Source organism: Clostridium thailandense, from assembly GCF_019207025.1.
GTDB lineage: Bacteria > Bacillota > Clostridia > Clostridiales > Clostridiaceae > Clostridium_AM > Clostridium_AM thailandense.
This window is the reverse complement of sequence record NZ_JAEEGC010000065.1, coordinates 1-44,690: the sequence shown is the minus strand read 5'-3', so window position 1 is coordinate 44,690 and position 44,690 is coordinate 1. Positions and strand designations below refer to the sequence as shown.

At 31.0% G+C, this 44,690-nt stretch carries 36 protein-coding genes and 2 riboswitches; of the genes, 11 read left to right on the top strand and 25 right to left on the bottom strand.

All coding sequences use genetic code 11. The annotated features are described in order from the left end of the window. Window positions 1-197: 197 nt before the first annotated feature. The 12 genes from I6U48_RS14395 to I6U48_RS14340 form a co-directional block, all read right to left on the bottom strand. Window positions 198-1,370, bottom strand: coding sequence for an ABC transporter permease (locus I6U48_RS14395; protein WP_218321164.1), 1,173 nt, complete (start codon window positions 1,368-1,370; stop codon window positions 198-200). A gap of 84 nt (window positions 1,371-1,454) precedes the next feature. Continuing rightward, entirely contained in the window at window positions 1,455-2,174 is a 720-nt protein-coding gene (locus I6U48_RS14390) for an ABC transporter ATP-binding protein (protein ID WP_218321163.1), read from the bottom strand. 19 nt (window positions 2,175-2,193) lie between these two features. After that, window positions 2,194-3,663 carry an efflux RND transporter periplasmic adaptor subunit gene (locus I6U48_RS14385; protein ID WP_218321162.1) on the bottom strand — a complete coding sequence of 490 codons (1,470 nt, stop codon included), beginning with the start codon at window positions 3,661-3,663 and terminating at the stop codon, window positions 2,194-2,196. Window positions 3,664-3,886: 223 nt separating this feature from the next. Continuing rightward, entirely contained in the window at window positions 3,887-5,257 is a 1,371-nt protein-coding gene (locus tag I6U48_RS14380) for an N-acyl-D-amino-acid deacylase family protein (RefSeq protein WP_218321161.1), read from the bottom strand. A gap of 377 nt (window positions 5,258-5,634) precedes the next feature. Then, the gene (locus I6U48_RS14375; RefSeq protein ID WP_218321160.1) at window positions 5,635-6,069 is read right to left on the bottom strand and encodes an RrF2 family transcriptional regulator; all 435 of its coding nucleotides are present in this window, start codon (window positions 6,067-6,069) and stop codon (window positions 5,635-5,637) included. 161 nt (window positions 6,070-6,230) lie between these two features. Then, window positions 6,231-6,431 (bottom strand): PLP-dependent transferase, encoded by a 201-nt coding sequence (locus I6U48_RS29730; protein WP_246615354.1) that lies wholly within the window; start codon window positions 6,429-6,431, stop codon window positions 6,231-6,233. 232 nt (window positions 6,432-6,663) lie between these two features. Beyond that, a complete protein-coding gene (locus I6U48_RS14365; protein ID WP_376774561.1) occupies window positions 6,664-7,479 on the bottom strand; it encodes a TPM domain-containing protein in 816 nt (271 codons plus the stop codon). An 80-nt stretch (window positions 7,480-7,559) separates the two neighbouring features. Continuing rightward, window positions 7,560-8,129, bottom strand: a complete 570-nt coding sequence (locus tag I6U48_RS14360) for a LemA family protein (RefSeq protein ID WP_218321159.1) — start codon at window positions 8,127-8,129, stop codon at window positions 7,560-7,562. 163 nt (window positions 8,130-8,292) lie between these two features. Beyond that, a complete protein-coding gene (locus tag I6U48_RS14355; protein ID WP_218321158.1) occupies window positions 8,293-9,456 on the bottom strand; it encodes an amidohydrolase in 1,164 nt (387 codons plus the stop codon). A gap of 48 nt (window positions 9,457-9,504) precedes the next feature. After that, window positions 9,505-10,944 carry a MocR-like pyridoxine biosynthesis transcription factor PdxR gene (pdxR, locus tag I6U48_RS14350; RefSeq protein ID WP_218321157.1) on the bottom strand — a complete coding sequence of 480 codons (1,440 nt, stop codon included), beginning with the start codon at window positions 10,942-10,944 and terminating at the stop codon, window positions 9,505-9,507. A gap of 54 nt (window positions 10,945-10,998) precedes the next feature. Continuing rightward, entirely contained in the window at window positions 10,999-11,820 is an 822-nt protein-coding gene (locus I6U48_RS14345) for a MetQ/NlpA family ABC transporter substrate-binding protein (RefSeq protein WP_312891021.1), read from the bottom strand. Window positions 11,821-12,029: 209 nt separating this feature from the next. Further along, a riboswitch (SAM riboswitch) is annotated at window positions 12,030-12,136 on the bottom strand. 84 nt (window positions 12,137-12,220) lie between these two features. After that, a complete protein-coding gene (locus I6U48_RS14340) occupies window positions 12,221-13,123 on the bottom strand; it encodes a D-alanine--D-alanine ligase (RefSeq protein WP_218321155.1) in 903 nt (300 codons plus the stop codon). 252 nt (window positions 13,124-13,375) lie between these two features. Beyond that, window positions 13,376-13,479, top strand: a riboswitch (TPP riboswitch). A 59-nt stretch (window positions 13,480-13,538) separates the two neighbouring features. Here I6U48_RS14340 and thiD point away from each other — a divergent pair. From thiD to I6U48_RS14315, 5 genes are all read left to right on the top strand, one after another. Continuing rightward, on the top strand, window positions 13,539-14,342 hold the full coding sequence (gene thiD, locus I6U48_RS14335) for a bifunctional hydroxymethylpyrimidine kinase/phosphomethylpyrimidine kinase (protein WP_218321154.1): 804 nt from the start codon (window positions 13,539-13,541) through the stop codon (window positions 14,340-14,342). A gap of 34 nt (window positions 14,343-14,376) precedes the next feature. After that, window positions 14,377-15,201 (top strand): hydroxyethylthiazole kinase, encoded by an 825-nt coding sequence (gene thiM / locus I6U48_RS14330; protein ID WP_218321153.1) that lies wholly within the window; start codon window positions 14,377-14,379, stop codon window positions 15,199-15,201. Next, the gene (thiE, locus tag I6U48_RS14325; protein WP_218321152.1) at window positions 15,192-15,803 is read left to right on the top strand and encodes a thiamine phosphate synthase; all 612 of its coding nucleotides are present in this window, start codon (window positions 15,192-15,194) and stop codon (window positions 15,801-15,803) included. The genes thiM and thiE overlap by 10 nt, the downstream gene beginning before the upstream one ends. A gap of 307 nt (window positions 15,804-16,110) precedes the next feature. Continuing rightward, window positions 16,111-16,917 (top strand): amino acid ABC transporter substrate-binding protein, encoded by an 807-nt coding sequence (locus I6U48_RS14320; RefSeq protein ID WP_218321151.1) that lies wholly within the window; start codon window positions 16,111-16,113, stop codon window positions 16,915-16,917. A 20-nt stretch (window positions 16,918-16,937) separates the two neighbouring features. Further along, window positions 16,938-17,576, top strand: a complete 639-nt coding sequence (locus I6U48_RS14315) for an amino acid ABC transporter permease (RefSeq protein ID WP_218321150.1) — start codon at window positions 16,938-16,940, stop codon at window positions 17,574-17,576. 48 nt (window positions 17,577-17,624) lie between these two features. On the opposite strand, the gene I6U48_RS30120 is transcribed toward I6U48_RS14315, so the two are convergent. Beyond that, window positions 17,625-17,750, bottom strand: coding sequence for a hypothetical protein (locus tag I6U48_RS30120; protein ID WP_281421824.1), 126 nt, complete (start codon window positions 17,748-17,750; stop codon window positions 17,625-17,627). Window positions 17,751-17,983: 233 nt separating this feature from the next. Here I6U48_RS30120 and I6U48_RS14310 point away from each other — a divergent pair, with 233 nt between their 5' ends. After that, a complete protein-coding gene (locus tag I6U48_RS14310) occupies window positions 17,984-18,940 on the top strand; it encodes a patatin-like phospholipase family protein (RefSeq protein WP_218321149.1) in 957 nt (318 codons plus the stop codon). 178 nt (window positions 18,941-19,118) lie between these two features. On the opposite strand, the gene I6U48_RS14305 is transcribed toward I6U48_RS14310, so the two are convergent. From I6U48_RS14305 to I6U48_RS14255, 11 genes are all read right to left on the bottom strand, one after another. Further along, complete coding sequence (locus tag I6U48_RS14305; RefSeq protein WP_218321148.1) at window positions 19,119-20,087, bottom strand: dipeptidase; 969 nt, start codon at window positions 20,085-20,087, stop codon at window positions 19,119-19,121. Window positions 20,088-20,242: 155 nt separating this feature from the next. Next, complete coding sequence (gene pepT, locus I6U48_RS14300) at window positions 20,243-21,475, bottom strand: peptidase T (RefSeq protein WP_218321147.1); 1,233 nt, start codon at window positions 21,473-21,475, stop codon at window positions 20,243-20,245. A gap of 118 nt (window positions 21,476-21,593) precedes the next feature. Next, entirely contained in the window at window positions 21,594-23,894 is a 2,301-nt protein-coding gene (locus I6U48_RS14295; protein ID WP_218321146.1) for a diguanylate cyclase domain-containing protein, read from the bottom strand. Window positions 23,895-24,204: 310 nt separating this feature from the next. Then, a complete protein-coding gene (gene addA / locus I6U48_RS14290; RefSeq protein WP_218321145.1) occupies window positions 24,205-27,978 on the bottom strand; it encodes a helicase-exonuclease AddAB subunit AddA in 3,774 nt (1,257 codons plus the stop codon). A 33-nt stretch (window positions 27,979-28,011) separates the two neighbouring features. Further along, complete coding sequence (locus I6U48_RS14285; RefSeq protein ID WP_218321144.1) at window positions 28,012-29,070, bottom strand: sensor domain-containing diguanylate cyclase; 1,059 nt, start codon at window positions 29,068-29,070, stop codon at window positions 28,012-28,014. 144 nt (window positions 29,071-29,214) lie between these two features. Further along, window positions 29,215-30,276 carry a DMT family transporter gene (locus tag I6U48_RS14280; RefSeq protein WP_218321143.1) on the bottom strand — a complete coding sequence of 354 codons (1,062 nt, stop codon included), beginning with the start codon at window positions 30,274-30,276 and terminating at the stop codon, window positions 29,215-29,217. 252 nt (window positions 30,277-30,528) lie between these two features. Next, window positions 30,529-31,524: a cobalt transporter CbiM gene (gene cbiM, locus I6U48_RS14275; protein WP_218321142.1), complete on the bottom strand. Its 996-nt coding sequence runs from the start codon at window positions 31,522-31,524 to the stop codon at window positions 30,529-30,531. A gap of 175 nt (window positions 31,525-31,699) precedes the next feature. Further along, window positions 31,700-32,548: a lipoyl synthase gene (gene lipA / locus I6U48_RS14270; protein WP_218321141.1), complete on the bottom strand. Its 849-nt coding sequence runs from the start codon at window positions 32,546-32,548 to the stop codon at window positions 31,700-31,702. 36 nt (window positions 32,549-32,584) lie between these two features. Then, window positions 32,585-33,568: a lipoate--protein ligase gene (lplA, locus tag I6U48_RS14265; RefSeq protein WP_218321140.1), complete on the bottom strand. Its 984-nt coding sequence runs from the start codon at window positions 33,566-33,568 to the stop codon at window positions 32,585-32,587. Window positions 33,569-33,623: 55 nt separating this feature from the next. After that, a complete protein-coding gene (locus I6U48_RS14260) occupies window positions 33,624-36,023 on the bottom strand; it encodes a transglycosylase domain-containing protein (protein ID WP_218321139.1) in 2,400 nt (799 codons plus the stop codon). Window positions 36,024-36,211: 188 nt separating this feature from the next. Beyond that, window positions 36,212-37,675, bottom strand: a complete 1,464-nt coding sequence (locus I6U48_RS14255) for an aminoacyl-histidine dipeptidase (RefSeq protein WP_218321138.1) — start codon at window positions 37,673-37,675, stop codon at window positions 36,212-36,214. Window positions 37,676-38,133: 458 nt separating this feature from the next. Here I6U48_RS14255 and I6U48_RS14250 point away from each other — a divergent pair, with 458 nt between their 5' ends. The 5 genes from I6U48_RS14250 to I6U48_RS14230 all read left to right on the top strand — a co-directional run bounded on the left by I6U48_RS14250 (window position 38,134) and on the right by I6U48_RS14230 (window position 43,680). Next, window positions 38,134-38,607 carry a MarR family transcriptional regulator gene (locus I6U48_RS14250; RefSeq protein WP_218321137.1) on the top strand — a complete coding sequence of 158 codons (474 nt, stop codon included), beginning with the start codon at window positions 38,134-38,136 and terminating at the stop codon, window positions 38,605-38,607. Between the two features lie 151 nt (window positions 38,608-38,758). Further along, complete coding sequence (locus I6U48_RS14245) at window positions 38,759-39,994, top strand: MFS transporter (protein ID WP_218321136.1); 1,236 nt, start codon at window positions 38,759-38,761, stop codon at window positions 39,992-39,994. 202 nt (window positions 39,995-40,196) lie between these two features. Then, window positions 40,197-40,433: a (2Fe-2S)-binding protein gene (locus I6U48_RS14240; RefSeq protein ID WP_218321135.1), complete on the top strand. Its 237-nt coding sequence runs from the start codon at window positions 40,197-40,199 to the stop codon at window positions 40,431-40,433. 251 nt (window positions 40,434-40,684) lie between these two features. Continuing rightward, window positions 40,685-43,342 carry a PAS domain S-box protein gene (locus tag I6U48_RS14235; protein WP_218321134.1) on the top strand — a complete coding sequence of 886 codons (2,658 nt, stop codon included), beginning with the start codon at window positions 40,685-40,687 and terminating at the stop codon, window positions 43,340-43,342. A 110-nt stretch (window positions 43,343-43,452) separates the two neighbouring features. Continuing rightward, complete coding sequence (locus I6U48_RS14230; RefSeq protein ID WP_218321133.1) at window positions 43,453-43,680, top strand: lecithin retinol acyltransferase family protein; 228 nt, start codon at window positions 43,453-43,455, stop codon at window positions 43,678-43,680. 85 nt (window positions 43,681-43,765) lie between these two features. On the opposite strand, the gene I6U48_RS14225 is transcribed toward I6U48_RS14230, so the two are convergent. Beyond that, a complete protein-coding gene (locus I6U48_RS14225) occupies window positions 43,766-44,302 on the bottom strand; it encodes a protein kinase family protein (protein ID WP_218321132.1) in 537 nt (178 codons plus the stop codon). Between the last annotated feature and the right edge of the window lie 388 nt (window positions 44,303-44,690).

The following is a 44,690-nucleotide window of genomic DNA, read 5'->3' as shown; positions in this document are numbered from 1 at the left end:
CTACAAGTCTTAGCTCATATTTTTGAAAAAGCTTAGAAGATTTGATTGTTTGAGCACAGCGAGTTATCAAAGATTCTTAGCTTTTTTAAAAATATGGGCTTTAGACTTGTCAAAAGTATTTATCGTGCTGGAAGAATGTAAATATATCCCGGAGCATAAGTTAAGTGTCAGCCGTGGATGTCTATATATTTTTTAAGTTATTCAAATCTCAAGGCCTCAATTGGATTTAGTTTTGAAGCTTTATTTGCAGGATACATACCAAATATTACACCTACCGCTAATGAGAATAAGAAAGCAACTAAAACAACATTATTTGAAATTACAACGCTCATTTTAAAGTAGTTATTTCCAACATATGCAAAAGCATATCCAAATAATACACCAAGTATTCCACCTATGCCACTTATGCTACCTGCTTCAATTAAAAATTGCATAAGTATATTTTCTCTTTTAGCTCCTATAGCTTTTCTAATACCAATTTCTTTTGTTCTTTCAATAACTGATACCAGCATTATATTCATAATACCAATACCACCTACAACTAGTGATATCCCTGCTATACCAGATAACATTGTTGTCATGCTATCATTTGTTTGATTAGAGGTTTCCAGCAAGCTGGTTTGGTTAAATATTCTATAACTTTTCGTATCATTATTATATTTGTTATTTAAAAACAACTGTAAATATCCCATTGCTTCATCTACACTGTCTTTATCTGAAGCCTCAATATAAAAACTTCTAATATCCGTGCTTTTTACTAACCTCTGAGCTGTAGTTAAGGGAATTATAACCCTATCATCCCCTGAGTTTCCTCCACTACCTCCCTGTGTCGTTAAAACTCCAATTATAGTAAAATCATAACCATTTATGCTCATGGTTTCCCCTACAACATTCGTACTACCAAAGAGTTCATCTGCTACAGTAATTCCTATTACTGCAACTTTAAATCTATTATCTAAATCATTTTGTTGAATAGTTCTTCCACTAGCTATATCTAATTTTCTTATTTCAAAATAATTAGGTGTGCTGGCTTCCATATTGGTAGTTGCAGTTTTGTCTCCACCTTTAATATTTATGTTGTTTTGAGTTAGTGTAGGCGCAATATCTTTTATTCCTGGCTTTTGTCTTAATTCTTCTAATTCGCTAGTAGATACAGCTTTGTTTCTATTCCCTGTTATATTTACTGTTATAAGATTGGTTCCCAATTTCTCTATCTGCGAAGCAACTTTTTGCTTGGTTCCTTCCCCCATACCTACTAAGACTATAACAGAAGAAATTCCTATTATTATTCCAAGCATAGTCAAAAGAGACCTCACCTTATTTGACAGAATAGAAAAAAACGCCATCTTTAATATACTTGTGAATTTCATCTCTATTATTCTCTCCTTTACGGATTATAAATAATTTTTATAATTTTTGCTCAATTAAGCTTAAAACAAAATATAAATATTCTACTATTTATTATTTATCTCATCTGATGCTATAGTTCCATCTTTTATAGTTATTATTCTTTTTGCCTGTGCTGCAATGTCTCTATCATGAGTTATAAGAACTATTGTATTTCCTTCATCATTTAACTCTTTAAGAAGCTCCAAAACTTCTTTACCAGTTTTACTGTCTAATGCCCCAGTAGGCTCATCAGCCAATATCATCTCTGGCTTAGTAACTAATGCTCTTGCTATAGCAACTCTCTGCATTTGACCACCAGAAAGCTCAGCTGGTTTATGTTTAATGTGGTTTCCGAGGCCGATTTTCTCTAATCTCTCAATGGATCTTTGCTTTGCCTCTTTATCACTAACTCCTTGATATATAAGCGGCAATTTCACATTATCTAATATACTTAATTTAGGTAGAAGGTTATAGCTTTGAAATATGAAACCTATTTTCTTATTCCTTATTTCTGCTAGCTTACCATCACTGCAATTAGTATCTACTCCATCTAACATATATTGTCCTTCGGATGCCTTATCCAGGCATCCTATTATATTCATTAATGTAGATTTACCTGCACCTGAAGGACCTACAATTGATACAAATTCACCTTTATTTATAATTAAATTAACACCATAAAGTGCCTTAAATTCATTGCTTCCTGTCTTATATACTTTGCCAATATCTTTCATCTCAATAACGGCCTGTCCCAAATTAATCACCTCATTTTTCAATATAAACATCAATCTTGCTTATATCACATTAATTTCTGCCACCGCCACCTGAAGGTCTGGAAGCTCCTCCGAAACCACTCGCTCCGTTCATTCCATTTCTCATCATATTTTGATTATTACTGCTTGATTGTGGAAATTGTATTATTACGGTATCATTTTCAGATAGTCCACTAACTATTTCCACCATACTTTGGTTCTGTATTCCAGTTTCTACAGCCACTGGTCTACCTGGAATACTTGATGAACTTCTATTTGAACTATTCTGCCCTGCTGAACCGTTTCTTGATTGATTACTATTTCCTGTATTTGAATTACTATTTTTAGATTGAAAATTATTATTTTCTCTATTGTTTCCTTTACTGCCATTAGTTGAAGTATTATTTTGAACTGTTACATATTTCTTACCGTTTCTTTCTGTAATTGCCTCTGCTGGTACAGCTAATACATTTGTTTTCTTATCAACGGCAATAGTTACAGTGGCATTCATTCCTACTCTTAATCGATCTGAATTATCTAAGGATAATGTAACATCATAAGTAGTAACATTATTAGTTGTCTTTCCTACTGGAGAAACCTTCAACACATGACCTGTATAACTCTTGTCCTTTATATCATCTACCTTTACAGTTGCATCTTCTCCAGCCTTTACCTTATCTATATCCATTTCGTCTACTGGTACTACTATTTGCAAATCAGATGGATTTATAATTGACGCTATAAGTTTAGTATTGTCGACATAATCACCTTGTTTTATGTCTAAAGTTGATACAATCCCATCCTTTGGACACATTATTGAAGTTTTTGATAAATTGGTCTGCTGAGTATTTAAGTCATTTTGAAGCTGCTGTATTTGTAAGTTTATTGCTTGTATATTATTTTTTATAGTTGAATCATCAAGTTTAAATAAAGTATCTCCTTTTTTAACTGTACTGCCCGCAGATACATATACTTGCGAAATTTTTCCTGATGATGGGAAAGGTATAGGTATTTCTAATGATCCAGCCGTCATCATAGCTAAACCACCATATGCTGGTTTAAGAGAAGTTACATCATCTCCAGCCGCAGCAAACACTGATTTTACTATTCCATCAATAGGTGCTTTTATATACAAATTGTCTAAAGTAATCTCTAAATTCTTTAAATCTAAATTCTTTTGAGCTATATTATTTCTGTCTGTATCTATGTTCTTTTGTGAAGTAGTATCATCTATCCTACAAAACAAATCACCACTTTTAACAGTATCTCCTAATTTAAAAGGTAATTCTTGTACAATACCACCATTCGATGAATAAATATCTGTTTCCTCTGCTGAAGTAACCGTTCCTGTTCCATCAACTGTTACTGCTATATCTGTTCTTTTAACTTTAGCTGTTGCGAATCTAGTTGTAGTAGTTACTTTACTGCTTGTATATTTTTTATAACCATAGTATGATCCTCCTCCAACTACAGCTACTATAAGTAAAACTGCTAATATCTTCTTAATCTTGGAAACTTGCATAAAATTCTTCCTTTCTTTATAATAGCTTTACATTTTGGTACATATTAACAATTATTTTCCTTAACATTTTGTTTATCTTGAACTTCTTGAATACCTTTCTAAGTATATATATATGCGTTGACAGCTCAGTGTCAAACTTGTTAATGTTTTGTAAACAAATTTCATTCATTATTTTATATATAAAAAAATATTGCTCCGAAAATTAACTTCCGAAGCAACATTTTTATACCACTCTAATTGACTTTCCTGGCATTACCCCTTCTCTAATCTGACCTTTGTCAACTACTATCTTTCCATTTACAATTACATAATCAATTCCTTCTGGATAAGCATCTGGTCTTCCTTTGTCTGAAAAATCAGATTTATCAATTATCCTTTCCATATCAATTACCAGCAGATCCGCATCAGTTCCTAAATTTAATCTACCTTTATTACTAAAACCCAGTGCCTCGGCAGGTACAAGAGTACACTTTTTTACAGCTTCAATAACTGAAATAGATTTTTGTTCTCTAACCATTTTTCTAAAAAATCTTGGAAATGATCCTGCATTTTGTGGGTGGCATTCATCTATATTTCCTGTAGGACTTGGTCCTGTATCTGAAGATAGCATTACATAATCGCTTAATAGAGCTTCATAAATTTCATCCTCAACTCCAGTAAAACATATTATAACCGCATCTTCTTTATTATTTCGCATACTTCTATATAATTCTTCTGTTAAACTCTGCCCTTTGTGTTTACCTGATGCAATAAACATATGATTAAACTCCCAACCAAAGTTTTTGATATGCTCTTCATCAAACACACTAGTAACTATATGAGTTGCAAAAGAAGTATACATACCACTGTCAGCCCATATATTAAGGCCACTTTTTCTAGCATTACTAATTAGCTCTATTGCTTCACTCATTACTCCTGCACCATATTGATATACTAAATGAGATATTTGTACTGAGACTCCTGTAAGTTCAGCAATCTTAATTGCCTCTCTAAGAGAATCTAAATCGTCTGGAGCACTTAAACGAGTATGAATGGATACTAATCTTCCATGTCTTGCAGCAACACGGCTTAATTCTATTACTTCATCAAAGGAGGCACCTGGAGCATATTCAAGTCCAAAGGATAAGCCCACTCCTCCCTCTTTAAAAGCTTTTTCAGCTAAATCCTGCATCTGCTTAATTTGAGAACTAGTTGATGAAATATATGGATCTGTTACACCAACTCTTTCTCTTAAGCTGAAGGAATGACCTACAAATTGTGCTTGATTAATAGGAAATCCCTTTTTATCCTGTTCATCAAAAAACTTTTTTAAATCTATAGGACCACCACCACAATTTCCACCTACTGTTGTAGTAACCCCTTGAACCAGAGATAGCTTAGCACACCCTATATCACCATCAATGTGTGCATGAATATCTATAAATCCAGGACAAACTATTTTGTTTTTTGCATCAATCTCTTCTTTTCCCTTTATATCTTGTTCTGTAATTATGGATATCTTGCCTCCAGATATTCCTATATTACAATGAACTACACTTTCTCTCTCAGGGTTTACTAACTTTCCATTCTTAATTACTATATCCCAGATATCCATGTTTTCACCTCCTGAAACAATTATAAATTTTGACTTTCAATATAATTATACAATATTTATAATCTTTAAATTATTATGATTTATATTTTTATTCAAGAATTTAAAACCATTATTTTCATAAATATATATATATCAGTTATATATTATGCATTATAAAATAAAGTTTCCATAGCAATGCATTAGACTTAAATATAAAAAATCCAAAGACTCTTAAAAAGTCTCTGGTATTCCAGTCAGCTTAAAATTCTTTTATTTTCATAAGCAGTATTAACTAAAAAATACGATTTCTCTTAGATAAGAAAAATTGCCTTTAGTAAGCATATAAAATATACCAGTCTTTGTCAATACAAAAATAAATTATTATATATGACTTTTCTTTAAATAAAATACATATAATTATTTACTTCGCTTTTATATTTATTAACTAGGTCTTCCAATGTAACACTATCAAAATAGTCATTAATATTTCTATTTATCATATCCCATAGATTTTCATTTATACATCTATCCAGTGCATCTGAAGCATTGTTATTCCCAACGTTTACTAGTGATAAATCACCTTCCAAAGCTCTTAATATCTCACCAATAGTTATTGTATTTATATCCTTTGATAAGGTATATCCTCCTTGAGCCCCTTTTCTTCCTATAACTAGACCGCTCTTTCTTAATGCTGAAAAAATTTGTTCTAAGTATCCTTCTGAAATACTTTGTCTTTCTGAAATACTTTTTAATGTAACTACTTCAGAATTAGAATACAGAGCTATATCAATAAGTGCTTTTAACCCATATCTACCTTTAGTTGAAATCTTCACACAATCACCTTTCTATCAATTACATATTTAGTATAGCAATGTTCTTATATACCACTATTATTATATAAATAGAATACTTAAAAATCAATTTTAAATTGTATTTAATTAATCATATATATTTTTGCTAAAATATCTGTCTCCTCGATCTAGAAATATAGTAACTATATTACCGCTGGATTAAGATATTCTAATTTTGCAGATATATTAACTCCACTTTTTATATTAAAATCTTCTTTTAATATAAATAATATTATAGCTCCTGCTTCATTTGCTTGTTTTTTATGAATTTTATAGCCTGGATGATCTTCAAACCCTGGATAATAAACCTTATCTACAATAAATATTCCTGTTTTTGAAAACAAAAAACTCCTACCTCAATACAGAGGCAGAAGTTAACTTCCACTCAAAATCTCTTACACCCAATGGAGATTTCTCTCTGTCAGCTTCTATTCACTTACTTCTTCTCATCTTCGCCTTTTAATATTATTCCGATATATTTTATTTGATAATGAAATTATATGCATTATTTATTAATATATCAATAAATAATGCATTTATCAATTTGATTAATTTATGAATTTTTTAATAATATCTTTACCAGCCTCCTGAAGAACCACCACCACCGGAACTGCCTCCTCCAAATCCACCATGTCCTCCACCGCCAAAACCACCGCCGCCTCTTGGACCTCTTGGGCCTCTCCCCCAAAACGAGTTCCAAAACATTGCATATAATATAAATCTGCTTATCCTCGCTCTATTAAATATAATATCCAACATAAAAGCACCTAAAATAGAATATATTACAACAGGGCTTATAGTAATTCCTCTCTGTTGTTGTATTCCACTATTATCTTCTCTGTTCCCCTGCAAAGTTACATTATTTTCTTTTGCTATATCATTTGCAAAAGTTAAATAAGCGTTTCTCAAACCCTCGCTATATCTGCTTTCTTTAAAAAATGGTACTGCTGTATCATTCATAACTCTTGAAGAATATATATCCGTAATTACGCCTTCCAATTCTCTTCCTACTTCTACTCTCCACTTTTTATCATTTATTGATAGCAATATCAATAAACCATTATCCTTACCTTTTTGCCCAATACCCCAAGTTCTAAAGAGTTCATTTGCATAAGATTCTATATCTCTTCCTTCAAGCGAATTAACTATAACTGCTGTTACCTGTGAACCAGTTTTGCTTTCTAGTTCACTTCCGAGTGATATAATATAATTTTTTGTATCATCATCAATAATTCCAACATAGTCATTTATATATTTTAATCCAGTTGGCTCAGGTATATTTGAAGCTCCTTTTACAAAACAAGACAAAGCAACGATAAAAATTATCACAGGAATTATTATATTTAATATTAGTTTAATTAATTTAAACCTATTTTTTATTAGACTCATCATTCAGTCATCTCTTTTTATACTTTCTAAAACAGTTGTTTTACAGTCTATAATCACACTTAATTCTAGACTGCAAAATCAAACTATTTTGTAAAGTCTACCTTTGGAACTTCCTGTGCTCCCTGACTTGCCTTATAATATGGTTTCTGTGAAAAACCAAACATACCTGAAACTATCGAATTCGGAAATCTTTTAATAGATGTATTATAATCATTTACATAATTGTTATAATCTTGTCTGGCAATTGCTATTCTATTTTCTGTACCTTCTAAGGCAACAGATAAATCCTTGAAATTTTGATTGGATTTTAAATCCGGATATCTTTCAACAACTACTAAAAGTCTTGAAAGTGATGATGAAAGCTGAGCATCTGCATTTGCTCTATCCGTAATTGTTTGTGCCCCTGCGAGCTTAGCTCTTGCATTAGCAACATCAGTAAATATTGTTTTTTCCTGAGCTGCATATCCCTTAACTGTTTGCACTAAATTTGGTATCAGGTCTGACCTTCTCTGTAATTGAGCATCTATATTTGACTCTGCAGCGTTAACTTTCTGTTCAAGCCCTACAATGGAATTATAGCTGCCTATTAACGGCAAGAATATAATTGCTAATACAGCTAAAATAATTAAAGATATTTTTAATCCCTTATTCACGTATTCCACCACCATTTTAGATATTAATATATTTATTTTTAGGACTTTTGAAATAAATATACTAATCCAAAAGAAAAAACCTATTTCAGACATAGGTTTTGAAAGAATCCATTATATAGGCATCCACGGCCGAAAGTAGATTTAAATACTTTTGTTACAAGCCTTAACTCATATTTAAGAAATCTAAAGCAAATTGGGCATATAGTGCTGATCCTTTGTGAAGAGCATTTTCATCTACCATAAATTTATTATTATGATTCGAATAGATACCTATTTTTTCATTACCACATCCAAGAAATGCAAAGGCTCCCGGAATCTTATCCATAAAATAAGTAAAGTCTTCTGAAACTGTTAATTTTTCCATAGGTATTAAAATTTCATTTCCATACAATTTTATTGCAGAATTTATAGCTATATCTGTTAGCTTGTCATCGTTTATTAGCGGTGCTGGGCAATACTCATACTCTAATATTCCTTCTGCTCCATAAGTCTTAGCTGTATTGCTAACTATTTCTCTCATTTTACCTTCCAAGGAATTTCTTACTTCTCTTGAAAAAGCTCTAGTTGTTCCTTCCATTGTTACTTCATTTGCAATTATATTGAATCTGTCGCCCCCCTTTATTGTTCCAATAGTGATAACTACTGGTTCTAAAGGATCTATAGTTCTACTTACTATACTCTGTAAGTTCATAACCACTGCTGAAGAAGCAACAACTGCATCTATGCCTAGATGTGGAGTTGACCCATGACTTGCTAAGCCTTTTATTTTAATTCTAAAAGTGTCCGCTGATGCCATTCTTGCACCCTTCTCTATATTAAATTTCGAAGACTGCAAAGTTCCCCAAATATGCATACCAAATATGCCATCAACATCTTCCAGTACATTATCCTGTTCTATAATTTTCTTTGCTCCAACACAAGTTTCCTCTGCTGGCTGAAAAATAAATTTAATATTTCCCTTGATCTCGTCCTTTAGCTCAGATAATATTTTAGCAGCTCCTAGAAGCATTGCTGTATGACAATCGTGCCCACAAGCATGCATATATCCATTAGTGGACTTGAAAGTCAATTCTGTTTCTTCTTTTAACTCTAAAGCATCTATATCAGCTCTTAAAGCTACTGTCTTGCCTTTTTCTCTTCCTTTTAATATCCCTATAGCTCCAGTATTTTTTAGTCTTTTAGTTTCTATGCCAAAAGCCTTTAGTTCTCTCTCTATTATTTCCGTGGTCCTATATTCAGCCCATGATAGTTCCGGATTCTGATGAAAATCTCTTCTCATTGCAATAATATAATTTTCATATTTTTTTGCTAGTGATTTTACATCCATTTTTCTTCTTCCTTTCCTTGTTCATAAATACCTAGCATAGGTACTTTGTCATGTTTTGGATTTAATAACTTCACCAATTATCTTGAAACCTTTTTCTATATCTTCCTTATTTACTCTTGAAAATCCCAATCTTAAGGTGTTATATCCATTATCATCTGTATAAAATATATCACCTGGAGTAAATACTATTCCTTTTCTATAACACTCCTTTAATACATCTCTTGAATTTAGCTCTTGTAATTCTAAAAATATATGAAGACCACCTTCACCAAATATTTTTTTATAAGGAATATATTTTTCTGCACATCTTAATGCAAATTCATATTTTTCCTTATAAACTTTTCTAGCTTTTTTAATATACTTTTCAAAATTCCCACCACTAAGATAGTCATAAAAAATAGCCTGATCCAAAGAAGATGTGTGAATATTTTTGCTTCTTTTTACACTTTCTAGGTATTCTATTAGTTTTCTATCAGCTAATATCCATCCTATCCTTATTCCTGGAAAAAGTATTTTTGAAAAACTACCTATATATATTACGCCATTTCCTCTCCCACTTAATGCCGCAATAGGGGCAACATGAGCTCCAGAATACCTTAATTCTTCATTAAAACCATCTTCAATTATAGGAATATCATATTGTTTTAACGCTTTATATAACTCAATTCTTTTTTCTACAGACATTACAACTCCAGTCGGATTATGGTATGACGGAATAAAGTAAGATAGTTTAAATTTATTTTTTGAGAGTTCATCTTTTAACTTACTTATGTTAACACCATCATCCTCCATAGGTACTCCTATAATATCTAAATCATGAAGCTTCATAATTTTTATAGCAGTATTATGTGTAGGGTTTTCACAAAGTATTTTATCTCCTTTTTCAGTAATACTGGATAAAATCAAATTAAATCCCTCAGTAAAGCCATTTGTTATAAGTATGTCTTTTTCTTCTGTATCTACACCCTTATTAGACATGTATTTAAATAGATATTGTATCAATGCTCTATACCCTTGAGCATATCCATAGTTTAATATTTTTTCTCCTTCTATAGATATCCTATTTAAAAAAGCCTTTTTGAATTCTTCCACATCAAAAAGGCTTTCATCAGGTGCTATGCTCTTAAATGATATCATACCCTTTTTCCACTTGGTCTCATGTTTTATTATATCTAAATCTTCAGCGAATCTTGCATAATCATTTATCTGATTGCTCCAGTCCATATTCCATTTTTCTTGAATATCTACCTTCACATCTGATACAAAGGCTCCTTTTCCTTTTTCCATATATATAAAGCCTTCGTCTACAAGAAACTCATAAGCAGAAATTACAGTATTTCTACTGATACTAAGTATAGAAGAAAGTTCTCTAGTAGAAGGTAGTTTTTCACCACTTCTGAGCATCCCTCTAAGTATCATATCACTTATATAATTTTTAATTTGTACATATACCGGTGTTTCTTTATCTAATTTTATATCTAAAAACATATTTTCACCTCATATATATTTTCACATATATGAGGCAAGAAATAAAGATTTATATTAAAATGCTGGTATTATGCTTCCCTTATATTTATCCTCTATAAATTTCTTAACCTCTGGTGTATTTAATGCTTTAGATAAAGCTTGAATGTATGGCTTGTCCTTATCTTTCTTTCTAACAGCAATTACGTTAGCATATGGTGAATCCTTTGATTCTATTGCAATAGCATCTTTAGTAGGGTTTAAGTTCGCTTGGATTGCATAGTTTGTGTTAATAACTGCAGCATCTACATCATCTAAAACTCTTGGAAGCTGTGGTGCATCAAGTTCTTTAATTTTTATATTCTTTTTATTTTCAGTTATATCTAATTTTGAAACTAATTCTCCATCCTTTAACTTTATAAGTCCTGCACTTTGTAATACTTTTAGAGCTCTAGCTCCATTAGTTGAATCATTTGGTATAGCTATTTCAGCACCATCTTTTAATTCTTCTAATTTTTTAACCTTTTTTGAATACACTCCCATTGGTTCTAAGTGAACTTTAACTGTATAATCTAATTCAGTATGTTTTTCTTCATTAAACTTAGTTAAGTATGGTATATGTTGAAAGAAGTTTGCATCAAGCTCTCCATCATTTAAAGCTATGTTTGGTGTTACATAATCAGTAAACTCAACAATTTGAAGATCGTAGCCCTCTTTTGCAAGTACTGGCTTTATTTGCTCAAGTATTTCTTTATGAGGTACAGGGCTTGCACCTACTTTTATAACCTTTTTGTTATCTTTATTTGAAGCAGTAGTATCTGCTGCTTTCTTTTCTCCACATCCTGCTAATGCAAAAACAAAAATTAATGACACTATAAGTGATAAAATTCTTTTCATAATTATAATTCCTCCTAATATTTTAGTGTTAAATTGAACTAAAATTTATATGCATTTGTAATATTTCTTAATCTACAAAAGCAAAATTGTTAGTTTAGATGGCTAAGTGATTCAATCCGCATCTATAAGAATACAAATATTTTTGCCGGCTATATTCTTATTAAATGCAAAATTAAAAGCTCGAGGAAACCTCGAGCTTAATCTCAACGTAATCCTCATCTCTCAGCCTTCGCTGCTGGAATTGGCACCAATGTATTATATAAATAATACTGGTTGCCGGGCTTCATAGGGCCAGTCCCTCCGCCTCTCTTGATAAGCAAGATTCATTATTCAATTTACTAATTAGGATTATACTAAGTTAATTACAAACTGTCAACACCTTTTTATAAGCAAAAATATTCTATTACCTAATTTCTCTTAGTGAAATTTCTGTTATTGCATCTAATAATTCTGTGAATGACATATTTACAGCTTTAGCACTCTTAGGGAAAAGACTATTTTTAGTCATTCCTGGTAATGTATTAAGCTCAAGCACATAAGGTACTCCTTCTTTTATTATCATGTCAACTCTCACGTATACACTGCATTTTAAAACCTTCCAACATTGTAAAGCCATTTCTTCTATTTTCTTCTGTAGTCCTTCTTCAAATTGAACTATAATCTCATCTGAACCACCATCTGCATATTTTGCTGTATAATCAAAGAATTCAGCTTTTGGTTTTATAGCAATTACAGGAAGAGCTTTTCCATCTAGTATACAGCAAGTAATTTCATCACCTTTTATATACTTTTCTATAATAACTTCTGTATCATAATCTAATGCCAGTTTTACTGCAAATTCTACATCTTCTTTTTTCTTTATTATATTAGTTGCTACACTTGAACCTCCTGAACAAGGTTTTACAACTACAGGATATTCCATTTTATCTATATAATCATAATCTATTTCTTCAATACTTTTTACACATGCCCAATCTGCAGTATTGATTCCTGATGCTCTTAATATCATTTTTGTCATATCCTTATTCATGCACACACCACTAGTTAACGGACCGCATCCTGTGTAAGGAACATCCATGGTTTCAAGTACTGCTTGAATTATACCATCTTCTCCAAATTTACCATGAAGTGCTATAAATGCAGCATCTATGTCTTTTGCTTTTTCGAATATGTCATCTTTTTTATCTATTACAATAGGAACAACCTCATATTTATTCTTATCAAAGCAGTTTGCTATCTCTTTTCCTGAATTTAAAGATACTTCTCTCTCGGAAGATATTCCTCCCATAATAACTCCTATTTTCATTCTTATTCCTCCATCAATCATTTTTACTCTTCTTACTATATTCTATACTTTAACCTAAATATTGAAAGTACCACCCAATATGATTTTTTTACTATAGGTGGTCTTCTATAGATACCCATACCAGACATTTAACTTATACGAAGGTATATGTTGCCAAAGCGGTCATACAAGTTAAATGTCGGCCGCAGATATCTATAAATTTACTATTGATAATCCTGCTGAATGTAGTAAAATAAAAGCATAAAACAAAATAGTATTTTGTGGGGGTGCCTATTGACGGCTGAGAGGAGCAATGCTCTAACCCTTTGAACCTGATCCAGTTAAAACTGGCGTAGGGAAGCAACTATAATTTGATTGATTTAGTGTATTGCTTTTCCGCAATACACTTTTTTAATTTTTCAAAGAGGTGTTATATATGAAAAAAGTATTAACAATTGCTGGCTCTGATAGCTGTGGCGGTGCTGGTATACAGGCAGATTTAAAAACCATGAGTTCTCTTGGTGTTTATGGAATGAGCGTCATCACAGCAGTGACAGCTCAAAACACAATAGGAGTTCAAGATGTCATGGAAGTATCCAAAGAGTTAGTAGAGGCTCAAATAAGATCCATATTCGATGACATAAAAGTTGATGCTGTAAAGATTGGGATGGTTTCCAGCACAGAAATTATTAAAGTAATAAAAGACTTACTAATAGAGTATAAAGCAAAAAATATAGTTGTGGATCCAGTAATGGTTTCTAAAAGTGGATATTTTTTACTTAAGTCTGAAGCTCAAGAAGCAATAAAAGGATTAATATCTATCGCAGATGTTGTAACTCCAAACATTCCCGAAGCTGAAGTTCTAACAGGCATAAAGATAGAAAATGCTGATGCTATGAAGGAAGCAGCACTAATGATTAAGAAAACTGGTGCCAAAAATGTATTAATAAAAGGCGGACATAGATGTAATGATGCAAATGATATATTACTTTGCGAAGATAAATTTATAACACTAGAAGGTTTCAGAATAGAAACTAAAAACACCCATGGTACAGGATGTACCCTATCTTCTGCAATAGCATCACATTTAGCAAAAGAGTACAGTGTTAAGGACTCTTTATCTTTGTCAAAAGAATATATAACAAAAGCAATACAGAACTCTTTTTCTATTGGTGAAGGTGTAGGTCCTGTTGGACATTTCATCGAACTTTACAAAAAAGCTGGTCTTTCTTACGAATAAAATTAAACATTTTTATATTGGGAGGTAATTGATAATGACTAATAACCTAGAGAATTCAAATTATACTAATGAGGTTTGTAATGTTCTAAATGATTTAAGAAAAAAGATTCCTCTTGTACAATGCATAACTAATTATGTAACTATAAACGATTGTGCTAACATACTTTTATCTTATGGTGCTTCTCCAGCTATGTGTGAGGCTTATGATGAAGTTTTTGACTTTGCAAAGATTTCCTCAGCTCTTTATATTAATGTTGGAACTCTAACTAAGGAACAAGAGGAAGCTGCTGTACTTGCAAGTATATCTGCTAAGGTAAATAATACTCCAGTTGTATTAGATCCAGTTGCTTGCGCTGCTATTCCAAGAAAAAATTCAGTAATAAAAAGAATTCTAGAACTTGGAAGAGTCGATGTTATAAAAGGAAATATTGGTGAAATTAAATTTTTAGCTGGCGAAGCATCTGAAGTTCGTGGAGTAGACTCATTGGACAATGGTGAAGGCGCATTAGACTCCTGCATGCTGCTTGCAAAAAAATATAATTGCGTTGTTGCTGCTACTGGAAAAGAAGACTATATAACAGATGGATCTCGTTCTGCTATTATAAAAAATGGTACAGATATGCTCACTAAGGTAACAGGAGCTGGCTGCATGGTTGGCGCTCTTTGTGCTGCTACTGCTGGAGCATATGAGGATAAATTCATATCTACTGTATGTGCAATTCTTTCAATGAATTTATCTGGTGAAGAAGCATATGAAATGTGCAAAGTACCAGGAAGCTTTAGAGTTAAATTAATTGATTGTATATATACATTGTCTACTGAAAAAATAATGAAAGAAGGTAATATATTATGGCAGTAGATTATAGCTTATATCTTATAACAGATAGAAGCTTTCTAAATGGAAGAAACTTAAAAAATGTAGTTGAGGAATCTATACTTGGAGGTGCAACTATGATCCAAGTAAGAGAAAAAAATATATCTACAAGGGAATTTTATAAAGTGTCTTTAGAAGTACAAGAAGTAACTAATTACTATAAGATTCCACTAATTATAAATGATAGAATGGATATTGCCCAAGCAATTAATGCTGATGGAGTACACTTAGGACAAGATGATATGCCTTTAACTATAGCAAGAAAAATACTTGGCAAAGATAAAATCATAGGTATATCAGCTGGAAATTTAGAAGAAGCTCTAGAAGCCCAAAAAAATGGTGCGGATTATTTAGGTATAGGCGCAATTTTCTTTACAGGAACTAAGAAAGACATAGATGTACCAATTGGTATAGAAGGATTAAAATTAATTTATGATAAAATAGATATACCAGCTGTAGCCATAGGCGGTATAAGCGAAGTAAATTTTAAAGAAGTCTTAAATACAGGTATTGATGGAATTTCTGTTATTTCAGCAATTCTAGGTAAAGATGATGTAAAATCCGCTGCTAAAGCATTAAGACTATAGATATACATGGCCGACACTTAACTTATACTTCGGAATATATTTATATTCTTCCAGCACTATAAATAGCCAAGAGTAGACTTATACTATAAACAAGTTTACTTTTGGCTATTTTTATTTGTTTTATTCTTGTATCTTATCTACTCATCGTACTTATTTTATTTTTTAGCTTATATGTTAGCATTATACTTCTATACAATTTTTTATATTCATAAAAATTTAATTTTTGTCCTTCTATCACTTTACAAATTTAATTCACTAAAGTATAATAGGTACTGTAATAAAAATAAAGTTATTTGGAGGTAAAAAAATGAAAAAGAAATTAGCGTTGTTAACAATAATGATATTTGTACTAGGACTGTTGGTTTCTGGATGTGGACAAGCTAAACAAACAGAAGATAATTCACTAAAAGATATTAAGCAAAAGGGAAAATTCGTAGTTGGATTAGATGACAGCTTTCCTCCTATGGGATTTAAAAATGATAAGGGAGAGATTGTCGGTTTCGATATAGATATGGCAAAAGAAGCTGCTCAAAGAATGGGAGTGAAAGTAGAATTTAAACCAGTTCAATGGGATGGAATTATTCTTAGTTTAAATAATAAAGATATAGATGTAATTTGGAATGGTTTAACTATTACAGATAAGAGAAAAGAACAAATAGATTTTTCAAAAGTGTACTTACAAAATAAACAAATAATAGTTGTAAAAAATGACTCCTCAATCAAGACGAAAAAAGATTTAGCTGGTAAAGTTGTGGGATTACAGCTTGGAAGTAGTAGCGAAACTGCGTTAGCTGCAGATACAAATACTTCTAAGTCTTTAAAAGAAACTAAAAAATACTCAGACAATACTGAGGCATTAATGGATCTAAGTCAAGGTCGTTTAGATGCTGTTGTTGTAGATGAAGTGGTTGGAAGATACTATATCTCAAAGAAACCTGGACTATATAAAACTCTTGATGAAGATTTTGGAAAAGAAGATTATGGCGTAGGAATAAGGAAGACTGATAAAAGCTTTAAAGAAGAATTAGACAAGACTCTAGACGCCATGAAAGCTGATGGAACTGCTGATAAAATATCTCAAAAATGGTTCGGAAAAAATATCATTACAAAGTAGAAAGATAGGATGTGTTATAAATGTCTAATCTTATGGATGTCACAGGATTTATACTAAAGGGAAGTTTAATATCTTTGAAGCTTTTTATAATAGTATCTGTATTTTCAGTACCTTTAGGAATTTTAGTAGCTATAGGAAAAAACTTGAATATAAAACCCTTGCAAACTGTTTTGAGCTTGTACACTTGGGTTTTTAGGGGAACTCCATTGCTATTACAACTATTCTTCACTTATTTTGGCCTTCCTGTAATAGGTATAAGATTAGAGCCATTAACTGCAGCCAGTATTGCTTTTACTGTAAATTATGGAGCATACTTAGCTGAAATATTTCGTGCAGGTATTGAATCTATAGATAGAGGCCAATTTGAAGCTTCAAAGGCTTTAGGTATGAACTACAGACAAACAATGTTGTACATTATAATTCCGCAAGCAGTAAAAAACGTTATTCCTCCTATTTGTAGTGAAAGTATAAATCTTATAAAAGATACGGCACTAGTGGCAGCTATTGGTATAGGTGATCTTTTAAGAGCTGCAAAAGAAGTTGTAACCAGAGATTTCACCATAACACCATTTATAATAGCTGCTGCCATATACTTACTTATTACATCATTTTTAGTTCTAACCTTTAGATCAATTGAGAAAAAATGTTCCTATTATTAATCTTACTATTAAAACTTAATTAATAAATTTTTTAAAAACAAGTTTTTGTTATCTATCACTAACAAAACTTGTTTTTTCTTTTCTCTTTTCTTTTTTACTAGGATTATCTAAACATTCTTTTAAACACTCCTCAATTACATCCATTGTTATTTTAAAACTATTCTTTTCTTTCATTGTTTCTTCCTCCTTATATAACATACAATTTATGAGCTTATTTACAAAAAATGTAATTTCATTGTACCACATTTCATTGTTTTAAAATATAGTTTTTCAAAATTAATTTAAAATTTTTCCATATTTAATTAACCTTTCACTATGTATTTTAATAATATATATATATACAAAGTTCACTCAAATGGTGCTATAGATATTCAATCTCCAAATTTGAGGAGGTGTTTTATATTAATATGAAAAAAGCCGATGCTGTTTTTGAAGGTGGGGGAATGAGAGCTATAGGCATAGTTGGTGCCCTAACCTACCTAGAAGCTCAAGGCTATAGTTGGCAAAGAGTCGCTGGAACTTCTGCTGGAGCTGTAATAGCAGCTCTAGTAGCGGCAGGTTACAATACTAAAGAATTAAAAAAGGTTTTATTAGAGATGAATTTTAAAGACTTTTTAGATAAGGACGGATTTCAAAAACTTCCGCTGCTCGGTAAAGCCCTTGGCTTTTTACTTCAAAAAGGAATTTATTCAGGAGATTATCTTGAAGATTGGATAAATAATTTGCTTAAAGCTAAAGGAGTGCAAAAATTTAAAGATGTAAGCCGTGATGGAGAAAGCCAGCTTAAAATAATAGCTTCAGATATAACTTTACGAAAAACTTTAATTCTCCCCGATAGTTTAGTTGACTATGGCATTGACCCTATGAATTTCCCAATAGTTAAAGCAATACGAATGAGTATTAGTATACCTTTCTATTTTAAACCAGTAGAATTTATACATGCACATGGTAAAAGTTATATAGTTGATGGCGCTGTGTGCTGCAACTTTCCAATAAATATTTTTGATATTGATGGAATTCCAAGATGGCCGACTATAGGATTTAAATTTGATGTTCCCGAAACTAGCAATACACGCCTTGGAAAAAATGATCCTTTATCTTTTCTTATGGACATTGCAAATACTCTTTCAGTTGAAAAAAATAGAGAATGGTTAAAAAGCGAAAACCTATCTAGAACTGTACTTATTCCTACTGAAGGCGTAAATGCTACTTCATTTAACATATCAACAGATAAAATTGTGGATCTTTTTAGATCTGGTTATAGAAGTGCCGCAAAATTTCACTCTCAATGGTGTTTTGATGATTATATTAGAAAATACAGATCTAGTGATATCAAGACTAATTTTTCCATAGAAGCGAAGTAGTATTTTTAGAGGACAGTGAAGGAAGAAAACTCACCTTCACTGTCCTTTACCTATGTCAATTGTCCTCTAAAAATACTGAGATTTAGACTTATCAAAAGTATTTATTGTGCCGGAAAAATGCCAATATATCCTGGAGGATAAGTTAATTGTCGGCGGTAGATGTGTCTATATTTTCAATTTATTTTAAGACCTCTTCAAATACACGCATTATGTTTCTGTATGTTATTTTTTCTATATCCTCTTTTTTATATCCCTTTTTACTTAAAATATCCAAGAAGCTCAATACTTTAGATGCATCTTCTATTCCTGGTGTTAATACTGATTTTTCATCAAAAAATAGCTTATCTAAATCCATAAACTCACAAAAATCAAACCCTAATCCAACATAATCGATACCAACTAAGCTAGTAATATAGTCAATATGCTCAGCTAATTTTTCAGCACTTGGACTTTCAGTATCAACAAATTCCGACCAAGCATTAATACCAATTATACCTTTACGTTTTGCAATTGCTTTAATTTGTTCGTCCTTCAGATTACGTACAGAAGGGCAAATTCTATAAGCATTTGAATGAGATGCAATAAAAGGTTTTGTTGTGTTTTTATAAATATCCCAAAAGGTTTTTTCATTTCCATGAGATACATCTATCAATATTCCTAATTCTTCAAATCTTTTCAAGGCCTTAATTCCAAGCTCAGTTACACCCCGATCTAGATTTTTACTTCCTATACCAGTTGCAAATTCATTTTCTTCATTCCATGTAAGCATTGCATGTCTTACTCCTAAAGTATAAAGTAAACTTATAATATTAATATTCCCTTCTAATCCACTAAGGCCCTCCATACCTAAAATTATAGAAAGCCTTCCTGAATTCTGTATATTTTTAATATCGTCAACATTATATGCCACAGCTGCACAGTCTTTTGCCTCCCGAAATTCATCACAAGCTGATCCTAAAATATCTAACATTCTTTTATTAGGCTCATTAACAAATGGAGTATCAATCCATAACGCTAATATAGTACCTCCTATACCACCTTTATTTAACCTTTGTATGTGATGATTCTTTAAAACATTTCTTTCGCCCTGTGCTCTTCTATTAGCAATATCAATTAATATATCAGAATGACAATCAAATACCTTCACTTCTCCATCCTCCTCATACCTCTTTATAATCTTACTATTTATATTAGTTAACATTAACATTTATGAGTCCAAAATGAAAGAGTGAAATCTCTGTATACTTTTAGAGTTACAAAGCTTCACTCCATAATATTTTATAGCTAATTATCTATATTCGATTACTTAGACATTTTTGTACATAGTTCAACGATTTTCAATATGACTTCAACTGCTTTTTCCATTGATTGTACTGGTATATATTCGAATCTACCATGAAAATTCTGCCCGCCTGTAAATATATTTGGTGTTGGTAATCCCATAAAAGAAAGTCTAGCTCCGTCTGTACCTCCTCTGATAGGTCTCACTAAAGGTTCTACCCCTACTTCTTTCATAGCTTCAAAAGCCATATCAACTATATATTTTACAGGTTCTACTTTTTCTTTCATATTTCTATATTGTTCTTTTATTTCAACATTTACAGTTCCTTCTCCATACTGTTCGTTAACCTTATTGACCAATTCTTGTATAAACTTTTTTCTCGTTTCAAACTTCTCTGCATCAAAATCTCTTATTATGTAATTTAACTGAGTTTCTTCTACTCCACCATTCATTGAAATCAAATGATAAAATCCTTCATATTCTTCTGTAACAGCTGGCGTCTCATTTTTAGGCATCATACTAATGAATTCATTAGCTATAAGCATAGAATTTAGCATTTTATTTTTAGCATATCCCGGGTGGACATTTCTTCCTTCTATGATAATCTTTGCTGAAGCTGCATTAAAGTTTTCATATTCTAACTCTCCAATTGCACCACCGTCCATGGTATAGGCAAAATCAGCGTTAAATTTTTTCACATCAAAATAATCGGGACCACGTCCAATTTCTTCATCTGGAGTAAAGCCTACTCGAATATCTCCATGCTTAATTTCTGAATGCTGAACTAGATATTCCATTGCTGTAATTATTTCAGCTATACCAGCCTTATCATCAGCTCCAAGCAAAGTTGTTCCATCTGTAGTTATTAAAGTATTGCCTATGTAATCTTTTATCTCTGGTGATTCTTCTACATGCATAACTATATTTTGTTCTTTATTTAAAATAATATCGCACCCATTGTAATTTTCAATAATATTAGTTTTTATATCATATCCTTGCATTTCTGGACTTGTATCCATATGAGCTATAAACCCAACTGTCGGTACTCTATTCTCTATGTTTCCTGGTAAAGTTGCCATTACATAACCTTTATCATCTAAAGATACATCCTTCAACCCTATTTCATTTAACTCTTTTACCAACTCATTGGCTAAAACTAACTGCTTTGGAGTGCTTGGAACAGTACTAGATTCCTCATCTGATCTAGTATCAAACTTAACATAACTTAAAAATTTCTCAACCACATTTGACATGCTTACCCCTCCTATAATCTTTATACAACCTACATCCAAAATTAAATTACTTAAGCCATACACTTCTTTATATTATATTACAAATTAAATTTTTTATTATATTAGACAATCAATATATCTACATGATATCTATAAACTTTTCAACAAGGAAAGGATCAAATTGTACACCTGAATTTTTTTTAATTTCGCGTAAAGCTGCTTCTTTTGTCATGGCCCTTCTGTAAGGACGATCATTCGTCATTGCATCATAGGCATCAATTATAGAGAGTATTCTACATTGTATGGGTATTTCTTCTCCCTTTAGACCAAAAGGATAGCCATTTCCATTCCACCACTCATGATGCTTATAGATCCATTCTGAAATATGTTTGAGATCTGGTGAAGATTCTGCTATACGGAACCCAATTTCAGAATGCCTTTTTATTTCTATCATTTCCATTTCTGACAGCCTTCCAGGCTTAAATAATATAGTATTAGGAACAGCAATTTTCCCAATATCATGAAAATGAGCAAGTAACTGCATATCCTTTATCTCATTTTGTGACATTCCTATTATTTCAGCTATCTGTTTTACCAGTTCTTGTAGGCGGTCAGCATGTCCTTCATTTATAAAATCGCGAACTTCAAGCATTTTCGTCAATATATGTACAAGCTCACTTTTAGCACTTTGATGGTGTCTAAGCTTTTCTCTATACATATACTTATCCGCTTCCTTTAGCATCTCACGTAGAGTTCTGCCATTTCCTTGTGAAACTGAATACCCAAAGGATATACTTATGGGTATTGATGTTCTATTTTTATTTATTTCCTTAATCTCTTCATTTATTCTGATCCTAATTTCTTCAATTGCCTTTGCTGAAGTATCTTCCATCAATACTGCAAACTCATCTCCACCAATTCTTCCAATTATATCTTGTTCTCTAAAACAAGTCTTTAATATATCTGAAACAGTTATCAGATATTTATCTCCTTCTGGATGTCCTAGTGTATCATTTACCAGTTTTAATCCATCAAGATCACAAATAACTATTCCTACACCTTCTGCATTAACGGGTTCATGTCTATTCATTTCTTCCTCAAAGTAGTTTCTATTATAAAATCCTGTCATATCGTCATAAATACTCATCATATATATTTTTTCTTCCGCAGTTTTTCTTTCAGTTATATCTCTCACTATTGCCAATACACTATTATTTACAAAAGGCAACAAACGTGCTTCATAAAATTTTTTTTCACCAATCATATCAAGCGAATAGTCTATAATTTTAATGCTATCTGCTGATATTGTATCATTTATAGCATCAGTAAATTTTTGACATAATTCCTGAGGAAACAAACATTCAATTGATTTACCTAAAAATTCATCTGGCATAATATATAAATCATTACTATTTCCTTCATAATGAAAATCAACGAAAATATTTCCTTCACCAATAACAAAAAAAATATCTGGGATTGCTTTTAATAATGCTCTATACTTTTCCTCATTTATTTTTACTTCATCAATAAGCTTCACAAGTTCAACAGTCTTTTGCCTAACTCTTTTTTTGAGTGTCAAATTCCAAATTATTAGAATTAATATAATAAAGAAAACAGCAATTGATAAGAACTTTATATATTCAATAATCCTATTATTAAAAAAAGAGTTCCCAAACCATTTATTATCTATTTCTTTATAATCTTTATTTGAAAATTTTTCAAATCCTTTTTCAATTATATCAAGCAATTCAGTATTTCCTTTTTTTACTGCTCTATAAGATTCAGCACTGTATACCGGTTTAGTATAGTTAAATTCATCTTGTATATTCATCTTATAAAGATAGTATACTGCAATTGGCTTATCCATAATAAAAGTAACTATCTTATGCTCCTTCGCAGCTTCAATTATATCTTCACAACTATTGTATTCTTGTATATCAGTAATTCCACTTTTTTTAAGGACATTTACGCTGTTATCTCCTTTCTGCACAGCTACTTTGAACCCCTTTAAAGAATTAATTCCAGTTATTCCTGAAATATTTTTATGAAAAAAAATAGGAACTTCAATATTAGCATGGGGCTTTGAATAATCAAGAAACCTCGCTCTTTCTTCATTAAAAAATATGTCATCTATAACATCACACTTACCCTCTTTAATGGCATTTAAACCTTCATCTAATGGCATTCCCTGTAATTTAACTTGTATACCAGTTTTCTTCTCCCAAAGTTTCCACTGATCTACGGTTACTCCCTGTAAATTTCCATTACTATCTTTAAAGGCATAAGGAGGATAATTGTTATCTAATGCTACTGTTATACTGCTTAATGTTGAACCATTTATTTTGGCATTTTGCTGAAACGCAAAAATATTTGTATTAACAATAATTAAAATTCCTACTATAATAATAAAAAATAAAGCCTTTCTAATTTTTTTATTCAATAGTATTCCTCATTTCTAAACTAATTCTAATAAACATTTAGATATAAACTATCTTAAAAAATCTTTCTTCCATAATGATATTTTAACAAGATATTGAAATTTTTTCTACAAAATTTTAGTTTAATGCAATAGTTTAGGTCTAAACGGCACTTATTCAAAGTTTAATTAAATTATTATATTGTAATCCTTTTTAATCTTTATATTTTTAGATGAATTCTTTCCTAATTATATATTTCAAAATAAAAAACTGGGGTTGTCGCACTTAGCGTCAGCCCCTTCATTAGATTATAATAATATCAAGTATTACTTGTTACATTTCCAATATTTTGTTTATTGAAAATAAATATAGGTATTTACTTTTAATAATTTTACCCGTCATTGACTCTAATGCCTTAGCATAATAATATATTTGTAATTTATATCTTTCCTTAATTTCACTTATGTCTTTAACATAGTCTGTTTTATAATCTAAAAGTACTAAATCTCCATCTTCTTCAAAGTAACAGTCTATTATTCCTTGAAGCATTACCTTTTCCTCTTTGTATACTTTCTCAGTCAATTCTTTATATATCTCTTTACATGGTAACTCCATAAAAAATGGAACTTCTCTATAAACCTTTTTAGCTTTTAACATTCTCTTTCCTACATCTGATTCAAAAAACCTTAATATTTTTCCCATGTCAATGACTTTAGCTTCTTCTTCCGTAATAAATTCTTTTAGTACTAGTTTATCTATTTGTTCTTTTATATCACTAATACGGAAAACTTTTTCTAAATTTATATGCTGCATAACAAGATGCAAAACGGTTCCTCTTTCTGATGGAGATAAAGCCATGCTTTTTTGAAGAAATAACGGTTTCTTTAATGTAGATGTAGAAAATAAATCAAAACTCTCCTCAGTATCAATCTTAGAAAATCTTCTTTTTAATTCTGACACTGAAAATTTAGCTGGTATACTGCAGGCTTCCTTGTATTTATACTCCCAATCTAATCTTCGTTGTATTTCTTTGTTATATTGATTTGAGTCTTCATTCAAAGTTATACTCTCTATTGCATTTACGATGTCTAGTTCCTCTACATTCTCACTTAAGATTGATTTAAAATCTTCATTATTCCAAAGTTTTACACTCCAAAGCGAATTGTCTTTTATTATATTTTGATGTTCATATTCATATCCTGCACATTCTCTTAATTTACTTCCATCTTCATGTTTTGCAATAGATGGCCCTATCCAGTCTAAATAACTTTTGGCATTTAGAAGAAAATAGTCAGGTATCTTACTCTTATCAAAGCTTCCAGCTTCGCACCATTTTTCAGAAGACTTGGCAATATTATTTACCATACCTGTTATAATAAGCTTCTCCTTAGCTCTTGTAAATGCAACATAGAGAATTCTCATTTCTTCAGATAAGGTTTCTAACTTCATTTTTTTCTTTAAGACTTGTTTTATAATAGTAGGGTACGATATTCTTCTATCCAAATTTACATAATCTGGCCCCAAGCCTAGCTCTCCATGGAACAATATACTTCTATTCATATCCATCATATTAAAGTTTTTTCCACAACCTGATAATATTACTACAGGAAACTCCAATCCTTTGCTTTTGTGTATACTCATAATTCTTACTACATCTTCATTCTCACCAAGGATTTTTGCACTTCCCATGTCTCCACTGTTATTTCTAATCTTATTTATAAAATCAATAAAATTAAAGAGTCCCTTATAACTGGTTTTTTCATATTGCTTTGCCCTTTCAAATAATACCCTTAAATTAGCCTGCCTTTGTTTACCTCCAGGCATAGCTCCAACAAATCCATAGTATCCCGTTTCCGTGTAAAGATACCATATAAATTCATCAATAGGCATATGTATAGCTTTTTTTCTATAACTTCTAATTCTTTTTATGAAATTACATGCTTTTTCCCTGATTTCTTCACTTATATGTCCAAAATCAAACATTTTTTCATAATCTTTGTCTTTTGTAATTTCTGCTAAGCTCTCGTTATTTAATACCCCATTATATTCATATATAGATTTTAAAGCCTCGTAAAAGGATATATGCTTATTTACCATTCTAATATCTATTAAATCCTCTGGAAGAAAAGACACTAAAGGAGAACGTAAAACTGAAATCAATGGTATATCCTGCATTGGATTATCTATAACCTGCAGCAATGACATAATTGTTCTGATTTCAATTGTATCAAAATATCCTGTAGCAGTATCTGCAAAAACAGGTATTCCTATTTTATTAAGTTCATCTACAAATGTAGGTGCCCAGTTTGCAGTAGCACGCATAAGGATTACTATATCTTTATATCTTACAGGCCTATAGCTATTTATGCTCTTGTCATAAACATGAAATCTTTGTTCATCCTCTGAATTAATAAGCTCATTTATTTTTCTTGCTACTAATCTAGCTTCTATTTGTATATTATCTAGTATCTCTTCAGCTTCATTATTGCTGCTATCTAACTCCTCATCTTCTCTTATCCTATTGCTTTTTTTATCTATGAGGTGTAATTCTATCTCTCCTCCAGAAGGATGCTCTGTTTCTAAATAAGTTGATCCAATTGTGAGAGCTTCTTCTTCGCCGTAATCTAATTCTCCAATGTTTTTAGACATTATTTGTTTAAATAAATAGTTAACTCCATCTATTACTTCTACTCTACTTCTAAAATTTTTAAATAATCTTATTTTTCTCTTGCTGCTTTCTTTTTCCTCTGAGTAAGTATTATACTTATTCAAAAACAATTCAGGCTTTGCTTGCCTAAATCTGTAAATGCTTTGTTTAACATCTCCAACCATAAACATATTAAGTATATCATTTTTATTTGCTATCATATTCATTATAACTTCTTGTACTTCGTTACTATCCTGATATTCATCAATAAGTATTTCTTCGAACTGCTCCTTATATTCTACCGCAACTTTAGATGGATTTACATTCCCTTCCTCATCTTCTTCAGTAAGAATGTCTAGGCAAAAATGTTCTATATCATTAAAATCTATTAAACTTCTTTCTCTCTTTTTAGCACTATATTTTTCATCAAAATCTATTACTAAATCTACCAAACATTTCATCATTGGATATAAATCTTTTAAATTGTCTTCGGTGTTATTTGAACTTAAAAATATATCATCTGCTATATCTATAAGCTTCTTTTTAACCTCATCTCTTACTTTTTTAGTTTTTTCCTTTGCCTCTTTATCTGCATCTTTATTTTTCTTTATAGGAAGTTTTTCAAATTCTAAAGTTATAAAACCTTCTTTAAGTTTTTCCCATGAATTATAAGAATATAATTCATTAATCTTTTCTAAATCATTTTTAAAAGTCTCTAAGTAGTATTCTATTCCCTCCGAGTTTTCTATTATCTCTATGGCTTTTTCCATTTTATTTTTACATCCATAAAGTTCTATCTTTATATTATTCACCAAAATCCTTGCCCAATCTGACTCACCAAAAACATAATTATCCTCCACATTGAATCTTTTAACAGCTTCAGTTAACCATTTTCTAGGCCACGGTGAGCTTTTTGCAAATTCATATAAGCTTAATACCATATTTTGAACTTGAAAATCATTTTTACCACCATAAGAATCAACTAAATTCAAAAATGATTCATTATTACTTTTCTCATAGGCATCTTCAAATAACTCCTCTAAGGTTTCCCTCTTTAAAAGTATAGCTTCTGTAGTATCACAAACTCTAAAATTCGGATCTAAATCTATAATATGGAAATTGCTTTTTATTACTTGTAGACAAAAAGAATGTATGGTCATTATATTGGACTGATTTAATAGTGTAAGCTGCCTTTGAAGATTTTTTGAATCTGGGTTTAATTCTAATTCCCTGGAGATAGCATCTCCAACTCTTTCTCTCATTTCGGAAGCAGCAGCATTTGTAAATGTAACAACTAACAGCCTATCAATATCAACATTTTCTTCTTTGTCGGTTACCCTCTGTATTATTCTTTCAACAAGAACTGCAGTCTTACCAGCACCAGCACCCGCCGCAACTAGTAAATTGCAATTCTTTGTGAAAATAGCCTCCTTTTGTTCCTTTGTCCATTTTGTACTCATATTAACACCTAACTTTATATTATTGTAATTTTACTAACAAATAACTCTATTTTTCCCTGAATTTTTTGCTTTATATAAATTAATATCTGCTCTCCTTATAACTTGGTCTAAGGCTTCATGCCTGTTTTTTGAAACACCTATGCCTATTGATACAGTTACATTAGAATTACTGTTGTTATAATAAATTATTGTTTTCTCTATAATTCTTCTTATATGTTCCATTCTATAGTAAGCATAACTTGGTTTTGAGATATCATTCATAAATACTATTATCTCTTCCCCACCATATCTCGATACAATGTCCTTTTTTCTAAGATTGTTTTTTACTATACTACTAATTTCTTTAAGTACACTATCTCCACACTGATGTCCATAGGTATCATTACATTTTTTAAAATTATCTATATCTATCATAATAATTGCATACGGTTTCTGGTTATACTTATTTTTCTTTTCAACAATTGAAAAAAAGTGGCTCCTATTATATAATCCTGTAAGACCATCCCTTTGAGAACTTTCTTTAATCTTATTATAGAGACTATTATTCTCTATACATATAGCTAAATGATTGCTAAGAGCAGTTAATAATTTTATATGATTAGCATTTAGATATTCATATATATTATGTTCAACTACTATTGCACCTAACAAATTTTCCTTTAAATATATAGGCATATATATAGCTGAATGAATTTCTATATTATCATCTGCAGATATATTATCTACGGAATTTACAAGGCATACATTTAGTTTTTGATCACTATCATTAAATTCATTTATTTTATAATGATGTTTTGTAGATTTTAAATTTGTAGATTTTAATTCCAACTTGTCATCTTCAGTTATATATACACTTGAGTAAGTTACTCCTAAAATACCTATCATTATATCATTTACTGTAAAAATTATATCTTCATTACCTAACCGCTTATTAGTGTATTCACTAATTTCTACTATAAGAGACAGCATGTCTAGCTTTTTATCCAATTCTACAATTTTTGCATTTTGGTTTTGTATAATCTTTTCTGCCATTTTCTGATAACTTTCGTAATCGTTCTTAAGCTGATTATATTTTTCTAGCAACCACAACATATACCTCTCCTCTATCTAATCAATATGATTAAAAACCCATTTTTGGTGTAAAATTTTTACATCTATAGTTATAGAATACCATAATTTGATGTATGTTTTCTATAAATTAATATAAAAATTTTTAGTAAATCCAATTTAAATCTCTTAATTATGTACATGCTTATGGTGACTATCAGGAGTATGTGGATGACTGTGTTCTATTATATCATGTGTATGTACATGTGAATGATAAATATCTTTATCAACTTTTTCATCATGAACATGTCCATGATGACCATCTATATGATTATGTTTGTGCTCATGTGTAATAGCCTTATGCAAATGTTTATGCTCATGATTTTCTTTAAGAAGCAGAACAGTTCCAATCACCATAAGTGGAAATCCCATAACAAAAGTTAAACTTATTTTATCTCCACATAAAACGAAAGACACTAGGGCCCCAATAAAAGGTGACGTTCCGAACAAAGCACTAGTTCTGGCACTTCCCAATTCTCTTAACGCCAGTACAAATAATACAATGCTTAACCCATAACTAAAACACCCTAAAATCATGGCTTCTACAATCACCCCTATGCTTGGAAAACTACTCTTTAATATTATCGCTAATATTAAAGAAAACGAACCAGCACCAATTCCCTTTATAATAACAATAGAAAATGGGTCTTTTAGAGATATCTTTCCTGTAAAATTATTATCCATTCCCCAAGAAACACATGCTGTAATTACTCCAATTGCTCCAATAGAAAGTCCCCACTGATTACTAAAATCCCACGATAAAATTATGGCAGCCAAAGTAATAAATATTATAGAAAACCAAATTCTTTTTCCAGCACTTTCTTTAAAAAAGCAAACTGCAATTACAGTTGTAGCTACACTCTCAAAATTTAAAAGTAATGAAGCTGTAGATGCTGGCGTTGTTTTAAGGCTGTTCATAAGAATTATTGGAGCAAAAACTCCTCCAAAAAATACTGCAGCTAGAAGCCAGGGAATATCTTTTTTACCTAGAGGAGCCTCTTTATTATAGTTAGTACTAAAATATTTTTCTATAATTTTAAAAATAAGAAGTCCTACACCACTGCCTATATATATAAATGCTGCTAATGGAATAGGATCTATTTTTCCTAAGAGTATCTTTGATATTGGTGCACTAGAGCCAAACAATATGGCAGCTATTATTACCTGAGCTATGGATTTATATTTATACATAAATACTCTTAATTTATAGTAAATTAAGATTTACACCTGCCTTCCTTATACTTAAATATTGGTAATAAAAATCATATTTGAATTACTATTACTATAATATCACAAAATGTTATTAATTTTTGCTATAAGTACATATAATTTTTGCTATAAACTAAAAAAGCTAAAAGCCCTTCGAGGGCTTTTAGCTTTTTATTATAAAATTTATATTTATTTGTTACAGCACACTTACTTTAAATTATTTAATCCACTTATCTAAGATATATTTTTTGTCCCATTTTCAACAGACATCTTATCTTTCTTAACTGAAGCAACTATCTTAAATACTATTAAAATAATAGCAACTCCAGCAATTGCTGATATAATATATCCTATCTTTTCATTTATACCTGCTACAGAATAATCAGGCATAATCGCATTAAAATTAAAACCATGTTCAAATGCACTAGGCACATATCCTACTATATTCTTTATTTCATCTGCTCCCCATTCTCCCCAGGCAGTTCCGCTAGCTAAAAGTCCTATTGGCGAAAGTATTACCATTGCAACAAGCAATCCATATAATGACTTTTTGTTTGTAGCTTCACCTTCATATATAACTCCTGGCGACATCTTCTTAACATATGAATATACTCCTGCAGTAACCGCTCCTTCTAGTATACCAACTAATAAGTGAGGTATTACCATAGCTGGTATAGCTACATTTAAACCATAAGGACAGTAGATTGCTGCTCCAGCTGCATCTTTAAACAACATTGGTTGTATTCCAAACTCGATAGAGGCACAAAAAGCTGCTGCAAGTATTCCCAAATAACCACCTATAAAAGCAGCTATGTATTCACCTTTATCACTTTTTATGTTATTTTTTATAAAACTATATGAATAATATCCTACAAAGGGCATTACAAAGGCCATATTAAAACAGTTTGCTCCATACGCAAGTATACCACCATCTCCAAAGAATAAAGCCTGGATAAGTAGTGCTATGCTGACGGATATTGTAGCTGCATAAGGCCCTACTAAAATTGCAATTAAAGTTGCTCCTACAGCATGTGCTGTTGTTCCTCCTGGTAATGGAATATTAAACATCATTGCTAAAAAGGATACTGCTGCACAAATACCTAATATAGGCATTTTCCTTTTACTAACTTCCTTCTTTACCTTTTTTACTGATCTACCTATCACTGGAACCATTATTGCTCCCATAACTGCACAAGTTGATGGACTTAAATAATTATCTGGAATATGCATAAAAAGACCTCCCCAAACCCTATTAATACTTTCTTTAACTATTAATATTATAAAGCAAATATCATGCCAAGTGTATTCACTAGAATTTTAGCCATTTTAAAAAACTTATTTTCTCATTTTGATACAAATCTAGTACCATTTTGAGAAAACAAGCTTTTTCCGTCTCGTTTTGAAACTATCTAAAGACTTCTTCAGCATAGTAAGAACTTCTAACCAAAGGACCTGATGATACATATTTAAAGCCCATATCTAATGCCATAATTCTATATTTTTCAAATGAATTTGGATGAACATACTCTATAACTTGGTGATGCTTTGATGAAGGTGCCAAGTATTGTCCGATTGTTACTATATCACACTTAACTTCTCTCAAATCCTTTAATACACCTATTATATCATCTTCGGTTTCTCCGAGTCCTAACATAAAGCCAGATTTAGTTAATATGGAATTATCCATATTCTTTACATTAGCTAAAAGCTCTAATGAACGTTCATAAATAGCCATAGGTCTTACTTCCTTATATAAGGATGGTGCTGTTTCTACATTATGATTTATTACATCTGGCTTCACATCCACTACCTTTTTTAAAGACTGCTTGTCTCCTTTAAAGTCAGGAATTAAAACTTCTATTGTTACACCATCGTTTAATTTTCTTATTTCCTTTACTACTTCTGCAAAATGAGCCGCTCCACCATCTTCAAGGTCGTCTCTCGTTACAGAGGTTATAACTGAGTGCTTCAAATTTAATTTTTCTACAGCCTTAGCCACATTAGCTGGCTCACTTACATCAACAACTTCAGGTTTTTCTTTTGTTACATTGCAAAACGTACAATTACGTGTACAATTTTTTCCAAGAATCATAAATGTAGCCGTTCTTTTGTTATAACATTCCATTCTATTAGGGCAATTTGCTTCTGTGCACACCGTATTTAGTGAATATCTTTCTAATACTTCATTCACATCTCCTGATATTTCTCCGCCTCTAATTTTAACTCTTAACCATTCAGGTTTTCTTTTATACATACGCTCTCCCCCATGCTCTATATCTTATAGTTTTTCTTATGTAAACATAACTTCCAATAAATTTTCATTTGAAATATTAATCATATATTTTTCTATATTTGTTTTTTTTAATACACTTAGCACATCATCTTTTAAATATTTAATGCTTGTTAGTAATTCCTCCAGTTCACTTATATCTTTTTCACTAAAGAAATCACCATACAATTTTATATCTTTAATAATTCCCTTATGCACATTTACATTTACCTGAATAATTCCACCCTTAAATTTCTTTTCATTAAAATAATTAAACTTCGGTGAATTACCATAATTCCATTCCCAGGTCGCATATTTAGAATCAGATATTCTTTTTATCTCATCCCATTCCTCTTGGGAGAATTCATAGAATTTAGCAGCTTCCTGTTCACTCATAACAGATTTAATTATGAAATCTTTAAATTCATCAACCCTCATATCATTCTTCAAATGCTCTTTTATATTTGTAACTCTACCCCCAACCGACTTGACTGCTTTGTCTTGAAACTTTATGTCCTTCACTTTTAAAGCTTGTGCTAGATTAGTCATATCTGCTGAAAAAAGCATACTTCCATGATGAAGTATTTTATTTTTATAACTATACTGGGCATTCCCTGAAAACTTTTTTTCACCAATCATTAAATCATTTCTGCCCGACAGCTTAGCATCTATAGATAGCTTTTTTAATGCTCTTATTATTGGATATGTAAACTTTTGAAAATCCGCAAATCCATTTCCACTATTATTAGATATAAATGTGAAATTTAAATTTCCAAGGTCATTAAAGATAGCTCCTCCCCCAGTCATTCTTCTGACTACAGGCAATTTATTTTTATTTACATAATCAATATTTATTTCAGATAGAGTATTTTGATTTTTTCCAATAAGTATACATGGTTCATTTCTCCAAAGCATAAAACAGTCTTCGTCAAGAGCATTTAATACATAATCTTCTATGGCGTGATTTATATATGGATCTGTGTTTTCATTTTCTATAAAAATCATTGCAATGTCCTCCATACTCCAAAAAGTTTCATCTTAACCTGCTATTTTATACTAATTAATTATCTGTAGCATTACTATTTTTATTTGTTTTAGTTCCTACATTATTGCTATTGTTGTTGCTGTTGTCAGTATTGTTGTTAATATCAGTGTTAGTTACACTATTCTTCCCATTTGTTGTACCATTATCATTATTATTTTTAGATTGTTGTAATTCTAATTTTCTTTGATTTATACTAGCCTTTCTTGTTAGAATTTCCCTCGAAAGCTGATCTCTAATAATTTTATCCTGCAATTTCTGAACTTTTTGAGATGCTTCTTCTTCTAATTGTTCTGCCTGATTAATATCTTCCATAGTATTAATCTTGCAGCTTTCATACTTACTAACAGCGTCTTTTGCTATAGTATTATCATCCTTCAAAGTATCCCCAGTCACATTATTCATGCTATTATTATCTTGAGGAATATCATTAGATATTTCAAAGTCCTTAATGCTTAGCCCTTGATGTAGTTTTTCCATGTAATCATGCCATATTCCTCCTGGATATGTTGCACCATATAAACTACTTAATTCCTTTGGTTTATCATATCCTACCCATACCGCTGTAGTATAGTATGGTGTGTAGCCACAAAACCATCCATCCTTTGAATTATCAGTAGTTCCAGTTTTTCCTGCCGAAGTCATATCAAACAATCTTACCTTATAAGCTGTTCCCCAAGAATTTTCCATGTTTCCTTTTAATACTGCTGTCATCCAATCACTTGCTTGCTTTGTGTAAACTTCCTTTGTTTTATAGTTATTTTTATATATTTCATTTCCTGAAGAATCTACTATTTCTAATATACATGTCGGATTAATATATTGCCCGCCCCTCTCAAGCGCAGAATATCCTGATGCCATTTCAACTGTATTAGAACCATTTGTTAACCCTCCTAATGCTGTTGACAATGTATAATCGTACTTACTTATTTTACTAAAGTTCATAGCCTTTAAGAATGAAATTCCATATTCAGGAGTTATCTGTTTAAAAACCTGATTTGCAACTGTATTCAATGATAACTGTACAGCATAACTTAACGTTACATTTCCATAATAAGCATCTCCACTATTATGAGGTCCTCCTTCAGTATATTTATCTTCAACCACACTTGAAGGTGTAAATCCTTTCTGAAAAGCTGGTGTATAAACAACAAGAGGCTTTAACGTAGAACCTGGCTGCCTGAAAGATTGGAATGCTCTATTTAAGTAGTCTCTTTTATCTGAGCTTCTACCTCCAACTATAGCAACTACAGTGCCTGTCTTATTATCAATAGTTGTAGCTGCTCCTTGGAAAGTATAAATTCCATCTTGCTTCTCTGTAAATTCTGATAACCTATCATCCACAGTTTGCTGTAATAACTTCTGCTTTTCCATATCTATTGATGTATATATTTTATAACCGTTTCTATATATTTCATTTACACATTCTGTATACGAATCTGAATAACTCTTATTATATGCTTCTCTATCACTATCATCTTTAAAACTATTTCTGAACTGAAAGCCTCTTTGCTCTAATAAGGCTTTTGCCGCGCAGTCTATTGCATATGAATCAATATAACCTTGTTTTGAATACGTTTTTTCTGGATTAAGTGTTATCTGCTCACTTACTGCTTTATCACGTTGGTTTTGCGTTATAAAGTTAGCTTCTTCCATATTATCTAGTATCAAATTTCTTCTCTGAATTGTATTATTAGCATTTTTTAACGGATCATAATACTCCGGATTATTAGGTATCGCCGCAAGAAATGCTATCTGAGATAAATCTAACTCGTTAACATCTTTATTAAAATACTTTTTAGATGCCGCCTGTATACCATATGCTCCATTAGCAAAATAAATATTATTTACATAAAACTCTAATATTTGCTCTTTAGTGTACATCTTCTCAAGTTTCAAGGATATAAATATCTCTTCAATTTTTCTCTTCATGGACTGTTGTTGTGTTAAAAAAACATTTTTAGCTAGCTGCTGAGTAATAGTACTTCCACCTTGAGTAATTTCGCCCTTATTCTTAACTATTTGATATGCAGCTCTTACAATTGCTTTAATGCTAACACCATGATGTTTAAAGAAATCCTTATCCTCTATAGCTACGAAAGACTGTGTTACTGCTTGGGGCAATCTATTATAACTTACATATTCTACATCCTTAGAACTAATAAGTTTATCAATGACTTCTTTATTGTTGTCATATAAGTACACAGCACCTCTACTATTAAAGGTAGCTTGGGAAATCGAACTCACCTTTACACTTGCATCATCATAAAGTGAAAATATCTCTTTTATTTTACTAAAATTAAAAATTCCTGCTGCTAATACAACTAGTAACAAAATCAACAAAACTTTAGATCTTATCTTTTTCTTCTTAGGTTTCTTTACTTTGTTTCTTACTTTTTTGTTTGTGGGTTTTTCCATGTTTTTACCATTCCTCATTTTATATTTTATATATTACTGCAAATGAACCTCAAGGTATACTATTTTTATTTTAACACATCTATTAGAATCTACCTAAACAATTAACATAAAATTAATAAATATAAATCACCAAAATTTAAAGCCTAATGATAGAGTAAGATTTACCCATCATTAGGCTTTCACTTATATTACTTTACAGCTTTTAATGCTTCTACTAATAACTCCCATGATCTTTGAACAGATGAAATAATCATATGCTCATTTGGAGTATGAACATCGTATAGATTAGGTCCAAAGGATATCATATCCATTTCTCCATTGAACTTTTCACCGAACAAACCACATTCAAGTCCAGCATGTATTGCATCTATCTCAGCATCTTTTCCATATATCTTTCTGAAAGTCTCTTGGAATATTGTTCTAATCTTTGAGTTTGGATTATATGCCCATTCTGGATAACCTGCTTCTTGTGAAACACTTCCCCCTAAAAGCTCAGCTAAAGCAACTATTCTATTATATAACTCCATCTTCAAGCTTCTTACGGAACTTCTAACTGAAGTTATAAATTCTACTCCATTATCTTTAGTTGTCACTACTCCTAAATTTAATGAACTCTCTACTAATCCCTTAATATCCATGCTCATCGAATTAACTCCATCTAATAGAAGATACAAATAGTTTATTATGCTATTTTGTGTTTGCATTGAAAATACTTTATTAACTACTGCAGCTGCTTCTGTAAATTCTATTTTTATACCTGAATCTGATGTTCTGAATTCAGTTTTTAGTGTTTCCTCTAATTCAGCAAGCTTTTTTTGTATTTCAGCCTTATTTTCAGGTTTTGTTAATAAAATAACCTCTGCTTCACGTGGAATAGCATTGTGCTTTGACCCACCGTTTATTGAAGCCATTCTGAATTCTACTGTTGAAGTAAGTTCTTTAAGAATACGTCCCATTAGCTTATTAGAATTTGCTCTTCCTTTGTCAATTTCCATACCTGAATGGCCGCCTTTTAATCCTTTAATCTTTAATGAATATGTACTAAAGTCTTTTTCACTTTCTACTGTTGTTACAGGTATCATTGTCTTCGCAGTAAGTCCACCAGCACAACTTACAAGAAATTTTCCTTCTTCTTCTGAATCTATATTTATAAGAATTCTTGAACCTACATTCTTAGGATCTAATGCAGTTGCTCCATCCATTCCTGTTTCTTCTGAAGTTGTACAAACTAATTCTATAGTCGGATGCGCTATTTCATTTGAAGCTAAAATAGCCAATCCCATAGCAACTGCTATTCCATTGTCAGCTCCAAGTGTTGTTCCAGTTGCATAAACTGCATCATCAACTATTCTTAATTTTAGAGGCTCCTTTGTAAAATCATGTTCTACATCTGCTTCTTTTTCACATACCATATCCATATGTCCTTGAATTGCAATAGATGGACTGTTTTCATATCCTGCAGTTGCTTTTTTCTTAATTATTACATTTAATGCCTCATCTTGAATAACCTCTAAGTTATGTTCTTTAGCAAAACTTACTAAATAATCACTGACTTCCTTTTCATTTCCTGATCCTCTTGGAATTTGCGAAAGTTCTTCAAAATATCTAAACAATTCAACTGGTTTTAAATCCTTTAATACTCTATTTGTCATTATTATCATCCTTTCTTTTTAACGCAGTCGTTTACATAAATACAAAAAAACGAATACTTTTGACTGTTTATATTTCACCACAAAGTAAGATAAAAATCAACACTTGCAAATCCAGATTTTAAAGTATATCAATACAATTGCATTAAATTTTACTCTCACTCTACTTTTTTCTGTGTAATTTAACATTTTACGTGTATTTAAGAATTATTGCATTATTTTTTTTTAACAATGCAATAATCAATTTATTAATGTTAATTTTCTTAATTTTAAATTATATTAAATCACACAAAAGAATTCATACTAATTCTTTTGATTATAGTATAACCTAAATTTATCATAATATATATTATTTCCTAACGTATAGCTCAATCTCTAAAGTAATTGTTTTAATATTGTTGAAATAGAAACATTTATTTAATATAATATTGTTAATACACCAACAGGTGGGAGGACATATCATGAACAAAGAAGAACAGGTCAAAATGCGTTTCAGGGACTTATACAATAAGATGGTTTGGCTTAATAAACTTAAGATGGAAGACAGCTTTAAAGGTTATAAATCTTCTGAAGTACATTGCATCGAATACATTGGAAGAAATGCAGAGTCCAACGTGACAAAACTTGCAGAGTCCTTTTATATGACTAGGGGAGCCATAAGTAAAATGACCAAGAAACTCATAAAAAAAGGGGTCATTGAAAGCTATCAAAAGCCAGATAATAAGAAAGAAATTTATTTTAAACTTACTGAACAAGGGCAAGAAATTTACAAAGTCCACGAGGAACTGCACAAAGAGTTTCAAGAGAGAGATAAAGTCGTATTCGATGAAGTAACAGAGGAACAATTTGACAGTATGCTTAGTTTCGTGGAAAAGTATATTCGGCATTTAGATGCAGAAATTAAAAAACAGGGTATAGATATTAAGTCGGAATAAATTTGAATAACGAAAATAAAAATGCAGCTCATCTCTATTGAGGACGGCTGCATTTTTATTTTTATTGCTTTGTTGACAAGGAAACAAAATAGTGATATGATATTTTTGTTGACAAAGAAACAAAAATACGAATTTTGAGAGGAGAATTTAAATGTTCAAATTTAAATCACGTAATGTACAGAACACAGCACAAACCGTAGATAAAAAAGCTTTAATATTCGGTCTTATGTCTGTGTTTCTTTGTGGGATAGGCTTCACTATCATATCACCTGTTGTTCCATTCTTAGTTCAGCCTTATATAAGCAATCCAGGAGATCAAGCTATAGTTGTTACGCTGCTTACCTCTGTTTATGCAGTTTGTGTTTTTTTTTCAGCTCCTGGACTTGGAGCTTTGAGCGATAGATATGGCCGTCGTCCAGTACTCTTAGTATGCCTTTTGGGTTCAGCAATCGGGTACTTAGTTTTCGGCATTGGAGGAGCTATATGGGTATTATTTGCTGGGCGCATAATAGACGGTATAACAGGAGGTACCATAAGCACTATCTTCGCATATTTTGCAGACATCATTCCTCCAAAGCAGAGAACCAAATACTTTGGATGGGTGAGTGCGGTTGTAGGTGTAGGCACCGTTATTGGCCCAACTCTAGGCGGATTACTCGCTAAGTTTGGTTATTCTGTACCCATGTATTTTGGAGCAATAATAACTTTACTAAATGTTGTTTATGGAATCTTTTTTATGCCTGAGAGCCTTGACAAGAATAATAGACTAGAAAAGATTACCTTTGTAAGACTAAATCCTTTTACACAGCTTGCAAGCATAATTTCCATGAAAAACTTAAAAAGACTACTTTTGTCTGGGTTCTTACTTTGGATACCTAATGGATCTTTACAGGCTGTTTTTTCACAATTTACAATAGATACTTTCAGCTTTCAGCCTGCACTAATCGGACTCATGTTTTCAATAATGGGCATCCAAGACATCATTTCACAAAGTCTCATAATGCCAAAACTTTTAGAAAAACTTGGAGATAAACAGATAGCTATTCTTGGAATGGTTTCGGAGATTATAGGCTACAGTCTTATTGCAGCATCGGCTTTGTTCTCATTCTATCCTCTTCTTATTGCTGGAATGTTTATATTTGGATTTGGTGATTCTATTTTTGGACCTTCCTTCAATGGTATGGTGTCCAAATCTGTGAATTCTAATGAGCAAGGAAGGATTCAAGGAGGCAGCCAATCTATTCAGGCTTTAGCAAGAATGATTGGTCCTATCATTGGAGGTCAAATCTATGTATCACTTGGCCATGCCTCACCTGCTTTTATGGGTATGATCCTTATAGCAGCGGCAATACCAGTTTTGTATAAAAGTACACATTTAAATATGTAAACTACATACTTTAGTTAGGGGGGTATATTTCAATGCAAATTTTTCTTTACTTTTTTATAAAATAATCTTATAATATCTATACGATAATAAATGTTATTAAATATTTATTATCGTATAGATATTATACTTACCCCAAAATTTATTACAACCAAAAATCCCTCCTCAGATTTTATTATTAAAATTGAAAGTTGAAGTGATGTTAATGGAACAAAATGTAAATATTGAAATTTTAGATAAACTCACTAAGTTCTGTGTTTGTAAATGTATATCTAGGGCTACTGTAAAGAAAGCTATAGGTAATGGAGCTAAAACTATAGAAGAAGTAAAAAAAGTCACAGGAGCTGGAACCGGTTCATGTTGCGGAAGACGTTGTACACCAAAAATCCAACAATTATTAAATGAATACATTAATGAAACTCCTCTTCCTTTAGTCAGATGAGTACTCACTGAGTAAGCGACCATCACCAAATCTCAGACTTGAGATATCTGCTAAAAAAAGTCAGTTATTGTTACACAATAACTGACTTTTTTTTATAATTATTTTTTTATTGAATAAGATTTTTCAAAGTAATATACTTAAATTAAAATATACTCTATAAATTTAATTTTATGGTTTAATTATCTTTGTTTCTAACGCTTTTTTAGAAAAGAGGTGGACTATAAGAATAGCAAAAGCTATTTTTGTTAATTATGAAAGATTTATTAAATAATACTGAAAACTTATATAATTCCTTAGAATTCCTATCAGATATAGGAGTACCCTATATCTTAATTGACAGTAATGATTGCATAAAATCTATTACTTCAGCAGCAGTTGAAATGTTTACAAACGTTTACATGGATAAAAATATAAATGCTATTGGTAGTAAGTTTGATGATATATTATGGTTTATTAAAAAAAAATTTTTACTTTTTAAGAACTCAACCGAAAACAGCTGTGCATTTCAAAAAATAGTAAAAATCAATAACATAAAATGGAAATTTAATTGTAATTTTATAAGAACTAAACCTGATTTAATACTAGTAATAAATTATCACCTAGAAAAGGACGAGTATATAAAAAAAGCCTTACTACTTACAGCCATTGAAGATTCATCTGAAAATGCCATAATCGGCCAAGATGTAGATGGCACAATATTAAGCTGGAATACTGCTGCAGAAAAAATTTATGGCTATTCACCAAATGAAATTATAGGAAAAAACTTATCAATTTTAGATAGTGATAAAAGTGGTAAAAGCATTAAAAATCTTTTAAATAAAATAAAGTCTGGAGAAGAAGTTAAGAATTACGAGGTTAAAAGATTATGTAAAAATGGAGAAGAAGTCTTCTTATCTTTAAATGTCGCTCCACTAAAAAACTATAAAGGAGAAGTTATTGGCTCATGTACGATTTCAAGGGATATAACTGAAACTAAAAAGCTTACTGAAAAACTATATGTTAGTGAAAAGATGTTTAGAAATATATATGAGCAATCACCTATCGGCATTGAACTATTTAATTCAAATGGTGATGCAATTTCTGCTAACAAATCTTTTTGTGAAATGTTCAAAATAAATAGTATTTCTGATTTTAAGTATGATAACTTTTTTGCTTCTCCATATATACCTGAAAAAACAAAAAATAAGATAAAAAATAGACAAACATCAAGAATAACACGTAGGTATACCCTTAAATCAAATAATTCTTCTTTAGGCATTAAAGATTCATCTTACTATTTTGATATGTTGATAACCCCAATTTTTAACGAAAACGGAGATACAACGTCAATATTAACTCAAATACAAGATATTACACGAGTTAAGACTGTAGAAAAAATGGTTTACAATTTCACTAATTTATCTGATGACATATTCTGCATTTTAGATTTAAAATGGAATTTTTTAAATGTTAGTAATGGCGTAGAAAGCGTTTTAGGCTGGAGAGTATCAGAGTTTATTCACAAAAACATTGTTAACTTTCTCCACGTAGATGATTTCGATTCTACATTTAATGCTATTAACTTATTATTAAAAACTGGTAGAATAACATACAGAAATAGATATATCTGTAAAAGTGGAAAATATAAATGGATAGAATGGAGTTCTTTTGTAATCGATGAAGATAAAGTAATTTATTGTATTGGAAGAGACATAACCGAAAGAATGGAAAGAGAAGAAGAATTAAGAAAAGCCAAAATTGCTGCCGAGGAAGCCAGCCTTGCCAAAAGTAGATTTCTTGCAAATATGAGTCATGAGATAAGAACTCCTATAAATGGGATTATGGGAATGACTGAGCTATCTTTAATGACTGATCTTACAGAAGAACAATCTGAATATTTAAGTGTAGTTAAAACTTCATCACAACATCTATTGGATATAATTAATGATGTTCTAGATATAGCTAAGATTGAATCTGGTAAATTTAAACTTGATTTAGCTCCTTTTTATCTTGAAGAAACTATAAATACATTAGTTAATAATTTTTCAATTCTTTCGAAGAAAAAATACTTAGAATTTATATCTTTTGTAGATCCATCATTAACGAAAGACTGCTTAATTGGAGATCCGCTAAAACTAAACCAAATTTTAATGAATCTTCTAACTAATGCTCTTAAATTTACTGAAAGAGGAAGCATAATTTTTTGTGCAAAACGTATTTCTTGTTCCGAAGGAAAAGTTAATGTCCAATTTTCTGTCTCTGACACAGGAATAGGAATACCTGCTGATAAAATGGATAGACTTTTTAAAAATTTTAGTCAAGTAGATGATTCATACACAAAAAAATACGGTGGAACGGGTCTGGGACTAGCTATATGCAAACATCTTGTCTCTATGATGAATGGTAACATATGGGTAACCAGTAAAGAAAGTCAAGGCAGCTGTTTTTACTTTACAGTAGAATTTTCATTAGTTAATAAAAATCAGTATGTCTCAAATGATAATGATTTAGATGTTCCTATTATTTATCCTGACTCTATAGATACTAATGAAATCATATACAATAAAACTGTATTAGTAGCAGATGATAACGAAATAAACCAAAGATTTATATGCACATTGTTAGAAAAAAAAGGTTATAGATATTTATCTGCTTGTAATGGAAGTGAAGCCGTAAAATTGTTTAATGAAAATGAAGTGGATTTTATATTAATGGATATTCAGATGCCTAAATTGAATGGATTAGATGCTACAAAAATAATTCGCGACAGGGAAAGCAAAACTGGAAACCATACTCCGATTATAGCTATGACAGCCTATGCAATGACTGGTGATAAAGAGAAATTTTTATCCTCTGGAATGGACGATTATATCGCTAAACCAATTAATTTTCAGAGCTTGTATGATTTAATAGACAAATATTTATCCTAATAGTATTTATCACAGCTATTTGTAAAAGTTACAAATAGCTGTTTGTCATCCTGCGTGTTAAAATACATTTTGAGAACACTGTAATTTTTGATAGTACTACAAAAGAAGATATGAATAAGTATTTTAAAGACGGCAGCTATTTTGTACTAGATTTTAAAGATACTTCAAAATTTACACCTGAGGAAGTTATAAAAAGTGCTAAGGAAAGATTGGGAGAAAAAAGCTATGACCTTTTACAAAACAACTGTGAAGATTTCGTAATATGGTGCAAAACAAATAATAGCAAATCCTTTCAAGTAGATGCTATTCCAAAATCTCAACTTAGTGTCCTAAAGTAACTCACATCCTTGGGGCTTAGCTTACAGTATCCAGTTAACAATTTTAGCTGCATAGGTAAATAAATTCCTTGTGCAGCTAAAATTTTTATTTCTTCCACTTCTTATATAAATCCGGTCTCTCTTCTTTTAGTATATCATAGAACCTTTTTATGCACTTCTGCCTTCTGAGCTCCTTAAGCATTGACTTTGGATAACTAGCTGACTTTACTATTTGCCCTGCTGGATCAATTACTCTAACACTTTCGTCATCTTGTACATATATATGTTCTCCTCTTATGTCCAGTCTTCTAAACTCAAGCCTTTTAAATTCCTCAATAAGCCCAATCAAGCTTATTGCCAAATTTCTACTCACCTTTTTCTTTCTTAAATAAATTGAGAGCTTTTCTCCACCGATATATTCCCTAAACATCATTTTTCCATATCTTCCATAGACTTTCGGAAAATATGAGCTACCTTCTGCTGCTTTTAAAACTTTATATTCATCTATGCAGCTTTGTTCTATACTACATATTTTTATCACAATCTTCCTGTCAGGAAGTAAGTATACCTTACCATTCCTTCCTTTACCCAAATACTCACATTTACTTAAATCTATATTGTCAGATATATCCACTTTATTCATAGCTGCCCCCTTTTTATACATTAGATTTCAATTATGCAAGCTTTCTTATATGTATGTCTCTGGCACCTATAATTAAATGATCTACATCTTATTATTACTATACTTATTGATACTGTAAAATGTGCTGACTTTTTTGTTTCGGCATTTGAAGCAATTCAACAAAATCATCTAATATGAAAATTTAAATATAGGGTTGCACGGCCGAAAATTAACTTACACTCCGGGATATGTTTCCAAGCTTCAGCACTATAAAAACTTTTTATCAATCTAAAGCTCAGTATTTTGAAAGTCTAAGAACCATTGATAAACTCGTGCCTCAAACATATCAACAGTCCTAAGACTTTCTAAAATACTTCGCTAAGATTGATTAAAAAGTTTTTATATGTGC

Excerpts from the sequence above, each read along its gene's own strand:
- I6U48_RS14250 (WP_218321137.1), top strand. The coding sequence starts at position 38,134 with ATGAACAAAGAAGAACAGGTCAAAATGCGTTTCAGGGACTTATACAAT.
- I6U48_RS14285 (WP_218321144.1), bottom strand. The coding sequence starts at position 29,070 with ATGTTGTGGTTGCTAGAAAAATATAATCAGCTTAAGAACGATTACGAA.
- I6U48_RS14315 (WP_218321150.1), top strand. The coding sequence starts at position 16,938 with ATGTCTAATCTTATGGATGTCACAGGATTTATACTAAAGGGAAGTTTA.
- I6U48_RS14340 (WP_218321155.1), bottom strand. The coding sequence starts at position 13,123 with ATGAAAATAGGAGTTATTATGGGAGGAATATCTTCCGAGAGAGAAGTA.
- I6U48_RS14235 (WP_218321134.1), top strand. The coding sequence starts at position 40,685 with ATGAAAGATTTATTAAATAATACTGAAAACTTATATAATTCCTTAGAA.
- I6U48_RS14260 (WP_218321139.1), bottom strand. The coding sequence starts at position 36,023 with ATGGAAAAACCCACAAACAAAAAAGTAAGAAACAAAGTAAAGAAACCT.
- I6U48_RS14355 (WP_218321158.1), bottom strand. The coding sequence starts at position 9,456 with ATGGATGTAAAATCACTAGCAAAAAAATATGAAAATTATATTATTGCA.
- I6U48_RS14390 (WP_218321163.1), bottom strand. The coding sequence starts at position 2,174 with ATGTTTATATTGAAAAATGAGGTGATTAATTTGGGACAGGCCGTTATT.
- I6U48_RS14255 (WP_218321138.1), bottom strand. The coding sequence starts at position 37,675 with ATGACAAATAGAGTATTAAAGGATTTAAAACCAGTTGAATTGTTTAGA.
- I6U48_RS14395 (WP_218321164.1), bottom strand. The coding sequence starts at position 1,370 with ATGAAATTCACAAGTATATTAAAGATGGCGTTTTTTTCTATTCTGTCA.
- pepT (WP_218321147.1), bottom strand. The coding sequence starts at position 21,475 with ATGTCAAATGTGGTTGAGAAATTTTTAAGTTATGTTAAGTTTGATACT.
- lplA (WP_218321140.1), bottom strand. The coding sequence starts at position 33,568 with ATGATTTTTATAGAAAATGAAAACACAGATCCATATATAAATCACGCC.
- I6U48_RS14320 (WP_218321151.1), top strand. The coding sequence starts at position 16,111 with ATGAAAAAGAAATTAGCGTTGTTAACAATAATGATATTTGTACTAGGA.
- I6U48_RS14310 (WP_218321149.1), top strand. The coding sequence starts at position 17,984 with ATGAAAAAAGCCGATGCTGTTTTTGAAGGTGGGGGAATGAGAGCTATA.
- I6U48_RS14280 (WP_218321143.1), bottom strand. The coding sequence starts at position 30,276 with ATGTATAAATATAAATCCATAGCTCAGGTAATAATAGCTGCCATATTG.
- I6U48_RS30120 (WP_281421824.1), bottom strand. The coding sequence starts at position 17,750 with ATGAAAGAAAAGAATAGTTTTAAAATAACAATGGATGTAATTGAGGAG.
- thiE (WP_218321152.1), top strand. The coding sequence starts at position 15,192 with ATGGCAGTAGATTATAGCTTATATCTTATAACAGATAGAAGCTTTCTA.
- cbiM (WP_218321142.1), bottom strand. The coding sequence starts at position 31,524 with ATGCATATTCCAGATAATTATTTAAGTCCATCAACTTGTGCAGTTATG.
- I6U48_RS14240 (WP_218321135.1), top strand. The coding sequence starts at position 40,197 with ATGGAACAAAATGTAAATATTGAAATTTTAGATAAACTCACTAAGTTC.
- I6U48_RS14230 (WP_218321133.1), top strand. The coding sequence starts at position 43,453 with ATGAATAAGTATTTTAAAGACGGCAGCTATTTTGTACTAGATTTTAAA.
- I6U48_RS14225 (WP_218321132.1), bottom strand. The coding sequence starts at position 44,302 with ATGAATAAAGTGGATATATCTGACAATATAGATTTAAGTAAATGTGAG.
- I6U48_RS14385 (WP_218321162.1), bottom strand. The coding sequence starts at position 3,663 with ATGCAAGTTTCCAAGATTAAGAAGATATTAGCAGTTTTACTTATAGTA.
- thiD (WP_218321154.1), top strand. The coding sequence starts at position 13,539 with ATGAAAAAAGTATTAACAATTGCTGGCTCTGATAGCTGTGGCGGTGCT.
- I6U48_RS14245 (WP_218321136.1), top strand. The coding sequence starts at position 38,759 with ATGTTCAAATTTAAATCACGTAATGTACAGAACACAGCACAAACCGTA.
- pdxR (WP_218321157.1), bottom strand. The coding sequence starts at position 10,944 with ATGTTTTTAGATATAAAATTAGATAAAGAAACACCGGTATATGTACAA.
- addA (WP_218321145.1), bottom strand. The coding sequence starts at position 27,978 with ATGAGTACAAAATGGACAAAGGAACAAAAGGAGGCTATTTTCACAAAG.
- thiM (WP_218321153.1), top strand. The coding sequence starts at position 14,377 with ATGACTAATAACCTAGAGAATTCAAATTATACTAATGAGGTTTGTAAT.
- I6U48_RS14365 (WP_376774561.1), bottom strand. The coding sequence starts at position 7,479 with ATGATGAGTCTAATAAAAAATAGGTTTAAATTAATTAAACTAATATTA.
- lipA (WP_218321141.1), bottom strand. The coding sequence starts at position 32,548 with ATGTATAAAAGAAAACCTGAATGGTTAAGAGTTAAAATTAGAGGCGGA.
- I6U48_RS14380 (WP_218321161.1), bottom strand. The coding sequence starts at position 5,257 with ATGGATATCTGGGATATAGTAATTAAGAATGGAAAGTTAGTAAACCCT.